Annotated in this window: 58 protein-coding genes, 1 tRNA gene and 1 pseudogene (2 of these 60 only partly in view); 37 read left to right on the plus strand and 23 right to left on the minus strand. The window is 67.3% G+C overall.

The features are described from left to right. Positions 1-721, plus strand: the 3' portion of a protein-coding gene (locus CTA01S_RS00840; protein WP_019561066.1) for a TRAP transporter large permease. 584 nt of this gene lie to the left of the window's left edge; only the last 721 of its 1305 coding nucleotides appear in the window; the start codon falls outside the window, past its left edge; the stop codon is at positions 719-721. 14 nt (positions 722-735) lie between these two features. On the opposite strand, the gene CTA01S_RS00845 is transcribed toward CTA01S_RS00840, so the two are convergent. From CTA01S_RS00845 to CTA01S_RS00865, 5 genes are all read right to left on the minus strand, one after another. Further along, on the minus strand, positions 736-1680 hold the full coding sequence (locus CTA01S_RS00845; RefSeq protein ID WP_062191099.1) for a lipase secretion chaperone: 945 nt from the start codon (positions 1678-1680) through the stop codon (positions 736-738). Between the two features lie 9 nt (positions 1681-1689). Further along, complete coding sequence (locus CTA01S_RS00850; protein ID WP_157451265.1) at positions 1690-2625, minus strand: esterase/lipase family protein; 936 nt, start codon at positions 2623-2625, stop codon at positions 1690-1692. 154 nt (positions 2626-2779) lie between these two features. After that, complete coding sequence (locus CTA01S_RS00855) at positions 2780-4240, minus strand: sensor histidine kinase (RefSeq protein WP_062191461.1); 1461 nt, start codon at positions 4238-4240, stop codon at positions 2780-2782. 70 nt (positions 4241-4310) lie between these two features. Then, positions 4311-4982, minus strand: coding sequence for a response regulator (locus CTA01S_RS00860; protein WP_062191101.1), 672 nt, complete (start codon positions 4980-4982; stop codon positions 4311-4313). Positions 4983-5032: 50 nt separating this feature from the next. Then, the gene (locus CTA01S_RS00865) at positions 5033-5521 is read right to left on the minus strand and encodes a MarR family winged helix-turn-helix transcriptional regulator (protein WP_062191103.1); all 489 of its coding nucleotides are present in this window, start codon (positions 5519-5521) and stop codon (positions 5033-5035) included. A 138-nt stretch (positions 5522-5659) separates the two neighbouring features. On the opposite strand from CTA01S_RS00865, the gene recA reads away from it, so the two are divergent. Both recA and recX read left to right on the plus strand, forming a co-directional pair. Next, complete coding sequence (recA, locus tag CTA01S_RS00870; RefSeq protein ID WP_019561060.1) at positions 5660-6778, plus strand: recombinase RecA; 1119 nt, start codon at positions 5660-5662, stop codon at positions 6776-6778. A gap of 23 nt (positions 6779-6801) precedes the next feature. After that, a complete protein-coding gene (recX, locus tag CTA01S_RS00875; protein WP_019561059.1) occupies positions 6802-7248 on the plus strand; it encodes a recombination regulator RecX in 447 nt (148 codons plus the stop codon). 78 nt (positions 7249-7326) lie between these two features. Here recX and CTA01S_RS00880 read toward each other — a convergent pair whose 3' ends face one another. Beyond that, positions 7327-8883: a M48 family metalloprotease gene (locus tag CTA01S_RS00880; RefSeq protein ID WP_232300960.1), complete on the minus strand. Its 1557-nt coding sequence runs from the start codon at positions 8881-8883 to the stop codon at positions 7327-7329. A 132-nt stretch (positions 8884-9015) separates the two neighbouring features. On the opposite strand from CTA01S_RS00880, the gene moaC reads away from it, so the two are divergent. After that, a complete protein-coding gene (gene moaC, locus CTA01S_RS00885; RefSeq protein ID WP_033371249.1) occupies positions 9016-9525 on the plus strand; it encodes a cyclic pyranopterin monophosphate synthase MoaC in 510 nt (169 codons plus the stop codon). A gap of 11 nt (positions 9526-9536) precedes the next feature. On the opposite strand, the gene CTA01S_RS00890 is transcribed toward moaC, so the two are convergent. The 3 genes from CTA01S_RS00890 to CTA01S_RS00900 form a co-directional block, all read right to left on the minus strand. Further along, entirely contained in the window at positions 9537-10505 is a 969-nt protein-coding gene (locus tag CTA01S_RS00890; RefSeq protein WP_062191107.1) for a Bug family tripartite tricarboxylate transporter substrate binding protein, read from the minus strand. Between the two features lie 123 nt (positions 10506-10628). Continuing rightward, positions 10629-11435, minus strand: a complete 807-nt coding sequence (locus CTA01S_RS00895; RefSeq protein ID WP_062191110.1) for an HDOD domain-containing protein — start codon at positions 11433-11435, stop codon at positions 10629-10631. Positions 11436-11446: 11 nt separating this feature from the next. Further along, positions 11447-11824: a hypothetical protein gene (locus tag CTA01S_RS00900; RefSeq protein WP_157451266.1), complete on the minus strand. Its 378-nt coding sequence runs from the start codon at positions 11822-11824 to the stop codon at positions 11447-11449. 167 nt (positions 11825-11991) lie between these two features. Between CTA01S_RS00900 and CTA01S_RS00905 the strand changes: the two genes are divergently transcribed. After that, positions 11992-12660, plus strand: a complete 669-nt coding sequence (locus CTA01S_RS00905) for a protein phosphatase CheZ (RefSeq protein ID WP_062191117.1) — start codon at positions 11992-11994, stop codon at positions 12658-12660. On the opposite strand, the gene CTA01S_RS00910 is transcribed toward CTA01S_RS00905, so the two are convergent. Further along, positions 12661-13155 (minus strand): MaoC family dehydratase, encoded by a 495-nt coding sequence (locus tag CTA01S_RS00910; RefSeq protein ID WP_019561052.1) that lies wholly within the window; start codon positions 13153-13155, stop codon positions 12661-12663. It lies immediately after the preceding gene. A gap of 169 nt (positions 13156-13324) precedes the next feature. Between CTA01S_RS00910 and CTA01S_RS00915 the strand changes: the two genes are divergently transcribed. Further along, positions 13325-13894: an NnrU family protein gene (locus CTA01S_RS00915; RefSeq protein WP_019561051.1), complete on the plus strand. Its 570-nt coding sequence runs from the start codon at positions 13325-13327 to the stop codon at positions 13892-13894. Between the two features lie 84 nt (positions 13895-13978). On the opposite strand, the gene CTA01S_RS00920 is transcribed toward CTA01S_RS00915, so the two are convergent. Continuing rightward, positions 13979-14623, minus strand: coding sequence for an NAD(P)-dependent oxidoreductase (locus CTA01S_RS00920; RefSeq protein ID WP_019561050.1), 645 nt, complete (start codon positions 14621-14623; stop codon positions 13979-13981). A 100-nt stretch (positions 14624-14723) separates the two neighbouring features. On the opposite strand from CTA01S_RS00920, the gene CTA01S_RS00925 reads away from it, so the two are divergent. Genes CTA01S_RS00925 through CTA01S_RS00940 form a run of 4 tightly spaced genes read left to right on the plus strand, consistent with a single transcriptional unit; the run spans position 14724 to position 18506 of the window. Then, positions 14724-15632 carry a LysR family transcriptional regulator gene (locus CTA01S_RS00925; protein ID WP_198150734.1) on the plus strand — a complete coding sequence of 303 codons (909 nt, stop codon included), beginning with the start codon at positions 14724-14726 and terminating at the stop codon, positions 15630-15632. Then, positions 15629-16414 carry a ChaN family lipoprotein gene (locus tag CTA01S_RS00930; RefSeq protein ID WP_084362243.1) on the plus strand — a complete coding sequence of 262 codons (786 nt, stop codon included), beginning with the start codon at positions 15629-15631 and terminating at the stop codon, positions 16412-16414. Before CTA01S_RS00925 ends, CTA01S_RS00930 begins: the two co-directional genes overlap by 4 nt. Further along, positions 16411-17616: a CaiB/BaiF CoA transferase family protein gene (locus CTA01S_RS00935; protein ID WP_062191123.1), complete on the plus strand. Its 1206-nt coding sequence runs from the start codon at positions 16411-16413 to the stop codon at positions 17614-17616. The genes CTA01S_RS00930 and CTA01S_RS00935 overlap by 4 nt, the downstream gene beginning before the upstream one ends. A 47-nt stretch (positions 17617-17663) precedes the next feature. Next, positions 17664-18506, plus strand: coding sequence for a 23S rRNA (adenine(2030)-N(6))-methyltransferase RlmJ (locus CTA01S_RS00940; protein WP_062191125.1), 843 nt, complete (start codon positions 17664-17666; stop codon positions 18504-18506). Here the strand turns inward: CTA01S_RS00940 and tgt are convergent, their stop codons facing one another. Both tgt and queA read right to left on the minus strand, forming a co-directional pair. Then, positions 18507-19658, minus strand: coding sequence for a tRNA guanosine(34) transglycosylase Tgt (gene tgt / locus CTA01S_RS00945; RefSeq protein ID WP_062191127.1), 1152 nt, complete (start codon positions 19656-19658; stop codon positions 18507-18509). 9 nt (positions 19659-19667) lie between these two features. After that, a complete protein-coding gene (queA, locus tag CTA01S_RS00950) occupies positions 19668-20714 on the minus strand; it encodes a tRNA preQ1(34) S-adenosylmethionine ribosyltransferase-isomerase QueA (protein WP_062191129.1) in 1047 nt (348 codons plus the stop codon). Positions 20715-20779: 65 nt separating this feature from the next. Between queA and recG the strand changes: the two genes are divergently transcribed. The 4 genes from recG to ubiA all read left to right on the plus strand — a co-directional run bounded on the left by recG (position 20780) and on the right by ubiA (position 25277). Next, positions 20780-22831, plus strand: coding sequence for an ATP-dependent DNA helicase RecG (gene recG, locus CTA01S_RS00955; RefSeq protein WP_062191131.1), 2052 nt, complete (start codon positions 20780-20782; stop codon positions 22829-22831). A gap of 87 nt (positions 22832-22918) precedes the next feature. Continuing rightward, on the plus strand, positions 22919-23842 hold the full coding sequence (locus tag CTA01S_RS00960; protein WP_019561042.1) for a LysR substrate-binding domain-containing protein: 924 nt from the start codon (positions 22919-22921) through the stop codon (positions 23840-23842). 32 nt (positions 23843-23874) lie between these two features. After that, the gene (locus CTA01S_RS00965; RefSeq protein WP_019561041.1) at positions 23875-24378 is read left to right on the plus strand and encodes a Dps family protein; all 504 of its coding nucleotides are present in this window, start codon (positions 23875-23877) and stop codon (positions 24376-24378) included. 26 nt (positions 24379-24404) lie between these two features. Beyond that, positions 24405-25277 (plus strand): 4-hydroxybenzoate octaprenyltransferase, encoded by an 873-nt coding sequence (gene ubiA / locus CTA01S_RS00970; protein WP_062191133.1) that lies wholly within the window; start codon positions 24405-24407, stop codon positions 25275-25277. On the opposite strand, the gene CTA01S_RS00975 is transcribed toward ubiA, so the two are convergent. Next, entirely contained in the window at positions 25278-26582 is a 1305-nt protein-coding gene (locus tag CTA01S_RS00975; RefSeq protein WP_062191137.1) for a Glu/Leu/Phe/Val family dehydrogenase, read from the minus strand. It abuts the gene before it with no gap. Positions 26583-26834: 252 nt separating this feature from the next. On the opposite strand from CTA01S_RS00975, the gene CTA01S_RS00980 reads away from it, so the two are divergent. The 10 genes from CTA01S_RS00980 (at position 26835) to CTA01S_RS01020 (ending at position 37190) form a co-directional block, all read left to right on the plus strand. After that, entirely contained in the window at positions 26835-27446 is a 612-nt protein-coding gene (locus CTA01S_RS00980; RefSeq protein WP_062191139.1) for a DUF2889 domain-containing protein, read from the plus strand. Positions 27447-27457: 11 nt separating this feature from the next. Further along, positions 27458-28621, plus strand: coding sequence for an ADP-forming succinate--CoA ligase subunit beta (sucC, locus tag CTA01S_RS00985; RefSeq protein ID WP_019561037.1), 1164 nt, complete (start codon positions 27458-27460; stop codon positions 28619-28621). Positions 28622-28638: 17 nt separating this feature from the next. Continuing rightward, complete coding sequence (gene sucD, locus CTA01S_RS00990; protein ID WP_019561036.1) at positions 28639-29532, plus strand: succinate--CoA ligase subunit alpha; 894 nt, start codon at positions 28639-28641, stop codon at positions 29530-29532. A gap of 229 nt (positions 29533-29761) precedes the next feature. Next, positions 29762-30493, plus strand: a complete 732-nt coding sequence (locus CTA01S_RS00995) for a TerC family protein (RefSeq protein ID WP_062191150.1) — start codon at positions 29762-29764, stop codon at positions 30491-30493. A 411-nt stretch (positions 30494-30904) separates the two neighbouring features. Next, entirely contained in the window at positions 30905-31690 is a 786-nt protein-coding gene (locus CTA01S_RS01000; RefSeq protein ID WP_062191464.1) for a Stp1/IreP family PP2C-type Ser/Thr phosphatase, read from the plus strand. A 39-nt stretch (positions 31691-31729) separates the two neighbouring features. Beyond that, on the plus strand, positions 31730-32446 hold the full coding sequence (locus CTA01S_RS01005) for an FHA domain-containing protein (protein WP_019561033.1): 717 nt from the start codon (positions 31730-31732) through the stop codon (positions 32444-32446). 169 nt (positions 32447-32615) lie between these two features. Beyond that, a complete protein-coding gene (locus tag CTA01S_RS01010) occupies positions 32616-33392 on the plus strand; it encodes an MBL fold metallo-hydrolase (RefSeq protein ID WP_062191154.1) in 777 nt (258 codons plus the stop codon). A gap of 97 nt (positions 33393-33489) precedes the next feature. Further along, on the plus strand, positions 33490-34599 hold the full coding sequence (locus tag CTA01S_RS01015) for an alkene reductase (RefSeq protein WP_062191157.1): 1110 nt from the start codon (positions 33490-33492) through the stop codon (positions 34597-34599). A gap of 185 nt (positions 34600-34784) precedes the next feature. Next, entirely contained in the window at positions 34785-35234 is a 450-nt protein-coding gene (locus CTA01S_RS16345; protein WP_084362256.1) for a pilin, read from the plus strand. A 264-nt stretch (positions 35235-35498) separates the two neighbouring features. Then, on the plus strand, positions 35499-37190 hold the full coding sequence (locus tag CTA01S_RS01020) for a PglL family O-oligosaccharyltransferase (RefSeq protein WP_157451267.1): 1692 nt from the start codon (positions 35499-35501) through the stop codon (positions 37188-37190). A 105-nt stretch (positions 37191-37295) separates the two neighbouring features. Here the strand turns inward: CTA01S_RS01020 and CTA01S_RS01025 are convergent, their stop codons facing one another. Continuing rightward, positions 37296-37781, minus strand: coding sequence for a hypothetical protein (locus CTA01S_RS01025; RefSeq protein WP_062191164.1), 486 nt, complete (start codon positions 37779-37781; stop codon positions 37296-37298). Between the two features lie 358 nt (positions 37782-38139). On the opposite strand from CTA01S_RS01025, the gene CTA01S_RS01035 reads away from it, so the two are divergent. The 5 genes from CTA01S_RS01035 (at position 38140) to CTA01S_RS01050 (ending at position 41523) form a co-directional block, all read left to right on the plus strand. After that, positions 38140-38391 (plus strand): FitA-like ribbon-helix-helix domain-containing protein, encoded by a 252-nt coding sequence (locus CTA01S_RS01035; RefSeq protein WP_062191171.1) that lies wholly within the window; start codon positions 38140-38142, stop codon positions 38389-38391. Then, a complete protein-coding gene (locus CTA01S_RS01040) occupies positions 38388-38807 on the plus strand; it encodes a type II toxin-antitoxin system VapC family toxin (protein ID WP_062191173.1) in 420 nt (139 codons plus the stop codon). Before CTA01S_RS01035 ends, CTA01S_RS01040 begins: the two co-directional genes overlap by 4 nt. Before the next feature lie 753 nt (positions 38808-39560). Then, entirely contained in the window at positions 39561-39833 is a 273-nt protein-coding gene (locus CTA01S_RS01045; RefSeq protein ID WP_062191176.1) for a hypothetical protein, read from the plus strand. Then, positions 39830-40018: a hypothetical protein gene (locus tag CTA01S_RS16570; RefSeq protein WP_157451268.1), complete on the plus strand. Its 189-nt coding sequence runs from the start codon at positions 39830-39832 to the stop codon at positions 40016-40018. Before CTA01S_RS01045 ends, CTA01S_RS16570 begins: the two co-directional genes overlap by 4 nt. Before the next feature lie 233 nt (positions 40019-40251). Further along, positions 40252-41523: a solute carrier family 23 protein gene (locus CTA01S_RS01050; RefSeq protein WP_062191178.1), complete on the plus strand. Its 1272-nt coding sequence runs from the start codon at positions 40252-40254 to the stop codon at positions 41521-41523. A 27-nt stretch (positions 41524-41550) separates the two neighbouring features. Here CTA01S_RS01050 and proC read toward each other — a convergent pair whose 3' ends face one another. Together proC and CTA01S_RS01060 are read right to left on the minus strand one after the other, a co-directional pair. Beyond that, the gene (gene proC, locus CTA01S_RS01055; protein ID WP_062191180.1) at positions 41551-42369 is read right to left on the minus strand and encodes a pyrroline-5-carboxylate reductase; all 819 of its coding nucleotides are present in this window, start codon (positions 42367-42369) and stop codon (positions 41551-41553) included. A 19-nt stretch (positions 42370-42388) separates the two neighbouring features. Continuing rightward, positions 42389-43087, minus strand: coding sequence for a dienelactone hydrolase family protein (locus CTA01S_RS01060; protein WP_062191182.1), 699 nt, complete (start codon positions 43085-43087; stop codon positions 42389-42391). A gap of 107 nt (positions 43088-43194) precedes the next feature. Here CTA01S_RS01060 and CTA01S_RS01065 point away from each other — a divergent pair, with 107 nt between their 5' ends. Further along, the gene (locus CTA01S_RS01065) at positions 43195-43677 is read left to right on the plus strand and encodes an Lrp/AsnC ligand binding domain-containing protein (protein ID WP_019562208.1); all 483 of its coding nucleotides are present in this window, start codon (positions 43195-43197) and stop codon (positions 43675-43677) included. Here CTA01S_RS01065 and CTA01S_RS01070 read toward each other — a convergent pair whose 3' ends face one another. Then, complete coding sequence (locus CTA01S_RS01070) at positions 43678-44364, minus strand: YggS family pyridoxal phosphate-dependent enzyme (RefSeq protein WP_019562207.1); 687 nt, start codon at positions 44362-44364, stop codon at positions 43678-43680. An 83-nt stretch (positions 44365-44447) separates the two neighbouring features. Between CTA01S_RS01070 and CTA01S_RS01075 the strand changes: the two genes are divergently transcribed. Genes CTA01S_RS01075 through CTA01S_RS01090 form a run of 4 tightly spaced genes read left to right on the plus strand, consistent with a single transcriptional unit; the run spans position 44448 to position 48236 of the window. Next, positions 44448-45491 (plus strand): type IV pilus twitching motility protein PilT, encoded by a 1044-nt coding sequence (locus CTA01S_RS01075; protein WP_019562206.1) that lies wholly within the window; start codon positions 44448-44450, stop codon positions 45489-45491. Positions 45492-45531: 40 nt separating this feature from the next. Further along, entirely contained in the window at positions 45532-46188 is a 657-nt protein-coding gene (locus CTA01S_RS01080; protein WP_062191185.1) for a cyclic nucleotide-binding domain-containing protein, read from the plus strand. 10 nt (positions 46189-46198) lie between these two features. Beyond that, positions 46199-47335 (plus strand): PilT/PilU family type 4a pilus ATPase, encoded by a 1137-nt coding sequence (locus tag CTA01S_RS01085; protein WP_019562204.1) that lies wholly within the window; start codon positions 46199-46201, stop codon positions 47333-47335. Between the two features lie 4 nt (positions 47336-47339). After that, positions 47340-48236 carry an NAD(P)-dependent oxidoreductase gene (locus tag CTA01S_RS01090; protein WP_019562203.1) on the plus strand — a complete coding sequence of 299 codons (897 nt, stop codon included), beginning with the start codon at positions 47340-47342 and terminating at the stop codon, positions 48234-48236. Between the two features lies 1 nt (position 48237). Here CTA01S_RS01090 and CTA01S_RS01095 read toward each other — a convergent pair whose 3' ends face one another. From CTA01S_RS01095 to CTA01S_RS01105, 3 genes are all read right to left on the minus strand, one after another. Next, positions 48238-48906 (minus strand): BON domain-containing protein, encoded by a 669-nt coding sequence (locus CTA01S_RS01095; protein WP_019562202.1) that lies wholly within the window; start codon positions 48904-48906, stop codon positions 48238-48240. After that, on the minus strand, positions 48903-49493 hold the full coding sequence (locus tag CTA01S_RS01100) for an SIS domain-containing protein (RefSeq protein WP_062191466.1): 591 nt from the start codon (positions 49491-49493) through the stop codon (positions 48903-48905). Before CTA01S_RS01100 ends, CTA01S_RS01095 begins: the two co-directional genes overlap by 4 nt. Before the next feature lie 97 nt (positions 49494-49590). Continuing rightward, positions 49591-49959 (minus strand): YraN family protein, encoded by a 369-nt coding sequence (locus CTA01S_RS01105; protein WP_062191188.1) that lies wholly within the window; start codon positions 49957-49959, stop codon positions 49591-49593. Between CTA01S_RS01105 and rsmI the strand changes: the two genes are divergently transcribed. Beyond that, entirely contained in the window at positions 49952-50893 is a 942-nt protein-coding gene (gene rsmI / locus CTA01S_RS01110) for a 16S rRNA (cytidine(1402)-2'-O)-methyltransferase (protein ID WP_062191468.1), read from the plus strand. The genes CTA01S_RS01105 and rsmI overlap by 8 nt on opposite strands. Before the next feature lies 1 nt (position 50894). Here the strand turns inward: rsmI and CTA01S_RS01115 are convergent, their stop codons facing one another. Further along, the gene (locus tag CTA01S_RS01115) at positions 50895-51734 is read right to left on the minus strand and encodes a septal ring lytic transglycosylase RlpA family protein (RefSeq protein ID WP_062191191.1); all 840 of its coding nucleotides are present in this window, start codon (positions 51732-51734) and stop codon (positions 50895-50897) included. A gap of 541 nt (positions 51735-52275) precedes the next feature. Here CTA01S_RS01115 and CTA01S_RS17000 point away from each other — a divergent pair. Further along, positions 52276-52344, plus strand: a pseudogene (locus tag CTA01S_RS17000) (hypothetical protein); the annotation flags it as partial. Between the two features lie 269 nt (positions 52345-52613). On the opposite strand, the gene CTA01S_RS01125 reads toward CTA01S_RS17000, so the two are convergent. Then, positions 52614-52689 (minus strand) — tRNA-Arg (locus tag CTA01S_RS01125). Positions 52690-52826: 137 nt separating this feature from the next. Here CTA01S_RS01125 and CTA01S_RS01130 point away from each other — a divergent pair. Next, positions 52827-52994, plus strand: partial view of a c-type cytochrome gene (locus CTA01S_RS01130; protein WP_062191195.1) — the start only. The gene runs 375 nt beyond the window's last position; the window shows 168 of its 543 coding nt (coding positions 1-168); it begins with the start codon at positions 52827-52829; the stop codon falls past the right edge of the window.

Here is a 52994-nt window from a genome sequence, read left to right on the forward strand (position 1 = left end):
GGTGTGGTCCGCATTCCATCGCGATCAGATCCCCGCGGCCGAGCCGGGACTGTCCCTGCGGGACAAGCTCAAAGCCTCGCGCAGCCTGATCCCGGTGGTGCTGCTGATCCTGGCGGTGCTGGGTTCCATCTACACCGGCATCGCCACGGCCACCGAGGCGGCGGCGCTGGGCGTGGTGGGCGCGCTGGTGCTGTCGGCCGCGCAAGGCTCGCTGAGCTGGGAGACCTTTCGCGCTTCCTTGATGGGCGCCACGCGCCTGTACTGCATGATCGCCCTCATTCTCGCGGGCGCGGCCTTCCTGACGCTGTCGATGGGCTACATCGGCCTGCCGCGTCACCTGGCCGAATGGATCGGCACGCTGGGCCTGTCGCCCTTGGCGCTGCTGGTGGCCTTGATGGTGTTCTACATCCTGTTGGGCTGCTTTCTCGATGGCATCTCGATGATCGTGCTGACCATGGGCGTGGTGCTGCCCATCGTGCAGGCTGCCGGCATCGACCTGCTGTGGTTTGGCGTGTTTCTCGTCATCGTGGTGGAGATCGCCCAGATCACGCCACCGGTGGGCTTCAATCTTTTCGTGCTGCAGGGCATGACCGGCCGAGAGCTGCCGTGGATCGCGCGTCAGGCCGCGCCGATGTTCGTGCTGATGATCGTTGCACTGGCCGTGATCTACCTGGTGCCCGAGATCGTCACCTGGTTGCCGCAGCGGGTGATGGGGCGCTGAGCGCGACGGGACTCTCACAGTCCCAACAAAGCGCGCACGCGCAGCTGCTCTGTCGCGTCGAAGTGGCTGGCGATCCAAGCCTCGATGGCGTCGCGGCGTTGGGGCTCGGACAGGTGGGCAGCCTGCCGTAGGGCCTGCAGCTGCTGGCGCGCCTGGTCCAGCCGGGCTTGCCACTGGGCCTGGGCCTCGTCTTCGGCGCGCAGACGTTCGGCGGCTTCGAGGCCAAACTGCTCGATGCGCCGGCGGTGCAGCTCTTCGGCGCTGAGCTGGGGGTCCGGGTGCAGCAGCGGCGATGGGGCCTCCGAGAGGTCGCGCGAGCTTGCAGGCGTGTTGGGAGGCGTGTTGGCCTCCAGGCGTCGCCGCAGGGCTTCTTCCTCGTCGCGAAAGAAGGCCTCGGCCCACACCGGGCCTAGGATGTCGCGGCGTGCGCGCTGACGTTCGGCCAAGGCTTGGGCCCAGCTGTGGGGGTCGCCCCAGCGGGCCGCGCTGGCATGGGGCCGCTCCAGCAAGGCGATGTAGCGGTCCCACACGGCCAAGATCTCGGCGCTGGCGTGTGGCCCCACGTCGCGCAAGGTGCGGTCGCGCAGCCAGGCGGTGAGCTCGTCCAGATTGACTTCGCCCAGTGTGGTGAGCAATTGATCGAAGCGCCGGCGCAAGGCGAGGCTGGGCTGCAACCGGCCGGCCGCATCGACGCTCCAGTCGCCGTCGAGGGCGGCCTCGCGCAGCGAGCCGTCGACGAAGAGCGCCTGCTCGACATCGGCCACCGAGCGCGACAGCGCCGGCCCGAGGCTGCGCATAGGCGAGGGGGCCGCCCCCATCAGGCTGAAGCCTTCGGTGCGGCCCAGCGGTGCGGTGGCTGGCTGGGCCAGCGGCGGTGCTTCGTCTTGCGCGTAGCTCCAGGTCAGGACCACGGCCACCGCGACGGTGGCCAGCGTCAGGGCCAAGGCACCCTTGCCCATCTCACCTTCTCACAAACCGGCTTGCTTGAGCCGGTTGGCATGGGTGCGATAGAAAGCCACCGGGTCCGGGGCGAACAGTCCGCGCAGGCCGAAGGCTTGGTTGACTTCGTCGAGATGGTTCCAGGGATAGTTGTCGCGCAGCACCATGCCCCAACGCGAGGCGCAGCGCCCGACCAGGCCATCGTTGTCTTGGCCGCGGAAGGCCAGCGAGGTCAAGCCCAAAAAGCCATCGCTCGGGTCCAGCACATTGGTCAACACCGAGCTGCCGCTGGCCGAGTAGTAGCGCACGCCGTTGACGCTGGAGGGGCCTTGGCCGCAATAGCTCGTGGGCCGGCCTTGCGGAAAGCGTTGATTGAAGGCCGCGCTGCCTTGCGTGGTCAGCGAGATCATCGCGGCTTCGGAGTTTTGCGGCAGCCCGGGGGCGCCGGACAAGAGGCTGATCACGCTGGCAAATCCGTTGACCAAGGCGGCCACCGTGGCGGTGGTGCCGGTCACGCCGGTGCCGGTTTGGATGGCGTCGGCCACCGGGCTGCCCAGGTGCGGCGTGCCCATCGTGGTGACCGAAGCCACCAGCTCCGGCGCCACGGCCGCCACGTAGCGAATGGTATGGCCGCCATGGCTGTGGCCGATGAGATTGAACTTCTGGTGCCCGTATGCCGCTTTGAGGCGACGCAGCTCGGCCAGCAGTTGCTCACCCCGCACCTCGCTGGCGTTGGCGGCCGACTGCTGGGTCACGTAGACCTTGGCACCGCCGGCGCGCAGCGCCGAGGGGATGCCGTACCAGTAGTCGATCGGCCCGACCGCATCGAAGCCGAACAGGCCGTGCACCAGCACGATGGGGTAACGGGTTTGGGTGTAGGTGTCGGCCTGCGCCGACAGGGGCAGTGCGGCGGCGCAGCCCAGACAAGCCACGGCCAGCGCACTTTGGTGCAAACGTCGTTTCACGGGGTGTCTCCTCGGTGATGGGGTCCACGCTCGACTGCGGCGGCCGGCCCGCGCAGGGCCGGCCGTGGCGTGGTGGCTGCATTAAAGAACGGCCGTTCGTTTTTGCACACCCGTGTTTTCCCAGAGTCTCCCTTCCTGGGGCGCAGCACACGGTTCAGTGCAAGGCCCGCTGCGGCGGGGGGGCCGTGGAGGGGGGCGGCTCATCCGGCCACAAGGCTTCGCGTGCCACCGGAAAGCGCACCGTCACGCGCGTGCCGCGGGCCTCGGCAGCGGCGGGGCGCGCATCCTCGATCGACACCTCGGCCCCATGCTGCTGGGCGATTTCCCGCACGATGGCCAGGCCCAGGCCGCTGCCGTCCACCTCGGTGCCCAGGGCCCGGTAAAAGGGCTGGAACACCAGTTCGCGCTCATTCTCGGGAATGCCAGGGCCGGAATCTTCCACCTGCAGCACCACCACTTGGCCGAAAGGGTCGTGTAGCACGCGCACGGTGACCGTGCCGCCCGGCGGGGTGTAGAGCAAGGCATTGTCCACCAGGTTGCGCACCAGCTCTTTGATGAGCAGCGGATTACCGCGCAGCAGCGAGCGGCCCGCCGGCCCCAGGCCGCGAGGGGGACCCTCATAACCCAGGTCGATGCGCTTGTCCATCGCGCGTGGCACGAAGTCGCGCACCACCTCGGTGACGATCTCGCCCAATGGCACTTCGTGGCGGCGCGGACTTTGGCCTTGGTTTTCCGCGCGCGCCAGCGCCAACAGCTGGTTGACCATGTGCGCGGCGCGTTGGCTGGAGCGCGCAATCTGGCGCAGCGAGCGCTTGAGCTCCTGCGGGTCGCGTTGTCCGGCGTCGATCTCGCGCTGGGCGAGTTCGGCCTGCATGCGCAGTCCGGCCAATGGCGTCTTGAGTTGGTGGGCCGCGTCGGCCAGGAAATGCTTTTGCGTTTTGATGGATTGGTCCAGGCGTGCCAGCAAGTCGTTGATCGAGCGCACCAAGGGGGCCACTTCCTCGGGAGCGTCGTGCTCGTCGATGGGGCTGAGGTCGTCGTTTTGGCGGCGCCGGATGCGCTGCTGCAGTTCCGACAGTGGCGCGATGCCGCGCGACAGAGCCAACCACACCAGCACCACCGCCAGCGGCAGGATCACGAATTGCGGCAGGATCACGCCCTTGATGATCTCGGTGGCCAGGTGCGAGCGCTTGTTCAGTGTTTCGGCCACTTGCACCAGCGCATGCTGGCCTTCGTCGGCCCCGTCGACCTCCACCCAGACATAGGCCACGCGGATGGGCACATTGTCGATGGCATCGGAGCGCAGTTTGACCGTGCCGGGCTCATGCGGCTCCTCGGCCACCGGCACCGGCAGGCTGCGGTCGCCGCTGACGAATTCGCCGCGCACGCCCAGCACTTGGAAGTAGATGTCATCGGCATTGTCGGCCTTGAGAAACTCCGAGATCGTTGGCGGCAACTGAAAGATCACCTCGTTGTGCGAGACGGCCACTTGCTGAGCCAGATTGCGCGCCGTCTCGGTCAGCGCACGATCGAAGGGCCGGTTGGCGATGTTCTCGGCCACCACCCAGGTCAGGCCCACGCTCATGGGCCACAGCAACAACAGCGGCGCGAGCATCCAGTCCAGGATCTCGCCAAAGAGCGAACGCTGTTCGCGGGCCAAGGTGGGACGCCTGTGTCGTGCTGCGTTACTGCGGGATCTTCTCGAGGCAGTAGCCCAGTCCGCGCACGGTGGCGATGCGGATGGGGCCTTGCTCGATCTTCTTGCGCAGTCGGTGGATGTAAACCTCGATGGCGTTGTTGCTCACCTCGTCGCCCCATTCGCACAGGCGCTCGACGAGCTGATCCTTGCTCACCAGGCGGCCCGTGCGTTGCAGCAAGATTTCCAGCAGGCTGAGCTCGCGCGCCGACAGCTCGATCATTTGGTCGTTGATGTAGGCCACCCGCCCGGTTTGGTCGAACGTCAGGGGCCCATGCTTGATCAGCGCGGAGGCCGCACCCAGACCGCGGCGCGTGAGCGCTCGCACCCTCGCTTCGAGCTCCTGCAACGAAAACGGCTTGGCCATGTAATCGTCGGCCCCGAGGTCCAGACCCTTGACGCGCTCTTCCACGCTGTCGGCCGCGGTGAGGATGAGCACCGGGGTGGTGCTGCCGCGCGAGCGCAGCCGACGCAAGACTTCCAAGCCGTGCAGCTTGGGCAGGCCCAGATCGAGGATGACGAGGTCGAATTCGTGCGAGGCCAGTGCCGCGTCGGCCTCGGTGCCCGAGCCGACTTGATCGACCGCATAGCCCGAGCCACGCAGCGAGCGCAGCAGGCCATCGGCCAGCACTTGATCGTCTTCCGCGATCAGGATGCGCATGGCTGTCTCCTCACGATGTGAGCGACCGATTTTAGGCCAGCCCCCTCACATCAGGCTGACGGCCAGCCGCCTGCATAGGCCTCCAGCCCCAGCTTGACGACCGTGGCCACGTCCTCGCCCACTTCGGCGCGGAACTCGGCCTCGGCCTGGGCTACGGCGCGCCGGAAGGCCTCCAGCCAGGCCAGGCCGCTGGGGGTGAAGCGCACGAGCCGGGCACGGGCATCGCGCGGGTCGGCCTCGCGCACCACCAGGCCCCAGGCCTCGCATTGGTCCACCAGGTCGCCCATGGCCTGCTTGCTCATGCCGGCCTGGGCCGCCAGCTCGGTCAAGCGCGACCCCTCCAGCGCCAGGTGGCGGGTGATGTGGATGTGCGCGGCCGTCACCTGCTGGCGCGCCGCCAGGTGGGCCAAGGCCAGCGGCACGTCCACGTCGCGGGCCATCAACGCCAGCACCCGGGCGTCGAAGCGGCGCATCGCATGGCCGAGCAGGCGGCCCAGGTGAGTCTGGCGCCAAGTGTCGTTGGGCCGTGAGGAGGACATGCCTAGATAGTAAGGCAAACTGACCAAAAAATCTGTTTACGCGAGAGTACGGGTGGCACAAAATACTGTGCATGCATCCAGCCTGTGCATCGGAACAGGCGCATGAGACCCCATCAGCCAACCCTCGAGGAGAGATTCGTGGACGCACCCGTCAAGGCCCTGAACACTGAAAAAGCCAAAGCCCTGCAAGCCGCGCTGGCCCAGATCGAAAAGCAGTTTGGCAAGGGCTCGATCATGCGCCTGGGCGAGGGCGAGGCCGTCGAGGACATCCAAGTGGTCTCCACCGGCTCGCTGGGCCTGGACATCGCCCTGGGCGTGGGCGGTCTGCCCCGTGGCCGCGTCATCGAGATCTACGGCCCGGAATCCTCGGGCAAGACCACGCTCACGCTGCAGGTGGTGGCGCAGATGCAAAAGCAAGGCGGCGTGTGTGCCTTCATCGACGCCGAACACGCGCTGGACGTGCAGTACGCGCAAAAGCTGGGCGTGAACCTGCAGGACCTGCTCATCAGCCAGCCCGACACGGGTGAGCAGGCGCTGGAAATCGTCGATGCGCTGGTGCGTTCGGGCTCGGTCGATCTCGTCATCGTCGATTCGGTGGCCGCGCTGACCCCCAAGGCCGAGATCGAAGGCGAGATGGGCGATGCCTTGCCGGGCCTGCAAGCCCGTCTGATGAGCCAGGCCTTGCGCAAGCTCACCGCCACGATCAAGAAGACCAACTGCATGGTCATCTTCATCAACCAGATCCGCATGAAGATCGGCGTGATGTTCGGCTCGCCCGAGACCACCACTGGCGGCAATGCGCTCAAGTTCTACGCCTCGGTGCGCTTGGACATCCGCCGCGTGGGCTCGATCAAAAAAGGCGAGGAAGTCATCGGCAGCGAAACCAAGGTCAAGGTCGTCAAGAACAAGGTCTCGCCCCCGTTCAAGACCGCGGAGTTCGACATCCTGTACGGCGAAGGCATCTCGCGCGAAGGCGAGATCCTCGACCTGGGGGTGGCCACCCGGGTGCTGGAAAAATCCGGGGCCTGGTATGCCTACAACGGCGAGAAGATCGGCCAGGGCAAGGACAACGCCCGTGAATTCCTGAAAGAAAACCCCGATCTGGCCTTCGAGATCGAAAACAAAGTGCGCGAGGCCCTGGGGGTGCCGTTGCTGGCCGGGGCCGCCGCGCCTGCGGCCGATGTGCCGGCCAAGCCCACGGCCAAGGGCAAAGCCCGCGCCGCCAAAGACCCGGCCGAAGACCTGACGGAAGAATGAGGCCGCGCGGCCCGCGCGCTGCCATGGGCATGCCTCCCCTGTCCTTGAAGGGTCGGGCCCTGAAGTATCTGGCGCGGCGTGAACACTCGCGCCTGGAGCTGGCCCGCAAGCTGGCGCCGCATGCCCAAAGCCCCGACGAGGTCGAAGCCGTGCTCGATGCCCTGCAGGCCGCAGGCTGGCTGAGCCCCGCACGTTTCGTCGAATCGGTGGTGCACCGCAAAGCCGCCCGCTTCGGAACGGCGCGCATCCGGCAAGAGCTGCAAGGCCATGGACTCAGCGGCGAGGCGGTCACCGAGGTCTTGCAAGCCCTGAGCGCCACCGAATTCGAGCGCGCCCGGGCCGTCTGGGCGCGCCGCTTTGGCGGTGAAGCGGCCCTCGATCCGGCCGAACGTGCGCGCCAGATGCGCTTCCTGGCTGCCCGAGGCTTCAGCCCCGAGGTCATCCGCCGCGTGGTGCGTGGCGACGGTTGACCCAAGACCGGTGGCGCACGCCGCTGGCCCCCGACAGCGCTGGCGCGTGCAGAGCCGCAGCCAGCGGCGGCCTGGCCCTCAGCGTGTAGCCTCTTCTTTGCGCCGTTGCAGCCATTCGGCCTCGATGTCGCGCAGGCGCACGTCGATCACCGAGGCCTCGATGAATTCGGCGGCGCCTTCGGCGGCACGGCTCAGCCGCTGGGCGGCGCGCAGGCGGTCGATGGCGCCTTGCAGGTCGCCCAGCAGGTAGCGCGCCTCGGCCTGGGCGCGAATGCTGCGCAGCGGCTGCCCGAGGCGCTCCCAGGCTTGTCCGAGCAATTCCCAGGCGCGATGGTCGCGCGGATGCAAGGTGGCCCAGGTCTGGAGGTCTTCGGCGGCATGTCGCCATGCGCTGGCTTCGGCCTGGCCGTCGGCCAAGACGGCTTGCGCCATCAGCAGCTCGCTGGCGCGCGAGCCGTCGCCACGGTAGGCGGCCAGGGCGGCTTGGGCTTGGGCGGCTTGGCCTCGAGTCAGGGCCAGATCGGCCTGGATGAGGGCGAGCGCTCGGCTGGCGCGGGCGTCTCCTTGCACCAAGGGGGCGGCGCGTTGGAGCGCGGCTTGCATGCGTGGCCAGTCGCGCAGCGCGGCGGCGGCATGGGCTTCGGTGCTGGCGTGCAGGAGCGCGGCCGGGCGTTCGGGCGAGCTGGCGTTTTGCGCGCTCAGCCAGTTGCGCGCGGCGTCGGGGCGCGGGTCCATCAGCACACGCGCACGGCCTTGCATCAGGGCGTGTTCCAGTGTGGGCGCCGGCGGCGTGCGCCCTTGCAGCCCGGTGCGGGTGCGGGCTTCGCCGATACGTTCGCTGGTCAGCGGGTGGCTGCGCAGATAGGGGAAGGCATTGTCGTCGTTCAGACGCGAGACTTGCTGCAGCCGCTCGAACATGCTGGGCATGCCCAGCACCGAAAAGCCCGCCCCTTCGAGCAGCCCCAAACCGATGCGGTCGGCCTCGCGTTCCATGTCGCGCGAGAAGTTGAGCTGGCCTTGAACGGCGGCGGCTTGCCCGCCGGTGATCAGCGCATTGGCCGCATCCGGGCTGCGGCTGGCGGCCATGACGCCCAGGATCATCGAGGCGATGGCCAGCATGGACTGTTGGCGCTGCTGCGTCAGCCCCCGGGCGATGTGGCGCTGCGTGACATGGGCCAGTTCGTGCGCGAGCACCGAGGCGAGTTCGTCGGCGGTGGTGGTCATGCCGATGAGGCCCAGGTGCACGCCGACGTAGCCGCCGGGCAAGGCGAAGGCGTTGACCGTCCGGTCGCGCACCAGAAAGGCTTCCCAGGCAAAGCGGTCGGACAGCTCGGCGGAGAGGTCGCCGCGTGCTCGGGCGGCCGACAACAGGGGACGCCACAGCCGCAGCAGGTAGTCTTGCAGCACCAGATCGTCGGCATAGGCCGGATCGCGGCGGATCACTTGCATGATGCGGTCGCCGAGCTGGCGTTCGGCCATCGGGCCGAACTCGGCCGAAACCGTGTCGCCCAACGCAGGCAGGGCCGTGGAGGCTTGGGCCGCGCAGGGCGGGGTGGCCGAGGGGGCCAGGCCACTGAGGCCGCAGGCCAAGATCAGGCCCACCAGGCGGTGTCGAAGATGTGAAGGGCGGGGCATGGAGCAGACCATACCAGGACGCAAGGCCCGGTTCGTGGCAGAAAGCTCCATTGGAAACCGCTGGCGCCCCGAGGTTCGGTGTCTTTACACACTGGAAACACTTGCGGCGCGCCTCGCTATCATGCGTGGTTCATGAAGCCATCCATTCCAAATCCTGCGCCCGCAGGGTTGACGCATTTCGACGCGCAAGGTCAGGCCCACATGGTCGATGTGTCGGCCAAAGACGTGACGCACCGTGTGGCGGTGGCCGAAGGCCACATCGAGATGCAGCCGGCCACCTTGCAGATGATCGTGGCCGGCACCGCGAAAAAGGGGGACGTGCTGGGCATCGCCCGCGTCGCCGCCATCCAGGGCGCCAAGCGCACGGCCGACCTGATCCCCTTGTGTCACCCGCTGCCGCTCACGCGGGTGGCGGTGGACTTCGAGGTGGAGGCCGCGGCTTGCCGGGTGCGCTGCCGCGCCCAGGTGGAGACCCTGGGGCGCACCGGCGTGGAAATGGAGGCGCTGACCGCCGTGCAGGTGGGCCTGCTGACGATCTACGACATGTGCAAGGCCGTGGACCGCGGCATGACCCTGGGCGGCATTCGTCTGCTGGAAAAGCGCGGAGGCAAATCTGGGGCCTACGTGGCGCCGCCGCGGTGAGTCGGCAACGCTCAGCTGGGTTTGGCCAGTCCGAGCTTGTCGATCAAGGCTTTTTCCTTGGCGAAGGTCTCCTCGGCAAAACGAGCGTACTGGGCGGAGTTCATGTACATCAGCTCCTGGTCGTACTTGGCCAGGGCTTCGACATGGTTGGGCATTTCCATCGCTTGCTTGAAGGCGTCGTGCAAGGTCTTGACCAGTGCCGGGTCCATGCCTTTGGGCGCGCCGATGCCATAGGGTGAGGCTTGCACGATGCCCAGGCCCAGCTCCATGAGCGTGGGCACATCGGGGAAACGCTTGAGCCGTTTGGCGCCCCAGGTGTTGAGCAGGCGCAGTTTGCCGGCTTCCACATGCGGGGCAAAGCCGGTGGAGTCGGCCGCGGCCATCAGCTGGCCGCCCAGCAGGTCTTGCATCAGCGGGGCGCTGCCGCGGTAGGGGATGTGGTTCAGTTGCAGGCCCAGCTTTTGGGCGATCTCCTCCATGGTCAGGTGTGGGCTGGTGAGCACACCGGTCGAGCCATAGCTGAGCTTGCCGGGGTTGGCGCGGGCATAGGCGACGAAGTCTTTCCAGTCCTTCAAGGGCGAGTCGGCCGGCACCACCACGCCAAAGGCATAGCCCGTGACGCAAAGGATGTAGGTGATGTCTTTCACCGGATCCCAGTTGATCTTGGTGGTATAGGGCAGACGGAAGACGCCCAGCGGGATTTGGGCCAGGGTGTAGCCGTCGGGTTTGGCGGTTTGCAGCGCCTGTGCTGGCAGGGTGCCGCCGGCGCCGGATCGGTTCTCGATCACCACCGGCTGGCCGAGGATCTTGGAGGCATTGTCTGCCAGGACGCGCATGGTGACGTCGGTGGGGCCGCCGGCTGGGAAGGCGATCATCAGCGTGATCGGCCGGCTCGGGAACGCCTGGGCTCGCACCCAGGGAGCCACGCCCAGGGCCACGGCCGATCCGCCCAGGGCTTGCAGGAGGTGTCGACGCTTCATGGTGCTTCCTCGAAAACCAGTGGCATCGAGGATGGCACCCCGCCCTGCAGCCAACCACCCGGATTTGTCCTGAACATCTGTCGCGCAGGGGTCAGGGTCGGCGGTCGAGTTCCGATCTGCAGTTCACAGGCGGGTGGACATCACGGATTGCACCTCGCGCGCCACTTGCATCAAGGCCGCTTCGTCCAGCGGCGCGAGCGCGGCCACTGCCGGCACGGCCGCTTCGAGCATGGTCGGCGCGCACATCAGGTAGTGCGCCACGGTGGACAGCGCGCACAAAGGGCGCGCGGCGGGCAAGGAGGGCCAGGTGCCGCCGCTGCGCACGCTGACGTGGTAGCGCACGCAGGCGATGGCGGCCGGATCGAGCATCCAGGTCTCGCACAGGGCCGCCCCCAGCGCATCATGGCTGACGCCGAAGGCCTGCATTTCCTGCAGCAAGAGCAGGTCGTCCGAAGGCGCGGCCTGCAGCATCGGGCCGTAGCGCTGCGGAGCATGCCGCACCATCACCGCCTTGCCGCATTCTTCGAACAAGCCGGCCGAATGGGCCACGAAGGCCTGCAGCCCGAGCTGCCGGGCCATCAGGCCCATGAGCAGACCGCGCCGGCTCGCGCGCGACCACAGCAGGTCCAGCTCGGGGGTGGCGGGAAAGACCGAGCGCAGGCCCATCTCGTAGACGATCGCCGCCACGTGGCTGCTGCCCAGATACTGCAGGGCCTGCTGCACGGTGCGCACTTGGTGGCGCAGGCCATACAGGGGCGCGTTCAAGGTCTTGAGCACGCTGGCGGCCAGGGCCATGTCCTTTTCGATGAGCGCGGCCATGGCCTTGAAGTCCACCTCGTCTTCGGCCAGCAGCAGCGACAGCTCCACCAGCACTTGCGGTCGGGCCGGCAGATCGATGTTCAGGGCGCGAAGGGCGGGATCGACGGGCATGCGTTGGGGGTTCAGTGTTTGCGCAGCTGCAGCGACACCTGGATGTCAGCAGTACCGCGATTGACCCAGGCCCAGCACACCGCTTGCGGGCGCGTCACCTCCAGTGCGTCGCGCGCCTCGCGCACGGCGCTGCGCGACGAGCCGCCGACCACTTGGCGGGTGCGTGCGTCGCGCACGGAGAAATCCACCGGCCCTTGGGCCACGAAGGCCCACACGACCCGCTCGCCCGCAGCCAACCGGCTGCAGGCTGCGTGTTCGGATCGGGGGGCGACGGTGAACACGTGGCTGGCGGTGCCCTGCGCATCCCAGCGCAGGTCCTCGGCCTGTGCGCCCACGGCACCCCCCATCAGGGCCAGGGCAGTCAGACTGGGCAGTATCGGCTTGGCCATGGTGGCATCCATCGGCCGATGGACGGCCGCTCTGCGTAACACTGTAGCGCAGGGCGAGCCGGTCATGGCCCTCAGGGACACCCTGGCATGGCCGCTCGGGGGCTGTGGGTCGCTGGTGGCCTTTGGCAGAATCGGTGGCTCATCGAGCCGCTGACTCTGGACCCCCCATGCAGACCGAACCTGGCACGAGCGCCACGATTTCCAAAGAAGAAGCTTTCGTTTGGTTGGGCCGCATCACGCGCCAGCTCCACGAGGCGATGCTGGCCTTGGGCGTGGGCCCGGAGCTGCCCCGTCTGGCCGAGGAGATCCCCGATGCGCGCGAGCGCCTGGCCTATGTGGGCCAGATGACCGAGCAGGCGGCTCACAAGGTGCTCAACCTGGTGGACGAGGCCAAACCCCAGTGCGAGCAGGTGGCCGCCCAGGGCCGGGAGCTGGCCGACAGTCTGCGTCGATTGGCCGAGACGACCGATCTGTCGCCCCAACGCTCGCGCGCGATGATGAAGCTGTGTGCCGACTATGCCGAGCGCGCCGCCAGCTTTGCCCAGGGGCAAAGCGAGATCCTCAGCCAGATCATGCTGTCGCAGGACTTCCAAGACCTCTCCGGTCAGGTCATCAAGAAGGTGATCGACATCATCTCCCGCACCGAGCAACAGCTGCTGGACCTGCTGGTGGCCAGCGCGCCCGAGCAACTGCAGGGCGTGGGCGGGGGGGTGGCGCCCGAGCGCAGCAAGCCGGCTGGCGTGCCCTCGAGCCAAGACTTGGCCGGGCCCCAGGTGCCGGACAAAGCGCTCAAGCAAGACGAGGTGGACGACTTGCTGGCTTCGCTGGGGTTTTGATCAGGCCGAGGCGGCCGGCTGGCGCCGCTGGAACATGCCCCAGCCTTCCATGCGTAACACCACCTCGTCCTGGCCGTTGGGGCGCCGCGCAATGGCTTCCCATTGCGAACGCACCAGCCCCACGTGCGGCTTGCTGTTCATCGGCCGGGCTTCGAGCACTTGCATGCGCACCCGCAACACGTCGCCGGGATAGACCGGCCGCAACCACTGCAGCTTGTCCAGCCCTGGCGAGCCCAGGCTGGCGGCTTCCAGCAAGTACTCGTCGCACATCATGCGCATGACCATCGCGCAGGTGTGCCAGCCGCTGGCGGCCAGCCCTTGGAACAGCGGGTGCGCGGCGGCGGCCTGCTCATCGAGGTGGAAGGGCTGAGGATCGAATTCACGGGCGAAACGGATCACCTCGTCGCGATCGACCCGCTTGGCGCCGAACTCGCGCACCGAGCCGGGCGCGAAGTCTTCCCAGTACCAGCGCGGGGCGGGGGAGGGGGTGTGCATCGTCATGGTCAAGGATGGAGTTCGGCGCGGCCGAGCCGGAACGGCGCGTGCCGCCCTACGGGGGTCGGATGGGCTGCCGCAGGTGCCGATGGGCAGGATGCGGCTTTTTGCATAGTATCGCGCCACCGACGGTGGCGCCACGCCGCCCTTGCGATGACCGGAGCTGCCCATGAGTGTGCTGGTGTTGGGATTGATCTTGTTCCTGGGGGTGCATTCGGTGTCCATCGTGGCGCGTCCCTGGCGTGATGGCATGGTGGCCCGTCTGGGCGAAAGACCTTGGAAGGGGCTGTATTCGCTGATCGCTGCGGTGGGCCTGGGGCTCATCGTGTACGGCTATGGCCTGGCCCGGCAGGCGCCGGTGGTGCTCTACACCCCGCCGACGGGCTTGCGCCACTTGGCGCTGTTGCTGATGCTGCCGGTCTTCGTGCTGCTGCTGGCGGCCTATCTGCCCGGACGCATCCGACGGGCGACCCAGCATCCCATGCTGGCGGCCACCAAGTTTTGGGCCCTGGCGCACCTGCTGGCCAATGGCACCGTGGCCGACGTGCTGCTGTTTGGCGGATTTCTGGTGTGGGCCGTGGCCGACCGCCTCGCGCTGCGGCATCGCCCGGCCGCCGCCGAGAGCGCCGCAGCCCCGATCAACGATGCGCTGGCCGTCGCCGGTGGGCTGCTGATCTACGGCGTGTTCGTGCTCGGGGCCCATGCTTGGCTGTTCGGCGTCAATCCGCTGGGGCGCTGAGGGCGGCCCCTTGCGGGCGCCGGGCGGGCCGCCAGTCGTCGCGTCGCCGCCGGCTCGATCGGGGCGCGACCACGGCGCAGGCCTTCAAGGGCTGGCCACGGTGAAACGCCGTTGCAGGTGGCGGGGCCGTTCGATCTCGTCCAACACCGCCACGGCCAGGTCGGCCACCGAAATGCCCGCAGGCTGGTCGCCAGCCATCAGCACCTCGTCGCGGCCCAGACGATAAGCGCCGGTGCGCTGGCCGGGCTGCAGAAAGACCGGCGGGGACAGAAAGGTCCAGTCCAGCGAAGTCTCCTGTCGAATCAGGTCGAGCGCCTCGCGGGCGGCCAGCGCGCCTTGTTTCCATTCGGCCGGGAAGGTGGGCGTGTCCACCAGCTGCACGCCAGGGGCCACGTAGAGGCTGCCGGCGCCGCCCACCACCAACAGGCGTTTGACGCCGCCGCGTTTGACGCCCTCGAAGATGGCGCGCGTGCCACGCAGGTATTCGTCATGAAGCTGCGGGTGGGTCCAGCCCGGGTTGTAGGCACTGACCACGGCGTCGGTGCCGGCCACCGCGGCGGCCACCTGGGCGGGGTCGGTGGCATCGGCTTGCACCACCGTCAGGCCCGCCTGGGCCGATAGCGTGTCGGGGTGGCGCGACAGCGCGGTCACCGCATGGCCGCGTTGCAAGGCTTCGGCCAGCACGGCCGAGCCGACGAAGCCGGTGGGGCCGATCAGAGCGATGTTCATGGGCATCTCCTTTCATCGAAACGATTCACCCTGAACGATAGAGCAGCGATTCCTTCTAAACTAGATGGTCGAATTTGCCTTCTTTCTTTAGAAAAACTTCATGATCGAGCAGCTCAAACGCATGGCCGTGTTGGCCGTCGTGGTCGAACAGGGCTCGATGAAGGGGGCCGCACGGGTGTTGGGCACCACCGCTTCGGCCGTGAGTCAGCAGGTGCGTCAGCTCGAACGCGACATGGGCGTGACGCTGCTGGTGCGCACCACGCGCAAACTGCGTTTGACCGCGGCCGGTCAGCGGTTTCATGAGGGCTGTGCGGCCATGCTGGCAGCGGCGCGTTACGCTGGCGAGCAGTTGGCCCAGCTGCGCGATGCACCGGTGGGCGAGCTGCGGGTGTCGTCCCCGGTGGGGTTTGCGCGCCATCTGGGGCCGGCCTTGGCGCCGCTGTTGGCAGCCAACCCCGGGTTGAGTTTGCATCTGCAGGTGGACGATGCGCTGATCGATTTGGTCGAGCAGCGCATCGATCTGGCCATTCGTTTCGGCCGCTTGCCCGACTCCACCTGGGTGGCTCATCGCCTGGGCGAGATGCGGATGATGCTGTGCGCGGCGCCGGCCTATCTGGCCGCGCGCGGCGTGCCGGTCACACCGGCCGATTTGCTGAGCCATGACTGGCTGCGCACGGCCGGCGGCAGCTTGGGCGCGACGCTGGAGCTGCATGGCCCCGGCGGTGCCGTGGAGCGCCTGCGGGTTCAGGCGCGCGTGACCAGCAACAACCAACTGTCGTTGCAGCAGATGTGCGAGGCTGGTCTGGGGGTGGCCGTGATGGGCGATCTCGACGTCGAGGAGGCCCTCAAGGCCGGTCGCCTCGTGCCTTTGTTGCCGCATTGGCATCCGCCGCCCCTGGGCATGTATGCACTGACGCCTCGGCCAGACGTCCAGCCTGCCAAGGTGCGCTTCGCGATCGAAGCCCTGCGCCGGGCGATGGCGCCGTCCGGCCCTAAGATGCTGGCATGAGACGCATTTGGTGGATCCTGTGCATGGGCCTGGCCGCTCCGGTGTGGGCCCAGACGGCATGGCTGCTGGGCGAGTTGCATGACCAGCCCGAGCACCAGCGTCAGGCCGAACTCATCGTCCATGAGCTGGCCGCGCAAGGTCGTCTGTGGGCCTTGGTGCTGGAGATGGCCGAACGTGGCCGCCAGACCCAAGGCCTCCCGCCAGAGGCCACCGAAGCCCAGGTGCGCCAGGCGCTGGCCTGGCAGGACGCCGCCTGGCCATGGGCCGCCTATGGCCCGGTGGTGATGGCCGCCGTGCGTGCCGGCGCGACGGTGTACGGCGGCAACCTGCCGCGACCCCGCTTGCGCGAGGCGATGAGCCAGCCCGAGTGGGAGGCCAGCGTGCCGGCCGCAGCGCATCGACGGCTGTTGGCCGCGGTGCATGACGGCCACTGTGGCCTGGTGAGCCAGGCACAACTGCCGGCGCTGGTGCGCATGCAGATCGCCCGCGACGACGCCTTGGCCGCCACGGTCGCCGCCGCGGCGCATGGGGCCGCGCCCGAGGCCGTCGTGCTGCTGCTGACGGGGGCCGTGCACGCGTCGCGCGCCACGGGCGTGCCCTTGCATCTGCCGCGTCATGCCCCTGCGCTGAGGCTGCGCACCACGGCGTTCGTGCCCGAGGGCGCCATGCCCCCCGAAGGCTTCGATGAGGTGCGCATCACCCCGGCCGGACCCTCTCGTGACCATTGCGCCGAGCTGCGTGCGCGCGGCATGCCGGCGATCACTCCCCCTGCTTCCCGATGAACACGCCGTCGTCTTCCCCCACGGGCCCGCTGGCCGGCCTCAAGGTGCTGGAATTGGGCCAGCTCATCGCTGGGCCGTTTGCCGCCAAGACCTTGGCCGATTTCGGCGCCGAGGTGATCAAGATCGAGCCGCCGGGCACGGGCGATCCGCTGCGCCAGTGGCGATTGCTGCACAACGGCACCAGCGTGTGGTGGCAGGTGCAGTCGCGCAACAAGAAGAGTGTGGTGCTGGACCTGCGCGAGCCGGCCGATCGCCAGATCGTGCGCCGGCTGGCCGACGAAGCCGATGTGCTGATCGAGAACTTCCGGCCCGGCATGATGGAAAAGTGGGGGCTGGGCTATGAGGAGCTCTCGCGCACCAACCCGGGCCTGGTGATGCTGCGCATCAGCGGCTATGGCCAAAGCGGCCCCTACAAGGACCGACCGGGCTTCGGCGTGGTCGCTGAGGCCATGGGCGGGCTGCGCTACCTCACGGCCGAGCCGGGCCGCGTGCCGGTGCGTGTGGGCGTGAGCCTGGGCGACACGCTGGCCTCGCTGCATGGGGTCATCGGTGTGCTGATGGCCCTGCACGAGCGCCATCGCTCGGGCCGCGGCCAGGTGGTCGATGTGGCCTTGTACGAAAGCGTCTTCAACGTGATGGAAAGCTTGCTGCCCGAGTACAGCGCCTTTGGCGTGGTGCGCGAGCCGGCCGGCTCGGCCCTGCCAGGCATCGCGCCCAGCAATGCCTACGCGTGCGTCGATGGCTGGGTGCTGGTGGCTGGCAATGGCGACTCCATCTTCAAGCGCTTGATGGCCGCCATTGGCCGCCAGGACCTCGGGCAAGACCCGGAGTTGGCCCACAACGTGGGCCGTGTCCAGCGCGTGGCCGAGATCGACGCGGCCATCGGTGCCTGGACCGCAACGCGCACCGTCACCGAGGTGTTGGACGTGCTCCATGCCGCCGAAGTGCCCGCAGGCCGTATCTACACCGCGCGCGACATCGCCGAAGATCCGCACTACCGGGCCCGTGGGATGATCGAGTCCGTCACCACGGCCGATGGCTTGAGGGTGGAGGTGCCCGGCATCGTGCCCAAGCTCTCACGCACCCCCGGGGCGATTCGGCGGCGCGCGCCCACCTTGGGCGAAGACACCGAGGCCGTGCTGCGTGAGCTGGGGCTGTCCGACGAACAAATCGCCGCCTTGAAGTCGCGCGGCATGGTCTGAGCCTTGTTCGAGGCTACAGTGGGGCCTTTTGCTCGTCTCGTCGTCCCATGCTGGCCTATCGTCACGCGTTCCATGCGGGCAACCATGCCGATGTGCTCAAGCACCTGGTGTTCACCCAGGTGTTGCGCTACCTCGGCCAGAAAGACAAGCCGTATTGGCTGATCGACACCCATGCCGGTGCCGGCGGCTACGACTTGCGGGCCCGCCATGCGCAACAGCATGCCGAATATCTCGAGGGCATCGGACGGCTGGTGCTGCGGGACGATCTGCCGCCGGCCGTGGACGATTACGTCCAGATCGTGCGCCAGCACAACCCGGACGGCGTGCTCAGGCACTATCCTGGGTCGCCGGCGTTCGCGCGTGCCGTGATGCGCCCGCAAGACCGATTGCGCTTGTACGAGCTGCACCCCACCGACCACCGCCAGCTGTTGCGCCGCTTCGGTGCTCAGCCCCATGTCGAGGTGCACGTGGCCGATGGCTTTGCCGCGCTGCGCAGCCAGTGGCCGCCGCCGTCGCGCCGCGGCGTCGTGCTGATGGACCCGCCCTACGAGCTGAAGGCCGACTATGGCCGAGTGGTGGCGACCCTGCGCGAGGCCGTGCAGCGCTTTGCCGAAGGGGTTTACATGGTGTGGTATCCGCAGTTGCAGCGGCTGGAATCGCAGCAATTGCCCCAGCGGCTCAAGCGCCTGGCGCCCAAGGGCTGGCTGCATGTGCGCATGACCGTGGCCCGCCCGGCGCAGGCGGGCTTTGGCCTGCTGGGCAGCGGGATGTTCGTGATCAATCCGCCCTGGGTGCTGCACGACACGCTGGCGGCGGTGCTGCCTTGGCTCACCGAGGTGCTGGCGCAATACGAGGGGGCCAGCTACCTGCTCGAGCAGCACGCGGTGTGATCACACCCCGCGTTGTCGGTCGGCCCGGAAGCGCTGCCGAAACGCCTCGAACTGACCGGCCTCCAGCGCCTCGCGCACTTCGCGCATCAGGTTCAGGTAGTAATGCAGGTTGTGCAGGCTGGTGAGCATGGGCCCCAGCATCTCGCCGCAGCGGTCCAGGTGGTGCAGGTAAGCACGGCTGAAGTTCGTGCAGGTGTAGCAACGGCAGGTCTCGTCGATCGGGCGCTCGTCGCTCTTGTAGCGTGCATTGCGCAGCCGCAGGTCGCCGTAGCGGGTGAACAGATGGCCGTTGCGCGCATTGCGCGTGGGCATCACGCAGTCGAACATGTCGATGCCCCAGGCCACGCCTTCGACCAGATCCTCGGGGGTGCCCACCCCCATCAGGTAATGCGGCTTGTGGGCTGGCAAGCGTGGGCCGATGTGCGACAGCACGCGCAGCATTTCTTCCTTGGGCTCGCCCACGCTCAGGCCGCCCACGGCCAGGCCGGGCAGGTCCAGCGCTTCCAGGCCGGCCAGTGAAGCCTCGCGCAAATGGGTGTACATGCCGCCTTGCACGATGCCAAACAGCGCATTGCGGTTGCCCAAGCGCTCGAACTCCGCCTGACAGCGCTTGGCCCAGCGCAGGCTCAGCTCCATCGATGCGCGGGCCTCGGCCTCGGTGGTGATGTGGCCGCCGGTTTCATACGGCGTGCACTCGTCGAATTGCATCACGATGTCGCTGTTCAACACATGCTGCACCTGCATGCTCACTTCGGGCGTCAGAAACAGCTTGTCGCCGTTGACGGGCGAGGAGAACTTCACGCCTTCTTCGGAGATTTTCCGCATCGGCCCCAGTGACCACACTTGGAAGCCGCCGCTGTCGGTGAGGATGGGCTTGTGCCAGCCTTCGAAGCGGTGCAGCCCGCCGAACTGCCGCAAGACGTCCAGCCCCGGCCGCAGCCACAGATGAAACGTGTTGCCCAGGATGATCTGCGCGCCCATCTCCTGCAACGAGCGCGGCATCACGCCTTTGACGGTGCCGTAGGTGCCCACGGGCATGAAGATCGGCGTCTCGACCACGCCATGGTTGAGCGTGAGCCGGCCGCGGCGGGCGTGGCCTTCGGTGTTCAGAATCTCGAAATGCAGGCCGCGTGGAACAGGGGAGGACGTCATGCGAGTGTTTCAATCCGGAAGCGGGGTGCGCCTCAGCAGCATCGCGTCACCGTAGCTGAAGAAGCGGTAGCGCTGCTCGATCGCGTGGCGGTACAGCGCCATGATGTGCCCATGGCCCGCAAAGGCGCTGACCAGCATCATCAGCGTGCTTTTGGGCAGATGGAAGTTGGTGATGAGCATCTCCACCACCCGGAAGGTGAAGCCGGGGGTGATGAACAAATCGGTCTCGCGGCTGCCGGCCTGGAGCCGGCCCGAGACGGCCGCCGACTCCAGCGCGCGCAGCGTGGTGGTGCCCACGGCCACGATGCGTCCACCGGCCGCGCGCGTGCGCTCGATGGCCGCCACCGTCTCGGCGCTCACCTCGAACCATTCGCTGTGCATCTTGTGCTCGGCCAGATTCTCGGTGCGCACCGGCTGAAAGGTGCCCGCGCCCACATGCAGCGTCACCTGCGCCAAATCCACGCCTCGCTCACGCAAGCCGGCCAGCACGGCTTCGTCGAAGTGCAAGGCGGCCGTCGGCGCGGCCACCGCGCCGGGCTTGGCGGCAAACACCGTCTGATAGCGGCGCGCGTCGTCCTCGCTGTCGGCATGGGTGATGTATGGCGGCAGCGGCACGTGACCGTGGCGTTCCAACAGCAGCAGGGGATCGTCCGGGAAGCGCAGATGGAACAGGGCGTCGTCGGGGCCGCAGCGGCCGAGCACCTCGGCATCGAAGGCGTCGGCGAAACGCACCGTGCTGCCCGGTTTGGGGGACTTGCTCGCGCGCAGATGGGCCCAGACCTCGCCGCCGGGCAAGACCCGCTCGACCAGGGCTTCTACCGCGCCGCCACTGGGCTTGCGGCCGAACAGCCGTGCCTTGATCACCCGCGTGTCGTTGAAGACCAGCAAATCGCCTGGCGCCAGCAGTTGCGGCAGCTCGCGAAAGATGCGGTCCGCCGGCGGCAGCCAGCGCCCGTCCAGCAGACGCGAGGCGCTGCGCTCGGGCACCGGATGCTGGGCGATGAGTTCGGGGGGCAGAGCGAAGTCGAAATCGCTCAGGGTGTAGGTGTGTGACATCGAAGTTGAGGGCCAGACCGACCCGTGCCAACGGTGGGTCAACGAAGCAAAGGCAGAATTGTCCCATGTCCGAGGTCCGCGCCGCGCCCAAGCAGGAAAAATCTGCCCCCCAAAAGGCCCTGGAAAAGCTGGGGCTGGTGCGCGACATCGACCTGGCACTGCACCTGCCGCTGCGCTACGAGGACGAAACCCGGCTGACGCGCCTGGCCGAGGCGCGCGACGGCGAGGTGGTGCAAGTCGAAGGCGTGGTCACCCACAGCGACATCGTGCTGCGCCCGCGCCGGCAATGGGTGGTCACCCTGGACGACGGCAGCGACACGGTGCGGCTGCGCTTTTTCAGCTTTTACCCCCATCATCGAAAAACCTTGGCCGTGGGGCAGCGCGTGCGGGTGCGTGGCGAGCTGCGAGCCGGCTTTCAGGGCCGCGAAATGGTGCACCCCAGCTTCAAGGCCGTGACGGCGGACACCCCGCTGGCCAGCACGCTGACGCCCGTCTACCCCACCACGGCGGCGTTGCCCCAGGCCTACTTGCGTAAGGCCGTCGCCGGCGGCCTGGCGCGGGCCGAGTTGGGGGAAGTCCTGCCTGCCGAACTGGTGCCGCCTGGCCTGCCGAGCCTGCGGGAGGCGTTGCAGACCTTGCACCACCCGCCGCCGCGCACGCCCCTGGCCGCGCTGGAAGACCGCAGCCATCCGGCGTGGCAGCGACTGAAATTCGAAGAGCTGCTGGCGCAGCAGCTGTCGCAGCTGCAAGCCCAGCGCGAGCGGGCGCGGTTGCGCGCACCGGCCTTGCCGGCACGGCCCGGCGGGCTGCACGAACGCTTGCTGGCGGCGTTGCCGTTTGCACTGACCGGCGCCCAGCGCCGCGTGGTCGAGGACATCGCGCGTGACATTGCCCGCCCGCAGCCCATGCACCGTCTGCTGCAAGGCGATGTCGGCTCGGGCAAGACCGTGGTGGCCGCGCTGGCAGCGGCCATTGCCATCGATGCGGGCTGGCAGTGCGCGTTGATGGCGCCCACCGAGATCCTGGCCGAGCAACACTTCCGCAAGCTCGTCCACTGGTTGGAGCCGCTGGGCGTGGAGGTGGCCTGGCTGACCGGCAGCCTCAAGGGCAAAGCCCGCAGCGAGGCCTTGGCCCGGGTGGCCTCGGGCCAAGCCCAGCTCGTGGTCGGCACCCATGCGGTGATCCAGGAGCCCGTGACCTTTGCCAAGCTCGGGCTGGCGCTCATCGACGAACAGCATCGCTTCGGCGTGGCCCAACGTCTGGCCTTGCGGCGCAAGCGGCAGGCCCAGGCGCTCGAGCCGCATTTGTTGATGATGAGCGCCACGCCCATTCCGCGCACGCTGGCGATGAGTTACTACGCCGACCTCGACGTGAGCACCATCGACGAGCTGCCCCCTGGGCGTTCGCCCATCGTCACCAAAGTGTTTGCCGACGACAAACGCCAGGCCGTCATCGACAAGATCCGCGCCGAGGTGGCTCAAGGCCGGCAGGTGTACTGGGTGTGTCCGCTGATCGAGGAGAGCGAGGCGCTGGACCTGCGCAATGCCACCGAGACCCATCGGCAGCTGTGCGAGGCCTTGCCCGGGACGCCGGTGGGGCTGCTGCACGGGCGCATGCCGGCGGCCGACAAGGCCGCGGTGATGGAGCAGTTCGCCCGCGGCCAGATGCAGCTGCTGGTGGCCACCACCGTCATCGAAGTGGGTGTGGACGTTCCCAATGCCAGCCTGATGGTGATCGAGCATGCCGAGCGCTTTGGTCTGAGCCAGCTGCACCAGTTGCGCGGGCGCGTGGGCCGCGGGGCCGTGGCCAGCGTGTGCGTGCTGCTGTACACGCCACCGTTGTCCGATGCCGGCAAAGCCCGCCTCAAAGCGATGGTCCAGACCACCGATGGCTTCGAGATCGCGCGTCGTGATCTGCAAATTCGCGGCCCAGGCGAGTTTCTGGGCGCGCGCCAGTCCGGCGCACCGCTGCTGCGTTTTGCCGACGTGACCGAGGATGAGCACTGGCTGCATGCGGCCCGACGCATCGCCCCGGTGCTGCTGGATCGATACCCTGCGGCGGCGCAAGCGCACATCGAGCGCTGGCTGGCGGCCAAGGTCGATTACCTCAAGGCATAGCCCCAGGCTATCCACGGGCGGCCATCCGGCGCACAATCGTGACATGGCCCCGATAGTTTTTTCCTTCTGCCTGCGGAGGCGTCCGCGATGACCCTGACCGAGCTGCGTTACATCGTCGCCGTCGCGCGCGAGAAGCATTTCGGCCGCGCGGCGGAGGCCTGCTTCGTCTCCCAGCCCACGCTGAGCGTGGCGATCAAGAAGCTCGAAGACGAGCTGGACGTGAAGATCTTCGAGCGAGGCGCCAGCGAGGTGAGCGTCACGCCGCTGGGCGAAGAAATCGTGCGCCAGGCCCAAGCCGTGCTGGACCAAGCCGCCGCGATCAAGGAAATCGCCAAGCGAGGCAAAGACCCGCTCAACGGCCCGCTCAAGCTGGGCGTGATCTACACCATCGGCCCCTACCTGCTGCCCGACCTGGTGCGCCAAACCATCGAGCGCGTGCCGCAGATGCCGCTGATGCTGCACGAGAACTTCACCGTCAAGCTGCTGGAGATGCTGCGCACCGGCGAGCTCGATTGCGCCATTTTGGCCGAACCCTTTCCCGACGGCGGTCTGGCAACGGCTCCCTTGTATGACGAGCCCTTCATGGTGGCCGTGCCGCGCAGCCACCCGCTGGCCTCGCGCCAGCAGATCGCCTCCGAGGAGCTCAAGCGCGAGACCATGCTGCTGCTGGGCACCGGCCATTGCTTTCGCGACCATGTGCTGGAGGTCTGCCCGGAGTTTGCCCGCTTCTCCAGCGATGCCGAGGGCATCCGCAAGAGTTTCGAAGGCTCGTCGCTGGAGACCATCAAGCACATGGTGGCCTCCGGCATGGGCTTGACGGTGGTGCCGCAGCTCAGCGTGCCGCGCGAGCCGCAGCCGCATGTGGCCTACATCCCCTTTGCGCCGCCGGTGCCCACGCGCCGCGTGGTGTTGGTGTGGCGTCGCACCTTCACCCGCTACGAAGCCATCGCGGCGCTGCGCAATGCCATCTATGCCTGCGAGCTGGCCGGCGTGCGTCGGCTGTCCGAGTGAATCTTTCCGTGTCTACCTTCCAAGGAGTCTGCATGGCCAAAGCCAAAACCAAGTCTTCCGTCCCGCCGGTCAACATCGGCATTCCCGAGAAAGACCGCGCGGCCATTGCCGCCGGCCTGAACAAACTGCTGGCCGACACCTACACGCTGTACCTGACCACCCACAACTTCCACTGGAACGTCACCGGGCCGATGTTCAACACGCTGCACACCATGTTCATGGAGCAGTACACCGAGCTATGGAACGCGGTCGACCCCATCGCCGAGCGCATCCGCGCCCTGGGTTTCACGGCCATGGCCTCGCATGCCCATTTCGCCCGCGCCAGCAGCGTGCCCGACGTGCCGGCCGAGCCGCCCAAGGCCGAGGAGATGATCCGCATCCTGGTGCAAGGCCACGAGGCCGTGGCGCGCACCGCGCGCAGCGTCTTCCCGCTGGTGGACAAGGCCCATGACGAGCCCAGCGCCGACTTGCTCACCCAGCGCTTGGACGTGCACGAGAAAGCCGCCTGGATGCTGCGCAGCTTGCTGGAGGCTTGAGCGCCGTGGCGGGATAATCGGCGATCGTGAACCCTGCGCTTTCCCCTTCCCGTCTCGACCTGTATTTGCAACTGATCCGCTGGGACAAGCCCGTGGGCTCGCTGCTGCTGCTGTGGCCCACGCTGGCGGCGCTGTGGATCGCCGCCGGGGGCTTCCCGGGCTGGCACCTGCTGGTCGTGTTCACCGCCGGCACCTTTCTGATGCGCTCGGCCGGTTGCGCCCTCAATGACGTGGCCGACCGCGATTTCGACCGGCATGTCAAGCGCACCGCCCAGCGGCCGGTCACCACCGGCGCGGTCTCGGTGCGCGAAGCGCTGGGGCTGGCCGCCGGGCTGGCGCTGGTGGCATTTTTGCTCGTGCTCACCACCAATGCCGCCACCGTCGCCTGGTCGTTCGCCGCGCTGGCCGTGGCCATCGTCTACCCGTTCACCAAGCGCTTTTTCTCCATGCCGCAGGCCGTGCTGGGCGTGGCCTTCAGCTTTGGCATCCCGATGGCGTTTGCGGCCGTCGGCGGCAGCGTGCCGCCCTTGGCCTGGGCCTTGCTGGTCGGAAACTTGTTCTGGGTGATCGCCTACGACACCGAGTACGCCATGGTCGATCGCGACGACGACCTGAAGATCGGCATCCGCACCTCGGCCATCACCTTCGGCCGCTTCGACGTGTGCGCCGTGATGGGCTTGTACGGCCTGTACCTGGCCAGCTGGGGCGTGCTGTGCTGGCAGCAGGGCTACCGCGGCGGCCTGGTGCTGGGACTGGCCGCCGCCGCGGCCCAGATGGTGTGGCACTACGTGCTGATCCGCGACCGCAGCCGGGAAGGCTGTTTTGCCGCCTTCCGCCAGAACCACTGGGTGGGTCTGGCGGTGTTCCTGGGCTTGGTGATCGACCCCTGGCTGCGCTGATCAGGGATACAGGCCGCGCTCCTGGCGGGCCATCAGGATGCGCTCGCAGGCCACGGCAAAGGTGGCGGTGCGCAGCGAAACCTTCAGGCGGTCGGCCGTCTCCCAGATTTTCTTCAGCGCATCGACCATGATCTTGTCCAGGCGCAGGTTGATCTCGTCTTCGGTCCAGAAGAAGCTCGAGAAGTCTTGCACCCACTCGAAATAGCTCACGGTCACGCCGCCGGCGTTGCAAATCACATCGGGCACCACCAGGATGCCACGCTCGGCCAGCACGTCGTCGGCCTCGGGCAAGGTCGGGCCGTTGGCGCCTTCGAGCACCAGACGGGCTTTGATGCGATTGGCCCGCGCCGGGGTGATCTGGCCTTCCAGCGCGGCGGGAATCAGGATGTCGCAGTCCACGCTCCAGAAATCTTCCGGGTCGATGCGCTCACCGCCGGTGAAGGCGCCCACGCCGCCGTCGCGGTGCAGCGTGGCCATCAGGTCGTGCATGTCGAAGCCTTGCGCATTGACGATCGTGCCGGTGTGGTCTTGCACGGCGACGATCTTCGCGCCGGCGCCGGCAAACAGCTCGGCGGCGGCCGAGCCCACGTTACCAAAGCCCTGCACGGCCACGCGCGCGCCGTCCAGGTTCAGGCCCAGGCGGCGCGCGGCCTCTCGCCCGGTGACGAACACGCCGCGCCCGGTGGCTTTGACGCGGCCCAGCGAACCGCCCAGGTGGATGGGCTTGCCGGTGACCACCCCGGTGGCCGTGGCGCCCACGTTCATCGAGTAAGTGTCCATCATCCAGGCCATGATCTGGGCGTTGGTGTTCACGTCCGGGGCCGGGATGTCCTGCTGCGGGCCGATGATGATGCCGATCTCGCTGGTGTAGCGCCGCGTCAGCTTTTCCAGCTCCTTCATCGACAGCTGCTTCGGATCGACCCGGATGCCGCCTTTGGCGCCGCCGTAGGGCAGGTTGACCGCGGCGTTCTTGATCGTCATCCAGGCCGCCAGGGCCATCACCTCCTCCAGCGTGACGGCCGGGTGGTAACGCACCCCTCCCTTGCCGGGGCCGCGCGACAGGTTGTGCTGCACCCGGTAGCCCTCGAAATGACGCACCGTGCCATCGTCCATCTCGATGGGGATGTCCACGATGAGCGTGCGCTTGGGATGCTTGAGCGTCTCGGCCCAGCGCGCCAACGGACCCAGATAAGGGATCACGCGATCCACTTGCGACAGGTAAGTGCCCCAAGGGCTGGTGGGCGTGGGTTGAACATACGACAAGCCCGAGGACGAGGCGGGCAACGGTGAGGTGGTGTGGCTCATGCTGTGTTCCTACAGTGGACCATGGAGGCGGCCGCTGCCAAAGACTCGTGACCCCTGGCAGGCCGTGCCACGCACTGTAGTGCGTCGCGCCGTCGAAGTGAGGGCCGTGCTCATGCAAGCTTTGCATGAGCTGCCCGAGGCCGTGTCATGACACGACGGCGCGTGTTCGTCTGTCGCACGATGGGGCGAGGTTGGTGCGACGCAGCATGCTAAAGTGGTGGGCTTGCCGAAACCGCCTGAAACCTCCTGCCCATGGCTTTGCCTCCGGCCCCTCCCGAGCGCCAGCTCAAGCACCGCCGCAGCATCGATGTGGCGGTCTACGCCTGTGGCCCAGGACGCTGGGAGGTCGAAGCGCGGCTGATCGATGTCAAGACGCGCGACTATCCGCTGGCCAGCGGCCTGCGCCGTGCCGGCGAGCCGGTGCATGACATGCGCCTGCGCCTGGTCATCGACGAGCAGATGAACATCCTGGCGGCCAACGCCTGCACCGACGCGATGCCCTATCCCGGCCATTGCGATGCCTACGGCGAGGTCTATGGGCGGTTGGTCGGGCTGAACTTGATGCAGCGCTTTCGCCAGCAGGTCAAGGAGCGGCTGGGCGGCATGCAAGGCTGCACCCACCTCACCGAGATGGCGCAGGTGCTGCCCACGGCGGTGGTGCAGGCCTTCGCCGGCGAAGTGCTCGACACCCAAGAAAGCGGCCAGTCCGATTCCGACCAGCAGCCCTTTCAGATCGATCGCTGCCATGCGCTGCGCGCCGACGGCGAGGCGGTGCGCATCTACTACCCGCGCTGGTACCGGGCCGAGGCTTCGGCTGCGGCCGGCCCGCAGACTTCCACCCGTCCCCCGCAGACCTCCACGTAGAGAGACACACCATGAAGATCCATGAGTATCAAGGCAAGGAAATCTTGCGCAACTTCGGTGTGCCGGTGCCGCGCGGCATCCCCGCCTTCACCGTGCAAGAAGCCATCGAGGCGGCCCAGAAGCTGGGCGGCCCGGTCTGGGTGGTGAAGGCCCAAATCCATGCCGGCGGCCGCGGCAAAGGCGGCGGCGTGAAGGTGGCCAAGACGCTCGACGAGGTCAAGACCTGGGCCGAAAAAATCCTCGGCATGCAGCTGGTGACGCACCAGACGGGCCCCGAAGGCCAGAAAGTGCGACGCCTGTACATCGAAGAGGGCGCCGACATCGGCAAGGAATACTACGTGTCCTTGTTGACCGACCGCGCCACGCAGAAGGTCGCGCTGATCGCCTCCAGCGAAGGCGGCATGGACATCGAGGAAGTGGCCCACCGCACGCCGGAGAAGATCGTCACCGAATACATCGATCCGCTGGTCGGGCTCACCCCGGAGCAGGCCCGCAAAGTGGCCACCGCCATCGGTTTTACCGGGCACACCGTCGAGCAAGGCGTCGAGCTGTTCCAAAAACTCTACACCTGCTACATGCAGACCGATGCCTCGCTGGTCGAGATCAACCCGCTGAACTGCGACTCCAAGGGTCACCTGGTCGCGCTGGACGCCAAGTTCAACTTCGACGCCAACGCCTTGTTCCGCCACCCCGAAATCGTCGCCTACCGCGACCTGGACGAAGAAGATCCGGCCGAAGTCGAAGCCTCCAAGTTCGACCTGGCCTACATCAGCCTGGACGGCAACATCGGCTGCTTGGTCAATGGCGCCGGCTTGGCCATGGCCACGATGGACACCATCAAGCTCTTCGGTGGCGAGCCGGCCAACTTCCTCGACGTGGGCGGCGGGGCCACGGCCGAGAAAGTCACCGAGGCCTTCAAGATCATGCTGAAGAACCCCAAGGTCAAAGCCATCCTGGTCAATATCTTTGGCGGCATCATGCGCTGCGACACCATCGCCGAAGGGGTGATCACCGCCTGCAAGGCGGTCAACCTGTCCGTGCCGCTGGTGGTGCGCATGAAAGGCACCAACGAAGATCTGGGCAAGAAGATGCTGGCCGACTCGGGCCTGCCCATCATTTCCGCCGACACCATGGCCGAGGCCGCGCAGAAGGTCGTCGCCGCCGTCCAAGCCTGAGCCCGAAGGAAACGAACATGAGCATCCTGATCAACAAGGACACCAAGGTCATCACCCAGGGCATCACCGGCAAGACCGGCCAGTTCCACACCCTGGGCTGCCAAGCCTATGCCAACGGCAAGAATGCCTTCGTGGCTGGCGTCAACCCCAAGAAAGCCGGCGAGAAATTCAGCGACATCCCGATCTACGCCACGGTGCAAGAAGCCAAGGCGGCCACCGGGGCCACGGTCTCGGTGATCTATGTGCCGCCGGCGGGTGCGGCCGCGGCGATCTGGGAGGCCGTCGAGGCCGACCTGGACCTCGTGGTGTGCATCACCGAGGGCATTCCCGTGCGCGACATGCTGATGGTGCGCAACAAAATGAAAGCCAAGGAGGCGGCCGGCGGCAAGAAGACCCTGCTGCTGGGGCCCAACTGTCCGGGGCTGATCACGCCCGATGAGATCAAGATCGGCATCATGCCCGGCCACATCCACCGCAAGGGCCGCATCGGCGTGGTCTCCCGCTCCGGCACGCTCACCTATGAAGCCGTGGCGCAACTGACCGAGCTGGGCCTGGGCCAAAGCTCCGCGGTGGGCATCGGCGGCGACCCGATCAACGGCCTCAAGCACATCGACGTGATGAAGATGTTCAACGACGACCCCGACACCGATGCCGTCATCATGATCGGCGAGATCGGTGGCCCGGACGAGGCCGAAGCCGCGCGCTGGTGCAAGGCCCACATGAAAAAGCCGGTGGTGGGCTTCATCGCTGGCGTCACCGCGCCGCCGGGCAAGCGCATGGGCCATGCCGGCGCGCTCATCAGCGGGGGGGCCGACACTGCCGAGGCCAAGCTGGCCATCATGGAGGAGTGCGGCTTCAAGGTCACGCGCAACCCCTCCGAGATGGGCAAGCTGCTCAAGTCCATCCTGTAAGGGCCACTCGCACCGGCCATCGAGGCCGCCTCGGGCGGCCTTGGCTGTTTCTGCGCGCCCGGTCGTTCAGCGTGCCGTCGTTCACACGGGCGCTGCGGGCGCGCCGGCAGCTACGTAATTCTGCGCAGCACCGGCGTTGGGTGAGACTTCTACACTCCAGCCCATGGGCGCCGGCATTGCGCTGTGCCGGCGCCGTTCGTTTTCCCGGAACCCAGAGGATCACCTCGACATGGATGCCCTCCTCACCCCAGAATTCTGGATCGCCGTCGGTCAGATCATCATGATCGACATCTTGCTCGGTGGCGACAATGCGGTCGTCATCGCCCTGGCTTGCCGCCGGCTGCCGGCCCAACAACGCATGGCCGGCATCTTGTGGGGCACGGCCGGCGCCATCGGCCTGCGCGTGATTTTCATCTTCTTTGCGCTGACGCTGCTGAAGATCCCCTTCATCAAGCTCCTCGGGGCGGCCTTGCTGGTGTGGATCGGCGTGAAATTGCTGGTCCCCGAGGAGGACGGCGATCACGCCAACATCGAAAGCAGCGACCGGCTGCTCGGTGCGATCAAGACCATCATCATGGCCGATCTGGTCATGAGCATCGACAACGTCATCGCCATTGCCGGGGCGGCCGAGAGCGCCGGTGGCCACCACACCATGGGCCTGGTGATCTTTGGCCTGCTGGTGTCCATCCCCATCATCGTGTGGGGCAGCCAGCTCGTCATCAAGCTCATGGACCGCTTCCCCATCATCATCACCCTGGGCGGCATGCTGCTCGGTTGGATCGCCGGCACCATGGCCCTGGGCGATCCGGCGGTGGCCGACCCGGCGGACTGGACCTGGATGCCCAAGCTGCCGCAAGACGCGACGATCAAGTACGCCATGGGCATGGCCGGCGCGCTGCTGGTGCTGGCCGTGGGCAAGTGGGTGGCGCGGCAGCGCCAGCCCAGCGGCTCCGCGGCCTAAGCCGCCTGGGGGGCGTGCCGCGCGGCCCTGTGGCGCGGCCGCAGCGCCGCGGCCTTCCGGTGGGGGCAGGGTGGGGCCGCCCGCCTTGTGTCGCCGCGGGGGCTCTGCTAACGTGATCGTGCCCGAAGTCGATGCGCCCTGCGTTCGGGCGCACCGGGTTCAAGCCAGCACAGCGTCGCAGAGCAGATCACGCATGGGTCACCACCACCAGGGCAGTTCGCGAGGTTCATTCGTCGGCAGCGCCCGAGGGCGTGCAGGGCCCGCCCCCCCGCTCCAGGGGGCGCGAGACGCACCGTGCCGTGACGACTCACGGCACAATCCGGGCGCAGATCCCGGGGGTTGCCTTTTGCCTGCCTGCCGGAGCTTTTGACGATGCTTCGATCCCTGTCCGGCGCCGTGCCTGCGAGCACCATGTCCTTCGAATTCTTCTGCCTGACCGACCCCGGGCGCTCGCGCGACAACAACGAGGATTCGGTGGCCGTGGACGAACAGGCGGCCCTGGCCGTGCTGGCCGATGGCATGGGCGGCTACAACGCCGGCGAGATCGCCAGCGGCATGGCCACGGCCTTCATCAAGTCCGAGCTGGGCCGCTGGCTGATCGAAGCGTCCGCACAGGCCAGCGATGCCGACGTGCGTCGCGCGATGGACATCTGCGTGGAAAACGCCAACCGCGCCATCTTCAACGCCGCCAACTCCAACCCGCAGTACGCCGGCATGGGCACCACCCTGGTCGTGTGCGTGCTGCGCGAAGGGCGGCTGCTGGTCGGCCACATCGGCGACTCGCGGGCCTATCGCCTGCGCGCGGGCAAGCTCGTGCAAATCACCAAAGACCATTCCTTGCTGCAAGAGCAGCTCGACGCCGGGCTGATCACCCCGGAGCAGGCCGCCTATTCCTCCAACAAAAACCTCGTCACCCGGGCCGTGGGCGTCGAAGACAGCGTCTTGCTGGAAACCCATTTGCACGATTTGCAACCCGGCGACCTCATCCTGCTGTGCTCGGACGGGCTGTCGGACATGATCAGCGACGAGGAGATCGCCGCGGTGTTGCAGTCCACCCACGACTTGTCTGCCGCCGGCGTGGCTTTGGTGGCTGCGGCCAACGCCGCCGGTGGACGGGATAACATAGCCGTCATTCTGGTGCGTGCCGTAGGCGCACCAGCCCCCGCAGGGCGCTCGTGGTGGCCCTTTCGACGTTGACGCACGGCACGAACAACACTATCCGACTAGAGGATCAACATGGCGAAACTCGTGGTGTCACTCGACGGCGTGGTGATCAAGGAAGTCCAGCTCACCAAGGACAAAACCACCCTCGGGCGCCGGCCTTACAACGACATCGTGATCGACAACTTGGCCGTCAGCGGCGAGCACGCGGTGCTGCAGATGGTCGGTGCGGACGTCTTCATCGAGGACCTCAACAGCACCAACGGCACCTACGTCAACGGCAAAGCCGTCAAGAAGCAACTCCTGTCGAACAACGACACCATCGAAATCGGCAAGTACAAGATCAAGTACCTCACCGAAGACGCGGCCGACTACGAAAAGACCATGGTCATGAGGCCCGGCGGCGGTGGCTTTCCAGCCGGGGCGCCGCTGGGCGGGGCCGCGCCGGTCTCGCCGCTGGCCGGCGGTGCGGCCAGCGGCTTTGGCGGCCTGGGCTCGCCTTCGGGCTTTGGCGGCTTGGGCTCTGCAGTGCCCACGGCCAGCATCAAGGTGCTCAATGGCGCGGCCGCCGGTCGCGAGGTCAGCCTCACCAAAGTGGTCACCACCGTGGGCAAGCCCGGCGTGCAGGTGGCCTCCATCACCAAGCGGCCCGGCGGTTATGTGTTTGCCCATGTCGAAGGCGCCATGAGGCCCACCGTCAACGGCACGGCCGTGGGCAATGACCCCGTGCCCTTGAAGAACGGCGACGTCATCGAACTGGCCGGCACCCAGATGCAGTTCGTGCAGGGCTGAGCCCGCGCCGCCACGAAGGCCCCAGGGGCGTGAACAAGCTCACGCCAGCCGCAGGAATCGCGCGGGTATCCCCTCCGTTCGAGGGAGGGTTGTTGGCACACTGCCGAACCAATGTGCGGCACAGTGAGCTCGTGTGATCGCATCGGCCCCAACACCCGCTTTGTCCACCATGAAGATCCGCGTCCTGGGCTGCTCCGGCGCCATTGCCGCCGGCTGCAAGACCACGGCGTTTTTGCTCGACGACGATTTGCTCGTCGATGCCGGCACCGGCGTGGGCGATCTCACGCTGGAGGAGCTGGCCCGCATCGATCACATCCTCGTCAGCCACTCCCACTTGGACCACATCGTGTCCATTCCGCTGCTGGCCGACAGTGTGATGGGGCGGCGCCGGCAGCCCATCGTCGTGCATGCCTTGCCGGCCACGATCGAAGCCTTGCGCCGCCACGTGCTCAACGATGTGATTTGGCCGGACTTTGGCCGGCTGCCCTCGGCCGAGGCCCCGGTGTTGCGCTTCTCGCCGATCGAAGTCGGCCAGCGGCTCGAACTCGGCGGCAAAACCATCGAGGTGCTGCCGGCGCGGCATACCGTGCCGGCCGTAGGCTATGCCGTATGTGCCGGCGTGGGCGCCGCTGCGGGGCGCTGGTGGGTTTACACCGGCGACACCGGCCCCAACCCTGCGCTGTGGCCGCGCCTGGCCGGCCGGCAGGTCGGCATGCTCGTGATCGAGACCGCCTTTGGCGACCAGGAGCGCGCCTTGGCGGCGCTCAGCCAGCACCACTGCCCCAGCAGCCTGCGCCGCGAGTTGCAGCACATCGATCCGCGCTGGCCCTTGTACCTCACCCATGCCAAACCCGGGGAAATGCTGCGCATTGCCGACCAAGTGCGCGCCCTGGACGGCAGCCACCGCATCGCCCATCTGGAAGCCGGGCAAGTGTTCGAGCTCTGAGCTTGGGGGGCGGCTCGGCCCCATAGCAGAAATGCCAAGCCCCTGCAGGCCCCGCGCTCACTGCAGGCTGGGCGCGCTGCCGCTACGCTTGGCAGCCATGAACACTCTGTACGATCCTCTCCAGGCCGGCGACCTGTTCCTCGCCAACCGTGTCGTGATGGCGCCGCTGACCCGCAACCGCGCCCCGCGCGGCGTGCCGCACGACTTGCATGTCACCTACTACACCCAGCGTGCCAGCGCGGGCTTGATCGTCTCCGAAGGCACGGCCATCAGCCCCATGGCCCAGGGCTATGCCCAGGTGCCGGGGCTGTACACCGCCGAGCAGCTGGCCGGCTGGCGCCGTGTCACCGAGGCCGTGCATGCCGCCGGTGGCCGCATCGTGGTCCAGCTGTGGCACGTGGGCCGCGTCTCGCACACCTCGCTGCTGCCCGACGGCCAGGCGCCGGTGGCCCCCTCGGCCCTGCAGGCCCAGACCCGCACCTACCTGATCGGCCCCGACGGTCAGGGCAGCTTCCAGCCGGTGTCCGCCCCGCGGGCCTTGCGCATCGACGAACTGCCCGCGCTCGTGGCCGACTACGCCCGTGCCGCTCGCGCGGCCGTGGAGGAAGCCGGCTTCGACGGTGTAGAAATCCACGCGGCCAACGGCTACTTGCTCGACCAATTCCTCAAGACCGGCGCCAACCAGCGCACCGATGCCTACGGCGGCACCATCGAGAACCGGGCGCGACTGCTGCTCGAAGTGACGCGCGCGGTGGCCGAGGCCATCGGCCCTGGGCGCACCGGCATCCGCCTGTCGCCGATCACCCCGGCCAACGACATCGTCGATGCCGACCCGCAGCCCCTGTTCGAGCACGTGGTGCGCGCGCTCGCCCCCCTGGGCCTGGCCTTCCTGCACCTCATCGAAGGCGCCACCGGCGGCCCGCGTGAACTGCCCGACCGGCCCTTCGACTTCGACGCCCTGCGCCGCGCCTACCGCCACGCCGGCGGCCGTGGCGCCTGGATCGTCAACAACGGCTACGACAAAACCCTGGCCGAAGCCGCGGTGGCCCAAGGCCGGGCCGACGCCGTGGCCTTTGGCCGCCTGTTCATCAGCAACCCCGACCTCGTGCGCCGCTTGCGCGAAGGCGCCCCCCTCAATGCCTGGGACGTGAAAACCTTCTACGGCGGCGGGGCCGAAGGCTACACCGACTATCCGGCGCTGAGCTGACCATTTTTGTCAGCGCGAGGGTGTGCAGTGACACGTCCAGTCGCTCCCCAACCCGCCCCTGGGCCTGAAAACGTTGATTTCATCACGCTGGCGCCCGCCCGCCGGGCTGGCACGGGGCCTGCATGGTGTGGGGCGCACAACCCCCCCTACCTCTTTGGAGAGACTGTATGAAACAACTGCACACCATGAAGCGCGCGGCCCAACAGGGCTTCACGCTGATCGAACTGATGATCGTCGTGGCGATCATCGGCATCTTGGCGGCGATTGCGCTGCCGGCGTATCAGGACTATGTGGCTCGGGGCCAAGTGGCTGCTGGCTTGTCAGAAATCAGCGGCGGTAAAACGAATTACGAGGTGGCTATCAACGAAGGCCGACCCAACGTTTTTTTCACCAATAACAATATGGGCTTGACGGCAACAACCGAACGCTGCACCTTGGCTGTTACTGCACCAGATAACACGGGTGCTTCTGCCACCGCATTGACGTGTACCCTGCGAAATTCGAATCCCCGTGTCAATGGGGCCGTCATTCGATTGGGTCGCGACGCGAACGGCGTTTGGACTTGCACGATTGCAAGCCGACCCAACGGTTGGAAGGACAGCTACTATCCCGCAGGATGCGCGGCTGGCACTTGATCTCGGGCTTTGAACTTCGAAAAACCAGGGGCTTCGGCCCCTGTTTTTATTGCCGCATCGATGCGCAAGCTCCACGAGGCAAGTCTGGCCTGTCTTCGATAAGTGTTTCGCGGATGACTGGGGACAGGCGAGAGTGGATCGGTGGTCCAGGACCAGATTGGTGGATTGGGGGCGAGGCTGGGCGGCGTCGGATGGTGGTCGAGCCGGTGTGTCATTGCGGGCGCTACAGTCCCGCCCATGGTTTATCCGTCTGACGCTTTTGCGGTGACCTCCTGGCTTGCCCTGGCGCTGCTGCCTGCGTGGGTGGTCGGCCTGAGCCAAACGCCGTATTCATCGTTTTACAACGTCATCCTGGCGCTGGCCGGCTGGGGGGTGGTCATGGGCTGGGGGGCGTGGCGCCTGGGGCGTGACCGCGCGGCCGTGCCGCGGCTGGCCTGGGCCGGGGGGCTGGCGGCGCTGGTGCTGGGCAGTGGGGCGGCCGTGCTGGGGTCGCGTGCCGGGGCCGGGCTGGCCGCAGCGCTGGCGGTGGCGGCCTTCGGGGGCTGGCTGGGCGCCGCAGCATCACGGATGCAGGCGTCGGCGCAAGCGGTGTGGCGCGGCGTGGCCTGCGGCGTGTTGCTTGCGGCCCTGTTGAATGTGGGGGTGGCCCTCGTGCAGTACTTCGCCCCGGCCTGGGCCGACGGGGTCTGGATCGCCCGGCCCACCACCGCCGGTCGGGCCTTTGGCAACCTGCGCCAGCCCAATCATCTGGCCTCGCTGATGCTGCTGGGCTTGTGCGTGCTGCCGCTGCTGCCGACGCGGGCGCGTTCCGGGGGGGCCTGGGCGGCGATGCTGGCCTTGACGTTGGGGGTGGCGCTCAGCAGTTCGCGCACCGGCATGCTGGGCCTAGCCGGGCTGGCGCTGTGGGCAGCGCTGGACCGTGGCTTGCCAGGGGGGGGGCGGCGCCTGTTCTGGGCCGCGCCGGCGGCGTTGGCGGCATGGTGGCTGGGGCTGTGGGCCTGGGGCGAGATGGGCGGCGCAGCCTATTACGGCGAGACGCGGCTGGAGGGCGGGGGCGACATCAGTAGCTCGCGGTTTGCGATCTGGTCGAACACGCTGGCGCTGATCGCCGCCCATCCGTGGACCGGGGTGGGCTGGGGGAACTTCAATGCGGCCTGGACGTTCACGCCGTTTCCCGACCGGCCGGTGGCGTTTTTCGATCACAGCCACAACCTGGTGCTGCAGCTGATGGTGGAGCTGGGCATCCCGGCGGCGCTGGCCTTGCTCGGGGGGCTGGCTTGGGCGCTGTGGCGGGCCCGGGGGGCCTTGTCCTTGCAGGGCGAGCCGGGCCTGGCGGCACGCTCGGCGCTGCTGGTGCTGGCCGTGCTGGGCTGGCACAGCCTGTTGGAATATCCGTTGTGGTACCCCTATTTCCTGCTGCCGGCCGCATGGGCCTTGGGGCTGTTCCTGGGGATGGGGAGCGGGCCGGGGCCCGCAGCGCCGGCGCCGGCCTGGACGCGCTGGATCTTCCCCGTCGCCGGGGGGCTGATGGTGGCCGGCTCGTTGCATGCGATCGGGGACTATCAGCGCGTGGTGCACATCTTTGCGCCGTCGGGGCCGGCCGGGCGGGTCTCGCTGGAGGAGCGCATCCGCATCGGCCAGGGCAGCCATTGGTTTGCCGTGCATGCGGATTACGCGGCCGTGACCACGGCGGCGCGGCCTTCGGAGGTGTTCGAGCACTTCGAGCGCCCCTTGCGCCATTTGATCGATGCCCGCTTGATGATCGCCTATGCCAAGGCCCTGCATGAACGGGGGGACGAGGCCGGCTCGCTCCAGGTGGTGCAGCGGCTGCGCGAGTTCCGGCACCGGCTGGGGCACGAGTTTCTGGCGGTGTGCGAGCAGCCGCAGCCGCCGCATTTTCCCTGTGGGCCGGCCCCTGCGCCCACGAGCTGGCAGCGCCTGCTGCGGCGGCCTTGAGGCAGCGCCTGCTGAGGACCGTCGGGCGGCGCGAGATGAGCCAGTGCATCGAGGGCCGCCCGATCCGCTCATGCAGGTCCGTGAATGCGGTGTGCGCAAGGCGTGCTACGACGCGGCCGAAGCTGCGGGTCTCGTCGATTCGTGGTTTCTGATGATGTTCTCGGCGGCTTCATCTGACGAAGTTTCTTTGAGGAACTTCGCCTTGAGGCGCCGCTTTTCCATCGGATCAGCAGCGGCCCGAATCGCATTCTGTTGTTCCTTGCTGAGGAACATGAAGAGCAGGTCGGTTTCGAGGCTGCTGTCATCCTCGTGTGGAAGCGGGATGCCTTTGGCGATCCGTGCCTTGACCCGCTCGATGAAAGCCGGGTCGGCATTGAGGTAGGAGATGTGGCCGACCTGGACGCCGTGCCGCTGGTAAGCCAGCTCGACATCCATGTCCTCTTCTTCGACGAGATGCTTCCACGCGAGGTTGATCGCGTAGGCGACGGCCTTGTTCTGGCTCACGCCGAGGTATTCGGCGATGTCCTTGAGCCGGTCATGGGTGGTCTCAAACCGCGAGACCTGCTTGGAGAATCGAACGACGAGCGACATTACACATCCCCATGTTGCTGCAGACCGCTCACACCAAGCGGGTGGAAGCGGCCAAGGCGGTGGGAATCGATCTGAAGCAGACCTTTGCCAAGGAGGGCCAAGCGTCGGCCAGCAAAGCCTCTGGCAACGCCCATGCCCGGCAGTTTAAGCGCATGCGTCGCGCCCTCCAACGCCAGCGCACCATCCGCCCGAGACCCGTTGGATCGAGTCGAAGGCGGCGCGGATCTGATCGACGGCACTGATCAGGCACTGATCAGGATTTTGGCGCGGTGGTTCATGGTTGCGTGCTTTTTCCCCGTCATCCCGAATGCATTCTGTTAAGATGCATGCATCGAGTGCATTTTGTGGAGGCGCTATCATGGCGATGTTGACCATTCGCAATCTGCCCGACGAGGTGCACCGCGCCTTGCGCATGCGTGCTGCCCAGCACGGGCGCAGCACCGAGGCGGAGGTGCGCGCCTTGTTGGAGGAGGCTGTCAAGCCACAAGGGCGGCTGAAACTGGGCTCCCGATTGGCCGACATCGGCCGCAAGATCAAGCTCACCGACGAGGAGGTGGCGCTGATCCATCAGCGCGACAAGTCGGCCCCTCGGCTGGTGGATTTGGAATGATCCTGCTCGACACCAATGTGATTTCCGAGCCGCTGCGTGCCGCGCCCGAGGCGCGTGTGGTCGCATGGCTCGATGCGCAGCCCGTGGAGACGCTGTTCCTGTCTGTGGTGACTGTCGCCGAGCTGCGCCTGGGCGTGGCGCGGCTCCCCCAAGGCCGTCGCCGAAACGGCTTGATCGACCAACTCGAGCGACAGGTGCTGCCCGTGTTTGCCGGGCGAGTCCTGAACTTCGATCTACCGGCCACCCAGCGCTATGCCGAAGCGATGGCCAGGGCACAAGCGGCCGGTCTGGGCGTAGGCGTGGCCGACGGCTTCATCGCGGCCATCGCGCTGGCCCACGGCATGACCGTGGCGACCCGCGACACCGCCCCGTTCGAGGCGATGGGCGTGGCGGTCATCGACCCCTGGGCGACTTGACCATCATCCCATGCCGCTCAGTTCACGCGGAATGGCCCGTGCCAAGGCCGACCGCGCACGTGGCATGCCACCGGCCAGATTCAGTCGTCGTTTGAGATCGACGCGGCGGACTTCGCGATCCGAGAGCTTTTCTTTTCATATGTGCTCTGCGACATGGCCACCATGCATGGCATTCGAAAGATTCGAACCCCGGTCGGCCGCGCGCTGACTTCGGCCTCAGCTCGGGGTCAACGCTGAGCGCAGACGTCTCAAAGCTGTCAGGCTTTCGACTCCACGGGCGCAGTGGTCTCATCGTCTGGACGAGCGGCACGAGCGTGCATCGTCATGCATGGAGAGCGCGTCGCACAGTCGGTGCTGAGAGCCGGCGAGCTGCGCTTGGTGTTGCTGGCCAAGGGTCCCCATGGAGACAGCGCGGGCCCGCCGACGCCTTGTGTCGCCCGCGGGGCCTTGGGCGCCAGGCGGAGCTTGGATGTCGAGGTGGGGGCTCACTCGGGGCTCGCGCCTGCAGCGCCGCGGGGAGCGCTGCGTGCCGGGGCGGGCGGTGTGCGCAGGCCGGGGGGCGATGCTGCAATGCGTCATGACACGGATCGCACACCCCAGGCGCTGCGGGCTGACAAAGTGTGTCAGCCGGGGCTGTCTGGGCGTGCGATTTCTCCGCATTCGCCCTCGGTGGCCATATTTGGTTACGTTCCGAGGGTTGGCATGAAAGCTGCCATGGAGTGGGCATCGTCGTCTGATGCCCGAAGTACTGCCATGGCCCTGTTTCATGTCAAGCGCCGCGCCGCCAGCCGCTCCCAGGCCGGTGAGGTGGCGCGCCGTGGCCGCCAACAGTGTTGGCCCAACGCCACGCCGCGTCGAGCCGGTGCTTGGTCGTCGATGCTGCGCCTGACGCCTTTGCAAGGCGAGGCTGCGTCGGCGACCCGCTGGCCCAGCTTGGCGCTGGCCCGGTTGGGAGCGTCCGCACCGAGTGCGCCGGTGTTTTTGTGCACCGACTTTGCGCCGAGCCAGTGGTGGGGGGCCTCATGATCCGCCCAAGCACCGCAGCGATTGCCTCCACGGTGCTGGCCCGGCACATGGCCAGTCAGCAAAAGGCGCCAGCCACGCCTGCGAAGCCGACAGCGTCTGCCGGCCGCGGGGGGCTGCGCCAGGTCCAGGTGTTGCAGTCGCGTTCCGAGCCGGCGCAGCTGACGCTGCAGCTGGGTCGCCGCTGACCGCCGTTTTCAGGGACGTCGGGGGAAGAGGGGGCGGCCGGGGTCGGAGAGAGCGAGAGCCCCGGCCGCCTGTCCTTTAACGGAGTCCACCGCCCGCCGTGCTTGGCATGGCGGTTTTTTTTGCGCGGGCCTCTGGTGGGGCAGGGCGCGCTGCTCCTACACTCGCGCACGCGCCCTGCCGGCACGAGGCACGGCGCCTCGATGCAACAACACACGACACGGAGCGTCCTTCCATGAGATTTTTTCCATCCTGGCGCGAGACCACACGGGACGTGGTGGCTCCCGACGAGCGCCTGCCCTGGCCCCAGACGGTGGCCATGGGCATCCAGCATGTGGTGGCGATGTTCGGCGCCACGGTGCTGGCGCCGCTGCTGATGGGTTTCGACCCCAATGTCGCCATTCTGATGAGCGGCATCGGCACCTTGATCTTCTTTTTCGTGGTCGGCGGCAAGGTGCCGAGCTATCTGGGGTCGAGCTTTGCGTTCATTGGCGTGGTGATCGCGGCCACCGGCTACGCGGGCAGCGGCCCCAATGCGAACCTCGCGGTGGCCTTGGGCGGCATCGTCGTCTGCGGCCTGGTCTACGCGCTCATCGGCGTGATCGTGATGGGGGTTGGCACGGGTTGGATCGAGCGCTTCATGCCACCGGTGGTCACGGGCTCGGTGGTGGCGGTCATCGGGCTGAACCTTGCGCACATTCCGGTGAAGAACATGGCGCCCACGCCCTTCGATGCCTGGATGCAGGCGTTGACCTTCGTGTGCGTGGGCCTGGTGGCCGTCTTCACGCGGGGCATGGTGCAGCGGTTGCTCATCCTCGTGGGCTTGATCGTCGCCTCGATCGTCTACGCCATCTTGGCCAATGGCTTCGGCCTGGGCAAGCCGCTCGATCTGTCGGGCATCGTCAAGGCGCCCTGGTGGGGCATGCCCAGCTTTGCCGCGCCGGTGTTCGAGCTCCATGCCATCTTGCTGATCGCTCCGGTGGCGGTGATCTTGGTGGCCGAGAACCTGGGGCATATCAAGGCGGTCAGCGCGATGACCGGCCGGGACATGAACCCGTACATGGGTCGGGCCTTCCTGGGCGATGGCCTGGCGACGATGGTCAGCGGCGCCACGGGGGGCACGGGGGTGACCACCTATGCCGAGAACATCGGCGTGATGGCGGCCACGAAGATCTACTCGACCGCGATTTTCGTCGTGGCCGGCTTGATCGCCATCGTGCTGGGCTTCAGTCCCAAGTTCGGTGCACTGATCCAGGCCGTGCCGCTGGCGGTGATGGGCGGGGTGTCGATCGTGGTGTTTGGCCTGATCGCGGTGGCCGGCGCCAAGATCTGGGTGGACAACAAAGTCGATTTTTCGGACAACACCAACCTGATCGTGGCGGCCATCACGCTGGTGCTGGGCACGGGTGACTTCACGCTGAAGATCGGCGACTTCGCGCTGGGCGGCATTGGCACGGCCACCTTTGGGGCGATCGTGCTGTATGCGCTGCTGAGGAAGCGGGCCTGATCCGGCGGCGCCGTCGCGCCGCAGTATTCAGGCGCCGTATTCGTCGCCCAGCTCGCGTGCGCGCTGCTGGGCGGCTTGGATCGCCCGCACGAAGGCATCTGCCACGCCGTCGGCTTGCAGTGATTGCAACGCGGCATGGGTGGTGCCGCCCTTGGAGGTGACGCGCTCGCGCAGCACCGCGGGGGGCTCGTCCGAGCGGCGGGCCAGCTCGGCTGCGCCGGCAAAGGTGGCCAGCGCCAGCTGTTTGCCCTGCTCGGCGCTCAGGCCCATCGCCTGGGCGGCGGCCATCATGGCCTCGACCATGTAAAAGACATACGCCGGCCCGGAGCCCGACAACGCGGTGACCGCGTCCAGGTCGGCCTCTTGCGACACCCACAGCGTGGCGCCGGTGGGCGCCAGCAGCTGCTCGACGCGCGCGCGTTCATCGGCGCCGACCTCGGGCCGGGCATACAGGCCGGAGATGCCCTGGCCGATGAGGGCCGGGGTGTTGGGCATGGCCCGCACGATGCGGGCGCTGCCCGTGGCGCGCACCAGGGCCTCGGTGCGGATGCCGGCCATCACACTGAGGTGCAAGGCGTGGCCGACGTGGGCGGCGCACGGGGCGGCCGCTTCCTTGAACAGCTGCGGCTTGACCGCCCATACGACGGTGTCGGCCCGGCGCAGTGAGGCATCGGCTGCGGGCAGGGCCGTCAGGCCCAGCTCGCGCTGCAGGCGTTGGCGTTGCTCGGCCCAGGGCTCGATGACGAGCAGTTGCTCGCGAGGGTGCCCGGCGCGGATCAGGCCGCCGAGGATGGCCTGGGCCATGTTGCCCCCGCCGACGAAGGCCAGGGTGGAAGTGGTGCTCATGGTGCGGAAGGTGCTTGCCTCAGAACAAGGTGGTGGCCAGCAGGGTCAGGCTGCGCGCCAGCGCCAGTGCGGCCGAGGGCGGATGATAGGTGGCGCGCGCCCAGCAGTTGAAGCCGTGGTCGGCCTCGGCATAGACATGGACCTGCGCCCGCGGCAGCGCTTGGCGCACGCGCTGCACCGCCTCCAGGGGGATGTGAGCGTCACGTTGGCCATAGTGCAGCAGCATCGGACAGCGCACGCGCTCGGCCAGATCGAGCCGGTCCTGGATGCCGCCGCCATAGTAGGCCACGGCCGCATCGACCTCGGTGTGGGCTGCAGCCAGATAGGCCAGCCGGCCGCCCAGGCAGTAGCCCAAGACGCCCACGCCACCGACGACTTCGGCTCGCCCTCGCAGGGCCTGCACGGCCGCCACGGCGTCTTGCGTGAGTTGGGCCGGGTCTGCGCGGGCCAGCAAGGCGCGTGCGCGCTGCAGGTCGTCGCCGTCATAGCCCAGCTCGACGCGCGGGGCCTGGCGCCAGAACACGTCGGGCGCCAACACCACATACCCTGCCAGCGCGTAGTGCTCGGCCACCGCGCGGATGTGCGCATTGACCCCGAAGATTTCCTGGAACAACACCAGTCCCGGCCCCCGGCCGGCCGGCGGCAAGGCCAGGTAGGCGGCCTGCGACCGGCCGTCGTGCGGCAGATCGATCCATCGGGTGGGCACGGTTTGGGACATCGGCATCCTCCTGTGAACGGCCTGTCGTTTGTATGGATTGCGAGTATGGGGCGAATTACCTAGGATGAAAGTTGCCGATTCGACATCAATTTAGTGAATCATCCAAGATGAAAACCGAGTCCGACGCCCCACGCAGCCTGGACAAGATCGACCGCAAGATTTTGCGCATCTTGCAGGAGGACGGGCGCATCGCCAACCTCAAGTTGGCCGAGGCGGTGCATTTGTCGCCCACGGCGGTGCTGGAGCGGGTCAAGCGCCTGACGCGCGATGGCTACATCCTCGGCTATGAGGCGCGGCTCAACCCGCAGTTGCTGGGCGCAGGCATGATGGTGTTCGTCGAGGTGGTGCTGGATCGCACCACGCCAGACGTGATGAATGCCTTCAAGGCGGCCGTGCAGACCCGGCCCGAGATCCTCGAGTGTCATCTCGTGGCCGGGGGCTTCGACTACCTCATCAAGACCCGGGTGGCCGACATGCAGGCCTATCGCGAGCTGATCGGCACGGTGGTGTGGTCGCTGCCGGGCGTGCGCGAAACCCACACCTATGCGGTGATGGAGGAGGTGAAGAACACGGCCCGGCTGCCGATCTGATCACCGCGGGCCGAAGATGGCCGTGCCCACGCGCACGATGGTGGCGCCCTCGGCGATGGCGGCCTCCAAGTCGGCGCTCATGCCCATGGACAGGGTGTCCAGCGCCAGCCCCTGGGCGCGCAGGCCGGCCAGCAGCTCGCGCAAGGCGCGATGTGGCCGGCGCTGGGCCTGCGGGTCGTCCGACGGCTCGGGGATGGCCATCAGGCCGCGCAAGCGCAAGCGTGGCAGGGCGGCCACTTGCCGCGCCAGCGCCCCCACCTCGGCAGGGGGCAGGCCGCTTTTGCTGGCCTCGCCGCTGATGTTGACCTGCAAGCACACCTGCAAGGGCGGCAGGTGCGCCGGTCGTTGCTCGGACAGGCGCTGCGCGATCTTCAGGCGGTCCACGGAGTGCACCCAGTCGAAATGCTCGGCCACCGCTTTGGTCTTGTTGCTTTGCAGCGGGCCGATCAGATGCCATTCGATCTGCGAGCGCACATCGGCCAGCGCGGCCATCTTCTGCAGCGCCTCTTGCACGTAGTTCTCGCCGAAGCGGTGCTGGCCGGCGGCCAGGGCTTCACGCACGGCAGCCGCGCCGAAGGTTTTGCTGACCGCCAGCAGCGTGACGCTTTGCACGTCGCGTTGCGCGCTTGCACAGGCCGCCGCGATGCGGTCCCTCACTTGTTGTATGTTCTGAGTGATCGTCGCCATAATGGCGCGAGCTTACGGCACATTGCCGCGTCCTCGTACCACTGCGCGCCGTGCGCATCACCTCGGGAGCCTGAAGGGCAGACATGGACATCACGCAACTGCTGGCGTTCTCGGTCAAGAACAAGGCGTCGGATCTACACCTGTCTGCGGGCTTGCCCCCGATGATTCGCGTGCATGGCGACGTGCGCCGCATCAATGTCGACCCGTTGGAGCACAAGCAAGTGCACGACATGGTCTACGACATCATGAACGATGCCCAGCGCAAGGCTTACGAGGAGACGCTGGAATGCGATTTCTCGTTCGAGATCCAGGGGCTGGCGCGCTTTCGTGTCAATGCCTTCAACCACAATCGCGGCGCCGGCGCGGTCTTTCGAACCATTCCGTCGAAGATCCTCACGCTCGAGCAGCTCAATGCGCCCAAGGTGTTCGCCGAGCTGGCACTCAAGCCGCGCGGCCTGATCCTCGTGACCGGGCCCACCGGCTCGGGCAAGTCGACCACGTTGGCGGCGATGATCAACCACCTCAACGAGAACGCATACGGGCACATCCTCACCGTCGAAGACCCGATCGAGTTCGTGCACGAGTCCAAAAAGTGCCTGATCAACCAGCGCGAGGTCGGCCCGCACACGCTGAGCTTCAACAATGCGCTGCGCTCGGCGCTGCGCGAGGACCCGGACGCCATCTTGGTGGGCGAGATGCGCGACTTGGAAACCATCCGCCTGGCGCTGACCGCGGCCGAGACGGGCCACCTGGTGTTCGGCACGCTACACACCTCCAGCGCGGCCAAGACCATCGATCGCATCGTCGATGTGTTTCCGGCTGCCGAGAAGGAAATGGTGCGCGCGATGCTGTCGGAGTCGCTGGTGGCCGTGATCTCGCAAACCCTGTGCAAGCTCAAAGACGGTTCGGGCCGCGTGGCAGCGCACGAGATCATGCTGGGCACCTCGGCCATCCGCAACCTGATCCGCGAAAACAAGATCGCCCAGATGTACTCGGCCATTCAGACGGGCAACAGCATGGGCATGATGACCTTGGACCAATGCTTGGCCGACCTCGTGCGTCGCAACGTGATCTCTGCGGCCGAGGCGCGCAGCAAGGCCAAGTTCCCCGAGAACTTCCCGGGCTGAACCGGACACTCGCACCGCCGCGGCGACGGCCGTCATTGCCATGAAAAAGCTGATCGACAAACTCAAAGTCAAAGGAGGCAGTGGTCCGGCTGCCGACACGGGCAGCGCCGAACCCGACGCGGACTCGCGTTTCTTCTCGACGATGTTCCAAGAGCGCGCCGAGGAGAACCTGCCCCAGGCGACTTGGCGTGAGCGAGCGCAACGCATCGGCGCCAGGCCATACGACCGCGAGCGTGGCGCGCAAAAGTTCGCCCAGCTCTGGGGCGTGGATCGCTACGCGGCGAGTTTGAGCCCGCAGGATCTGGCCCGCATGAGCCAGTATCTCGAGTTCGTCGAGGTCGATGCCAACCAGGAGATCATCGGTCAGGACGAATTGGGCGACTACATGGTCATCGTGCTAGGGGGCTCGATCGCGGTCGACCGCATCCAGCCTTGGGGGGCTCGGGCGCGCCTGGCCGAGGCACGCCCTGGCGACATGTTGGGGGAGATGTCGTTGCTGGATGCCGGGTCGCGCTTCTCGGCCTGCACCACCCTCACCCCTTGCGTGCTCGCCGTGGTCGATGCCCAGGGGCTCGATCGCATGATCATGCAAGAGCCGCGCTTGGGGCTGGCCTTGTTGGCCTCGCTGGCGCGCCGTCTGTCATTGCGCCTGCGCCAAGTCAGTGCACGCTTGAGTGCCCTGCTGTCGCGCGGCTGAGGATCCCATCATGGAAAGAGATCAGGCTTCCAAGTTTGTCAACGACCTGCTGCGCTTGATGGTCGCGCGCAATGGGTCAGACCTGTTCCTGACGGCCGAATTCCCACCGGCGATCAAGGTGGACGGCAAGATCACCAAGGTCTCGCCCCAGCCCTTGACCGGCCAGCACACGATGGCGCTGGCGCGCGCCATCATGAACGACAAGCAGGCCGCCGAATTCGAGCGCACCAAGGAATGCAATTTCGCCATCGCACCGCAGGGCATTGGGCGCTTCCGCGTCAATGCCTTCGTGCAGCAAGGGCATGTCGGCCTGGTACTGCGGGTCATTCCGCAGGCGCTGCCCACCATCGACGGTTTGGGCTTGCCCACCATCCTGAAGGACATCGCGATGACCAAGCGGGGCTTGGTGATCATGGTGGGGGCCACCGGCTCGGGCAAGAGCACCACGCTGGCGGCCATGGTGGACTATCGCAACGAACATTCGCAGGGCCACATCATCACCATCGAAGACCCGGTGGAGTTCGTGCATCCGCATAAAAACTGCATCGTCACGCAGCGCGAGGTCGGCATCGACACCGACGGCTGGGATGCAGCGCTGAAGAACGCGCTGCGCCAGGCCCCCGACGTGATTCTGATGGGCGAAATCCGCGACCGCGAGACCATGGAGCACGCCGTGGCCTTTGCCGAGACGGGGCATCTGTGCATGGCGACGCTGCATGCCAACAGCGCCAACCAGGCGCTGGATCGCATCATCAACTTCTTCCCCGAGGAGCGCCGCGCCCAGTTGCTGATGGATTTGTCGCTCAACCTCAAGGCCATGGTCTCGCAGCGTCTGCTGCCGCGCCAGGAGGGCAAAGGCCGCATCGCGGCGGTGGAGATCCTGCTCAACACCCCGTTGATTTCCGAGCTGATCTTCAAGGGCGAAGTGGCCGAGATCAAGGAGATCATGAAGAAGAGCCGCGAGCTGGGCATGCAGACCTTCGACCAATCGCTGTTCGACCTGTACGAAGGCAATTTCGTGACCTACGAGGATGCTTTGCGCAATGCGGACTCGGTCAATGACCTGCGTCTGCAGATCAAGCTCAACAGCAACCGGGCTCGCAGTGCCGATCTGGCGGCGGGCACCGAGCATTTGACGATCGTGTGACCCCATGAACAGTCCCAAGACCTACGCCCCTGTGGCACCCCACACCGTGGCCTTCCTTGGCCTGGGGGTGATGGGCTACCCGATGGCCGGGCACTTGGCACGAGCCGGCCATCGAGTCACCGTGTACAACCGCACGGCGGCCAAGGCCGAACGGTGGGTCGCCGAATATGGCGGGGCTTGCGCGGCCACGCCCCGCCAGGCCGCGCAAGACGCCGACATCGTTTTTGCGTGCGTGGGCAATGACGATGATTTGCGCTCGGTGGTCTTGGGCGAGGACGGAGCCTTGGCCGGCATGAAGCCCGGGGCGATTTTCATGGACCACACCACGGCCTCGGCCGAGGTGGCCCGCGAGCTGGGGGCGCAGGCCCGCCGTCGCGGGCTGTGGTTCATCGACGCTCCCGTCTCGGGCGGCAACCTCGGGGCCCTCAACGGCACGCTGACCGTGATGTGCGGCGGCGAGGCCGCGGCCTTCGAGCGGGCGCAGCCGGTGGCCATGGCCTACGCCAAGGCCGTGACCTTGCTGGGCGAGCAAGGGGCGGGCCAGTTGGCCAAGATGGTCAACCAAATCGCCATTGCCGGCTTGCTGCAAGGGCTGTCCGAAGCGATTGCCTTTGGTCAAAAGGTCGGTTTGGACATGAAGGCCGTGCTCGAGGTCATCGGCAAAGGCGCCGCCCAGAGCTGGCAGATGGACAACCGCGGCCCGACCATGATCGAAGACCGCTTCGACTTCGGCTTCGCGGTGGATTGGATGCGCAAAGACCTGGGGCTGTGCTTGCAAGAAGCGCGGCGCCATGGCGCGCGGCTGCCGGTGACCGCCCTGGTGGATCAGTTCTACGCCGACATCCAGGCCCAAGGCGGCGGCCGCTGGGACACCTCGAGCCTGATTCGCCGGCTCAAGTGATTCACTGGCCCGGCGAGGCGCCCGCCGGCTGTGGCCGGTTGGGCTGCAGCCGCGCCAGTTCCTCCTCGGTGATGAGCTCGAACACCGTCACCACCTTGTTCACGCCACTGACGCTGCGCGCCAGCTCGGCGGCTCGTTTGGCTTCGCGTTCGGTGACCCGACCCATCAGATAGACGGTGCCGCGCTCGGCCACCACCTTGACCGCCTGGGCCTGCAGGTCGCGTGCATCGACGAAGGTGGCTTTGACCTTGCCGCCCAGGATCACGTCATTGGAGCGCGAGGTCAGCGAACTCACCCCCATGACGGCCAAGTCGTTGACGATGGAGCGCACGTTGTCCACGGCGGCGACGATGCGCTCGGCCCGCTGCTTGTCTTCTTCCGAGGCCACTTCGCCGGTGAGCAGCACCATGCGGTTGTAGCTGGTCACGTTGACATGCGCGCGTTGTTCGTTGAAGGCTTCGCGCAGGCGGTTCATGGCCTTCAACTCGATGGCCTGGTCGTCGAGTTGGGCGCCGGAGCTGCGGCGGTCGGTGGCCACCATCACGGTGCCCACGACGGCCCCCCCCACCAGCAAGGGGGCGCAGGCGGACAAGGCACTGACCAAGCCGGCGGCGGCCAGCACGGCCGCCAGCGGGCGCAGCCGACGGAAAAGAAAGGCTTGCGATGTCATGAATGATCCTCTTCTCCAAGCAATTGGGTGTCCACGGCATCGCACAGACAATACATGGCGAGCAAGTGGACCTCGTGAACCCGCGCCGGGCGTTCGTGCGGCACGGCGATGTGCACGTCGGTTTCGGCCAGCATGTCCTTGAGCTTGCCGCCGGTTTTGCCGGTGAAGGCAATGACGGTCATCTCTTTGTCATGGGCCGCCTGCACGGCGGCCAGCACGGTGGGTGCGCTGCCGCTGACCGACAAGGCCAGCAAGATGTCGCCGGGCTGTCCCAAGGCTTGCACTTGTTTGGCATAGATCAGTGTCGGGTCCTCGCCGAGGCCGCCGAGATGCGCCGCCTCGGGGCTGAGCGCCAGCGCGGCCAAGCCGGGACGCTCACGCTCGAAGCGGTCCACGAACAACGAGGCCGCATGTCGAGCCAAGCCGGCCGCGCCGTCATTGCCACAGGCCAGCACCTTGGCCCCGGCGGTCAGACAACCCACCACGGCTTGCGCGGCTTCGGCAATCGGCCGGGCGAGCTGGTCGGCGCACTGGTACTTCAGATCGGCACTTTCGAAGAACTGATGCTGGATGCGGGTTTCAAGCATGGGCGGCATCATACGGCAGCCCCATGGATGCCTGCTGCCGGGCGAAGGTTCCGTGGCCGCGCGGCCCAAGGCATGCCGGGCGGCGCGCCGCTGGCGCTCACCAGGCTTCGAACGCGGCTTTGATCCATTGCAGTTGCGGCCCCTCGAAGGCCACCACGTCGAAACGGCAGGCCGGTGGCGAGCCCAGGCGCAGCAAATAGTGCTGGGCGGCCCGCACGATGGCGCGCCGCTTGGCCGCGCCGATGCTGGCCGCCGCGCCGCCATGCGTGGGGTGGGTGCGGCTGCGCACTTCCACGAACACCAGCGTGCCGTCGCGCTCTCGCATGATGAGGTCCACTTCGCCGGCATGGGCATGCGGGCCGCGCGCCACCCGATAATTGCGCTCGACGAGTACCAGGCCGGCGCGTTGCAGATGCGCCAAGGCCCGCTGCTCGGCAGCGTCTCCTTTGTGCTTGGCCGTGAACACTTCTTCTTCCTCCTATGGGTCCGATGCCGCGCTGTGGTGCGCGGCGGCCCAGCGTGCTGCCGGGGCCCAGCAGTATCCTGCGGGCGCACTGTATGTGGTGGCCACCCCCATCGGCAACCTGGCCGACCTTGGCCTGCGCGCGCTGCATGTGCTGCATACCGTGGAGGCGCTGGCCTGCGAGGACACACGCCACACGGCCGCGCTGCTGCGTCACTATGGCATCGACAAACCGCTGCTGGCCGTGCACGAGCACAACGAGCGCGAGGCGGCGCAGGCGGTGATCGCGCGGCTGCATTCGGGCCAACGGGTGGCCTATGTCAGTGATGCCGGCACGCCGGCCCTCTCGGACCCCGGGGCCCGTCTGGTGGCGGCCGTGCGGCAGGCCGGTTGTGGCGTGGTGCCGATCCCGGGCCCCAGCAGCGCCACGGCCGCCTTGAGCGCCGCTGGCGATGTGCACGCCACGGGCTTTCATTTCGTGGGTTTCCTGCCCACACGCCCGCGTGAGTTGGAGCATGCCGTGCGGGCGATCGCAGCAAGCCCCGTGAGCCAGGTGATCTTCGAGTCACCGCACCGCATCGAGACGCTGGCGCGTGCTTTGGCCCAGGCTTGTGGGTCGCGCCCGCTGACCGTGGCTCGCGAGCTGACGAAGCAATTCGAAACCATCGTCACCTTGCCGACACACTCCCTGCCGCAGTGGCTGGCCGAGGACCCGCACCGCCGCCGCGGCGAATTCGTGCTCGTGCTGCATGCCCAGCCGCCTGAGGCCGCAGCGCAGGACGACCAGGCGCTGGCACGCGCCGAGCCCTTGTTGCGCGCGTTGATCGAGGCATTGCCTCTGAAGCAGGCCGTGGCCTTGGTGGCCGAGCACACCGGCGCGCCGCGCAAGGCGCTGTACGCCCGCGCCTTGGCGCTGCGCGGATCGGAGGGCGGCTGAGTCAGCGCTGCACGATCACCGGCACCAGTTGCAAGGCCTCGCGAATGCGCTCGGCCGCAGCCAGCGCTTCGTCGCGGCTGGCGTAGGGGCCGGCTTGCAGCCGGTGCAACGAGGCGTCGGTGACGATGGTCAGGCGCGTGGCCAGCCAGGCCACCTGGGCCCTGACCTCGCTCATGAAATGCTCGGCCCCCTCGCGTTGACGGAACGCGCCCAATTGCACCCAGTGGGCGGTGGCCTCGGCCGTGGGCGCGGGCCGATCCGGCGGCGCCGGCTCGGGCCGGGGGGCGTCTGCCGGGCGGCCTGACCAGCGCCCGGCGCGGATGTCGGCATGGGTGATGCGTTCGATCTCGACGTCGGCTTGCCCCTCTTGGACGAAGCCCAGGCGGTGCGCGGCCGCATAACTCAGGTCGATGATGCGCTCGCCTCGGAAGGGGCCGCGGTCGTTGATGCGCACGATCACTTCCCGGCCGTTGCCCAGATGGCGCACGCGCACATAGCTCGGAATGGGCAGGGTGGGGTGGGCGGCCGTCATGGCGTACATGTCGTAGGGCTCGCCGCTGGAGGTGGGGCGGCCATGAAACGCCCGGCCATACCACGAGGCCAGGCCACGCTGCCGGTACGGCAGGTCGGCCGTTTGCGGCACGTAGTACCGGCCGAACATCACGTAGGGGCGGTTGGGGCCGCTGGCCAAGGGTTCGATGCGCGGGACGGCATCGGGGATGCGATCGAGCTCGGCGGCCGAGCGCTGGCCGGGCCCGTCCTGCGTGACGGCGCCGCCACGCGGCGTGGATGAACATCCGGCCAGCACCGCCAACATCACGGCCAGGGCGGGCAGCCCCATGCGCAGGGGCCCTCCGCCCCACCCAGTGCAAAGAGGGGCAGCACACATGGGGGCCTAGGTTAACGCATGTCCTGCGCGTCGGCGGCGGCGACGCCACCATACGGCCAGCGTCCCCAGCACGTCCGACGCAGCAACGGGCCCCTCCAGCGCAGCCCTGGGTGCGTGCGCAGACGGTCTTCGGCGGGCAACCACTGGCGGAGAAATTGGCGCATGGCGGCTCGATCCTGCCATCGGCTCGGCCTGCGCACACAGCCAGCCTGAGTCGTTCGAGGGGCATGGACCCCGGCCTTGCAGATGCGCATGCGACGCCGCAGACTCGTACTTGAAGCCCCACTCACAAGGGGGCGCATCGTCATGCGCGTGGTGAATTTCTCTGAGGCACGCAACAAGCTCAAAACCGTGATCGATCAGGTCATCGACGATGCCGACCACACACGGTCGTCGCGCGCCGGGATGCCCCCGATGCGGTGGTGATGTCGCTGGACACCTTCAACAGCCGGGTGGAGACCGCCCATCTACTGAAGTCGCCGGCCGATGCCGCGTGCTGGGGGTTTCCGTCGCCCTGTCCGAGGCCGAGGTTCATTGGCGCGCCCTCCTCGGCGGCCTGAGCCGGCGGGGCCGCTCGGGCGTCGAACTGATCCTCTCCGACGACCCTGTCGGCCGCAAGGCCAGGCTTTGGGCGGTGGCTCGCGATGCCCTGGGCGATGGGGGGCACAGATGGGCCATGAACCATGACGCGCCAAAGGCACGGCCACGAGTCAGCGGGCACGGCCACACGTCAGCGGCGTTGCCATGGCCCAATTCGGGCCACGCGTGGCATCTCGGAGTCGGCTGCAACCCAACCCGATGCGCTCTCGGAAAAGCGCCAAGTCATCGATGTGGCGCGGCTGGCGGGGATCGAACCCACGACCTTCGGCTTCGGAGGCCGACACTCTATCCACTGAGCTACAGCCGCGAGAACTCCGCATTCTAGCAGCCTTCGGTGCCAGGGCATGAGCAGGCCCTGGGCTCGCATATAATCGATAGGTTTTGCGCTGCCGCGCCGCTGTGGCGGGCGCAATGACGTCCGGTTCAAAGCCGAGGATTTCTTACATGAGCGACAACGCACACGCCCACGACGAACACGCCGCCCATGAAGGGCCGGTCAAGACGCCCAAGCAGCTGGTTCTGGCGGTGATCTTTGCCTTCCTGGTGCCCATCGTGGGCATCATTTTGTTGGTCAATTTCGTGGCCTCGGGGACCAAGTCGGGGGCGGGCAGC

The organism is Caldimonas taiwanensis NBRC 104434 (genome assembly GCF_001592165.1).
GTDB classification, from domain to species: domain Bacteria; phylum Pseudomonadota; class Gammaproteobacteria; order Burkholderiales; family Burkholderiaceae_C; genus Caldimonas; species Caldimonas manganoxidans.

What these genes read in the sequence shown, in the direction of transcription:
- CTA01S_RS00940 (WP_062191125.1), top strand. Translation starts at nt 17,664, where the DNA reads ATGCTGGCCTATCGTCACGCGTTCCATGCGGGCAACCATGCCGATGTG.
- CTA01S_RS00895 (WP_062191110.1), bottom strand. Translation starts at nt 11,435, where the DNA reads ATGCCCGTCGATCCCGCCCTTCGCGCCCTGAACATCGATCTGCCGGCC.
- CTA01S_RS01000 (WP_062191464.1), top strand. Translation starts at nt 30,905, where the DNA reads ATGTCCTTCGAATTCTTCTGCCTGACCGACCCCGGGCGCTCGCGCGAC.
- CTA01S_RS01025 (WP_062191164.1), bottom strand. Translation starts at nt 37,781, where the DNA reads ATGTCGCTCGTCGTTCGATTCTCCAAGCAGGTCTCGCGGTTTGAGACC.
- tgt (WP_062191127.1), bottom strand. Translation starts at nt 19,658, where the DNA reads ATGACGTCCTCCCCTGTTCCACGCGGCCTGCATTTCGAGATTCTGAAC.
- CTA01S_RS01065 (WP_019562208.1), top strand. Translation starts at nt 43,195, where the DNA reads ATGAAAACCGAGTCCGACGCCCCACGCAGCCTGGACAAGATCGACCGC.
- recG (WP_062191131.1), top strand. Translation starts at nt 20,780, where the DNA reads ATGTCCGAGGTCCGCGCCGCGCCCAAGCAGGAAAAATCTGCCCCCCAA.
- sucD (WP_019561036.1), top strand. Translation starts at nt 28,639, where the DNA reads ATGAGCATCCTGATCAACAAGGACACCAAGGTCATCACCCAGGGCATC.
- sucC (WP_019561037.1), top strand. Translation starts at nt 27,458, where the DNA reads ATGAAGATCCATGAGTATCAAGGCAAGGAAATCTTGCGCAACTTCGGT.
- CTA01S_RS01015 (WP_062191157.1), top strand. Translation starts at nt 33,490, where the DNA reads ATGAACACTCTGTACGATCCTCTCCAGGCCGGCGACCTGTTCCTCGCC.
- CTA01S_RS00975 (WP_062191137.1), bottom strand. Translation starts at nt 26,582, where the DNA reads ATGAGCCACACCACCTCACCGTTGCCCGCCTCGTCCTCGGGCTTGTCG.
- CTA01S_RS00980 (WP_062191139.1), top strand. Translation starts at nt 26,835, where the DNA reads ATGGCTTTGCCTCCGGCCCCTCCCGAGCGCCAGCTCAAGCACCGCCGC.
- CTA01S_RS01090 (WP_019562203.1), top strand. Translation starts at nt 47,340, where the DNA reads ATGAACAGTCCCAAGACCTACGCCCCTGTGGCACCCCACACCGTGGCC.
- CTA01S_RS00910 (WP_019561052.1), bottom strand. Translation starts at nt 13,155, where the DNA reads ATGCACACCCCCTCCCCCGCCCCGCGCTGGTACTGGGAAGACTTCGCG.
- CTA01S_RS01050 (WP_062191178.1), top strand. Translation starts at nt 40,252, where the DNA reads ATGAGATTTTTTCCATCCTGGCGCGAGACCACACGGGACGTGGTGGCT.
- proC (WP_062191180.1), bottom strand. Translation starts at nt 42,369, where the DNA reads ATGAGCACCACTTCCACCCTGGCCTTCGTCGGCGGGGGCAACATGGCC.
- CTA01S_RS00960 (WP_019561042.1), top strand. Translation starts at nt 22,919, where the DNA reads ATGACCCTGACCGAGCTGCGTTACATCGTCGCCGTCGCGCGCGAGAAG.
- CTA01S_RS01115 (WP_062191191.1), bottom strand. Translation starts at nt 51,734, where the DNA reads ATGGGGCTGCCCGCCCTGGCCGTGATGTTGGCGGTGCTGGCCGGATGT.
- CTA01S_RS01045 (WP_062191176.1), top strand. Translation starts at nt 39,561, where the DNA reads ATGGCCCTGTTTCATGTCAAGCGCCGCGCCGCCAGCCGCTCCCAGGCC.
- CTA01S_RS01010 (WP_062191154.1), top strand. Translation starts at nt 32,616, where the DNA reads ATGAAGATCCGCGTCCTGGGCTGCTCCGGCGCCATTGCCGCCGGCTGC.
- CTA01S_RS01040 (WP_062191173.1), top strand. Translation starts at nt 38,388, where the DNA reads ATGATCCTGCTCGACACCAATGTGATTTCCGAGCCGCTGCGTGCCGCG.
- CTA01S_RS00880 (WP_232300960.1), bottom strand. Translation starts at nt 8,883, where the DNA reads ATGCCCCGCCCTTCACATCTTCGACACCGCCTGGTGGGCCTGATCTTG.
- queA (WP_062191129.1), bottom strand. Translation starts at nt 20,714, where the DNA reads ATGTCACACACCTACACCCTGAGCGATTTCGACTTCGCTCTGCCCCCC.
- CTA01S_RS01035 (WP_062191171.1), top strand. Translation starts at nt 38,140, where the DNA reads ATGGCGATGTTGACCATTCGCAATCTGCCCGACGAGGTGCACCGCGCC.
- CTA01S_RS00865 (WP_062191103.1), bottom strand. Translation starts at nt 5,521, where the DNA reads ATGTCCTCCTCACGGCCCAACGACACTTGGCGCCAGACTCACCTGGGC.
- CTA01S_RS00905 (WP_062191117.1), top strand. Translation starts at nt 11,992, where the DNA reads ATGCAGACCGAACCTGGCACGAGCGCCACGATTTCCAAAGAAGAAGCT.
- CTA01S_RS00900 (WP_157451266.1), bottom strand. Translation starts at nt 11,824, where the DNA reads ATGGCCAAGCCGATACTGCCCAGTCTGACTGCCCTGGCCCTGATGGGG.
- CTA01S_RS01060 (WP_062191182.1), bottom strand. Translation starts at nt 43,087, where the DNA reads ATGTCCCAAACCGTGCCCACCCGATGGATCGATCTGCCGCACGACGGC.
- CTA01S_RS01075 (WP_019562206.1), top strand. Translation starts at nt 44,448, where the DNA reads ATGGACATCACGCAACTGCTGGCGTTCTCGGTCAAGAACAAGGCGTCG.
- CTA01S_RS01095 (WP_019562202.1), bottom strand. Translation starts at nt 48,906, where the DNA reads ATGACATCGCAAGCCTTTCTTTTCCGTCGGCTGCGCCCGCTGGCGGCC.
- CTA01S_RS00930 (WP_084362243.1), top strand. Translation starts at nt 15,629, where the DNA reads ATGAGACGCATTTGGTGGATCCTGTGCATGGGCCTGGCCGCTCCGGTG.
- CTA01S_RS16570 (WP_157451268.1), top strand. Translation starts at nt 39,830, where the DNA reads ATGATCCGCCCAAGCACCGCAGCGATTGCCTCCACGGTGCTGGCCCGG.
- CTA01S_RS01085 (WP_019562204.1), top strand. Translation starts at nt 46,199, where the DNA reads ATGGAAAGAGATCAGGCTTCCAAGTTTGTCAACGACCTGCTGCGCTTG.
- CTA01S_RS00995 (WP_062191150.1), top strand. Translation starts at nt 29,762, where the DNA reads ATGGATGCCCTCCTCACCCCAGAATTCTGGATCGCCGTCGGTCAGATC.
- CTA01S_RS16345 (WP_084362256.1), top strand. Translation starts at nt 34,785, where the DNA reads ATGAAGCGCGCGGCCCAACAGGGCTTCACGCTGATCGAACTGATGATC.
- CTA01S_RS01005 (WP_019561033.1), top strand. Translation starts at nt 31,730, where the DNA reads ATGGCGAAACTCGTGGTGTCACTCGACGGCGTGGTGATCAAGGAAGTC.
- CTA01S_RS00860 (WP_062191101.1), bottom strand. Translation starts at nt 4,982, where the DNA reads ATGCGCATCCTGATCGCGGAAGACGATCAAGTGCTGGCCGATGGCCTG.
- CTA01S_RS00935 (WP_062191123.1), top strand. Translation starts at nt 16,411, where the DNA reads ATGAACACGCCGTCGTCTTCCCCCACGGGCCCGCTGGCCGGCCTCAAG.
- CTA01S_RS01070 (WP_019562207.1), bottom strand. Translation starts at nt 44,364, where the DNA reads ATGGCGACGATCACTCAGAACATACAACAAGTGAGGGACCGCATCGCG.
- CTA01S_RS00845 (WP_062191099.1), bottom strand. Translation starts at nt 1,680, where the DNA reads ATGGGCAAGGGTGCCTTGGCCCTGACGCTGGCCACCGTCGCGGTGGCC.
- moaC (WP_033371249.1), top strand. Translation starts at nt 9,016, where the DNA reads ATGAAGCCATCCATTCCAAATCCTGCGCCCGCAGGGTTGACGCATTTC.
- CTA01S_RS00855 (WP_062191461.1), bottom strand. Translation starts at nt 4,240, where the DNA reads ATGCTCGCGCCGCTGTTGTTGCTGTGGCCCATGAGCGTGGGCCTGACC.
- CTA01S_RS00890 (WP_062191107.1), bottom strand. Translation starts at nt 10,505, where the DNA reads ATGAAGCGTCGACACCTCCTGCAAGCCCTGGGCGGATCGGCCGTGGCC.
- CTA01S_RS01100 (WP_062191466.1), bottom strand. Translation starts at nt 49,493, where the DNA reads ATGCTTGAAACCCGCATCCAGCATCAGTTCTTCGAAAGTGCCGATCTG.
- CTA01S_RS00915 (WP_019561051.1), top strand. Translation starts at nt 13,325, where the DNA reads ATGAGTGTGCTGGTGTTGGGATTGATCTTGTTCCTGGGGGTGCATTCG.
- CTA01S_RS00925 (WP_198150734.1), top strand. Translation starts at nt 14,724, where the DNA reads ATGATCGAGCAGCTCAAACGCATGGCCGTGTTGGCCGTCGTGGTCGAA.
- CTA01S_RS00920 (WP_019561050.1), bottom strand. Translation starts at nt 14,623, where the DNA reads ATGAACATCGCTCTGATCGGCCCCACCGGCTTCGTCGGCTCGGCCGTG.
- CTA01S_RS01080 (WP_062191185.1), top strand. Translation starts at nt 45,532, where the DNA reads ATGAAAAAGCTGATCGACAAACTCAAAGTCAAAGGAGGCAGTGGTCCG.
- recX (WP_019561059.1), top strand. Translation starts at nt 6,802, where the DNA reads ATGGGCATGCCTCCCCTGTCCTTGAAGGGTCGGGCCCTGAAGTATCTG.
- CTA01S_RS00965 (WP_019561041.1), top strand. Translation starts at nt 23,875, where the DNA reads ATGGCCAAAGCCAAAACCAAGTCTTCCGTCCCGCCGGTCAACATCGGC.